46 protein-coding genes (1 of these 46 only partly in view) are annotated in these 57,671 nt (G+C 68.1%); 22 read left to right on the top strand and 24 right to left on the bottom strand.

From position 1 onward, the window contains the following. Positions 1–168: 168 nt before the first annotated feature. Positions 169–1,056: an EamA family transporter gene (locus HF203_RS10365; RefSeq protein ID WP_168669355.1), complete on the bottom strand. Its 888-nt coding sequence runs from the start codon at positions 1,054–1,056 to the stop codon at positions 169–171. Positions 1,057–1,301: 245 nt separating this feature from the next. After that, a complete protein-coding gene (locus HF203_RS10360; RefSeq protein WP_246221734.1) occupies positions 1,302–2,819 on the bottom strand; it encodes a sigma-54 interaction domain-containing protein in 1,518 nt (505 codons plus the stop codon). A 212-nt stretch (positions 2,820–3,031) separates the two neighbouring features. On the opposite strand from HF203_RS10360, the gene HF203_RS10355 reads away from it, so the two are divergent. Together HF203_RS10355 and tsaA are read left to right on the top strand one after the other, a co-directional pair. Continuing rightward, complete coding sequence (locus tag HF203_RS10355; RefSeq protein WP_168669354.1) at positions 3,032–3,952, top strand: sulfite exporter TauE/SafE family protein; 921 nt, start codon at positions 3,032–3,034, stop codon at positions 3,950–3,952. An 80-nt stretch (positions 3,953–4,032) separates the two neighbouring features. Further along, positions 4,033–4,746 carry a tRNA (N6-threonylcarbamoyladenosine(37)-N6)-methyltransferase TrmO gene (gene tsaA / locus HF203_RS10350; RefSeq protein WP_168669352.1) on the top strand — a complete coding sequence of 238 codons (714 nt, stop codon included), beginning with the start codon at positions 4,033–4,035 and terminating at the stop codon, positions 4,744–4,746. A gap of 7 nt (positions 4,747–4,753) precedes the next feature. On the opposite strand, the gene sbcB is transcribed toward tsaA, so the two are convergent. The 9 genes from sbcB to ppc form a co-directional block, all read right to left on the bottom strand. Next, positions 4,754–6,193 carry an exodeoxyribonuclease I gene (gene sbcB / locus HF203_RS10345; protein WP_168669350.1) on the bottom strand — a complete coding sequence of 480 codons (1,440 nt, stop codon included), beginning with the start codon at positions 6,191–6,193 and terminating at the stop codon, positions 4,754–4,756. Between the two features lie 46 nt (positions 6,194–6,239). Then, positions 6,240–6,584: a 50S ribosomal protein L19 gene (gene rplS, locus HF203_RS10340; protein WP_168669348.1), complete on the bottom strand. Its 345-nt coding sequence runs from the start codon at positions 6,582–6,584 to the stop codon at positions 6,240–6,242. A 21-nt stretch (positions 6,585–6,605) separates the two neighbouring features. After that, positions 6,606–7,355: a tRNA (guanosine(37)-N1)-methyltransferase TrmD gene (trmD, locus tag HF203_RS10335; protein ID WP_168669346.1), complete on the bottom strand. Its 750-nt coding sequence runs from the start codon at positions 7,353–7,355 to the stop codon at positions 6,606–6,608. Positions 7,356–7,388: 33 nt separating this feature from the next. Beyond that, entirely contained in the window at positions 7,389–7,901 is a 513-nt protein-coding gene (gene rimM, locus HF203_RS10330) for a ribosome maturation factor RimM (protein ID WP_246221733.1), read from the bottom strand. Between the two features lie 23 nt (positions 7,902–7,924). Further along, on the bottom strand, positions 7,925–8,188 hold the full coding sequence (gene rpsP, locus HF203_RS10325; protein ID WP_168669342.1) for a 30S ribosomal protein S16: 264 nt from the start codon (positions 8,186–8,188) through the stop codon (positions 7,925–7,927). A 129-nt stretch (positions 8,189–8,317) separates the two neighbouring features. After that, entirely contained in the window at positions 8,318–9,451 is a 1,134-nt protein-coding gene (locus HF203_RS10320) for a toxic anion resistance protein (protein ID WP_343043907.1), read from the bottom strand. 49 nt (positions 9,452–9,500) lie between these two features. Then, the gene (locus HF203_RS10315) at positions 9,501–10,376 is read right to left on the bottom strand and encodes a 5-bromo-4-chloroindolyl phosphate hydrolysis family protein (RefSeq protein ID WP_168669340.1); all 876 of its coding nucleotides are present in this window, start codon (positions 10,374–10,376) and stop codon (positions 9,501–9,503) included. Continuing rightward, positions 10,370–10,495 (bottom strand): hypothetical protein, encoded by a 126-nt coding sequence (locus tag HF203_RS16270; protein WP_255419394.1) that lies wholly within the window; start codon positions 10,493–10,495, stop codon positions 10,370–10,372. Before HF203_RS16270 ends, HF203_RS10315 begins: the two co-directional genes overlap by 7 nt. A 150-nt stretch (positions 10,496–10,645) precedes the next feature. After that, entirely contained in the window at positions 10,646–13,432 is a 2,787-nt protein-coding gene (ppc, locus tag HF203_RS10310; RefSeq protein WP_168669338.1) for a phosphoenolpyruvate carboxylase, read from the bottom strand. Between the two features lie 212 nt (positions 13,433–13,644). Here ppc and HF203_RS10305 point away from each other — a divergent pair, with 212 nt between their 5' ends. Further along, positions 13,645–14,076 carry a hypothetical protein gene (locus HF203_RS10305; RefSeq protein WP_168669336.1) on the top strand — a complete coding sequence of 144 codons (432 nt, stop codon included), beginning with the start codon at positions 13,645–13,647 and terminating at the stop codon, positions 14,074–14,076. A 13-nt stretch (positions 14,077–14,089) separates the two neighbouring features. Here the strand turns inward: HF203_RS10305 and egtD are convergent, their stop codons facing one another. Together egtD and egtB are read right to left on the bottom strand one after the other, a co-directional pair. Further along, complete coding sequence (gene egtD / locus HF203_RS10300; RefSeq protein WP_168669334.1) at positions 14,090–15,109, bottom strand: L-histidine N(alpha)-methyltransferase; 1,020 nt, start codon at positions 15,107–15,109, stop codon at positions 14,090–14,092. Next, the gene (egtB, locus tag HF203_RS10295) at positions 15,106–16,377 is read right to left on the bottom strand and encodes an ergothioneine biosynthesis protein EgtB (RefSeq protein WP_168669332.1); all 1,272 of its coding nucleotides are present in this window, start codon (positions 16,375–16,377) and stop codon (positions 15,106–15,108) included. The genes egtD and egtB overlap by 4 nt, the downstream gene beginning before the upstream one ends. A 221-nt stretch (positions 16,378–16,598) precedes the next feature. Between egtB and HF203_RS10290 the strand changes: the two genes are divergently transcribed. The 3 genes from HF203_RS10290 (at position 16,599) to HF203_RS10280 (ending at position 18,176) form a co-directional block, all read left to right on the top strand. Continuing rightward, positions 16,599–17,276, top strand: a complete 678-nt coding sequence (locus HF203_RS10290; protein ID WP_168669330.1) for an LON peptidase substrate-binding domain-containing protein — start codon at positions 16,599–16,601, stop codon at positions 17,274–17,276. Between the two features lie 81 nt (positions 17,277–17,357). After that, on the top strand, positions 17,358–17,684 hold the full coding sequence (locus HF203_RS10285; RefSeq protein ID WP_168669328.1) for a HesB/IscA family protein: 327 nt from the start codon (positions 17,358–17,360) through the stop codon (positions 17,682–17,684). A gap of 72 nt (positions 17,685–17,756) precedes the next feature. Further along, on the top strand, positions 17,757–18,176 hold the full coding sequence (locus tag HF203_RS10280) for a SufE family protein (protein WP_168669326.1): 420 nt from the start codon (positions 17,757–17,759) through the stop codon (positions 18,174–18,176). Positions 18,177–18,187: 11 nt separating this feature from the next. Here HF203_RS10280 and HF203_RS10275 read toward each other — a convergent pair whose 3' ends face one another. Beyond that, the gene (locus tag HF203_RS10275) at positions 18,188–20,338 is read right to left on the bottom strand and encodes a xanthine dehydrogenase family protein molybdopterin-binding subunit (protein ID WP_168669324.1); all 2,151 of its coding nucleotides are present in this window, start codon (positions 20,336–20,338) and stop codon (positions 18,188–18,190) included. Next, positions 20,331–20,795 carry a (2Fe-2S)-binding protein gene (locus tag HF203_RS10270; RefSeq protein WP_168669322.1) on the bottom strand — a complete coding sequence of 155 codons (465 nt, stop codon included), beginning with the start codon at positions 20,793–20,795 and terminating at the stop codon, positions 20,331–20,333. The genes HF203_RS10275 and HF203_RS10270 overlap by 8 nt, the downstream gene beginning before the upstream one ends. 293 nt (positions 20,796–21,088) lie before the next feature. Here HF203_RS10270 and HF203_RS10265 point away from each other — a divergent pair, with 293 nt between their 5' ends. Beyond that, on the top strand, positions 21,089–22,180 hold the full coding sequence (locus tag HF203_RS10265) for an efflux RND transporter periplasmic adaptor subunit (RefSeq protein WP_168669320.1): 1,092 nt from the start codon (positions 21,089–21,091) through the stop codon (positions 22,178–22,180). Beyond that, positions 22,177–25,284 carry an efflux RND transporter permease subunit gene (locus HF203_RS10260; RefSeq protein WP_168669318.1) on the top strand — a complete coding sequence of 1,036 codons (3,108 nt, stop codon included), beginning with the start codon at positions 22,177–22,179 and terminating at the stop codon, positions 25,282–25,284. Before HF203_RS10265 ends, HF203_RS10260 begins: the two co-directional genes overlap by 4 nt. Here the strand turns inward: HF203_RS10260 and HF203_RS10255 are convergent. Further along, positions 25,244–28,708, bottom strand: coding sequence for an EAL domain-containing protein (locus HF203_RS10255; RefSeq protein WP_168669316.1), 3,465 nt, complete (start codon positions 28,706–28,708; stop codon positions 25,244–25,246). The genes HF203_RS10260 and HF203_RS10255 overlap by 41 nt on opposite strands. Before the next feature lie 173 nt (positions 28,709–28,881). Continuing rightward, complete coding sequence (gene pgl, locus HF203_RS10250) at positions 28,882–29,565, bottom strand: 6-phosphogluconolactonase (protein ID WP_168669314.1); 684 nt, start codon at positions 29,563–29,565, stop codon at positions 28,882–28,884. Between the two features lie 192 nt (positions 29,566–29,757). Here pgl and HF203_RS10245 point away from each other — a divergent pair, with 192 nt between their 5' ends. After that, positions 29,758–30,759, top strand: a complete 1,002-nt coding sequence (locus tag HF203_RS10245) for a response regulator (protein ID WP_168669312.1) — start codon at positions 29,758–29,760, stop codon at positions 30,757–30,759. Positions 30,760–31,099: 340 nt separating this feature from the next. Beyond that, the gene (locus tag HF203_RS10240) at positions 31,100–32,050 is read left to right on the top strand and encodes a serine hydrolase (RefSeq protein ID WP_168669310.1); all 951 of its coding nucleotides are present in this window, start codon (positions 31,100–31,102) and stop codon (positions 32,048–32,050) included. Positions 32,051–32,448: 398 nt separating this feature from the next. Here HF203_RS10240 and cysS read toward each other — a convergent pair whose 3' ends face one another. Next, positions 32,449–33,837: a cysteine--tRNA ligase gene (gene cysS / locus HF203_RS10235; protein WP_168669308.1), complete on the bottom strand. Its 1,389-nt coding sequence runs from the start codon at positions 33,835–33,837 to the stop codon at positions 32,449–32,451. Positions 33,838–34,319: 482 nt separating this feature from the next. On the opposite strand from cysS, the gene HF203_RS10230 reads away from it, so the two are divergent. Then, entirely contained in the window at positions 34,320–34,808 is a 489-nt protein-coding gene (locus tag HF203_RS10230) for a peptidylprolyl isomerase (protein WP_168669306.1), read from the top strand. Between the two features lie 63 nt (positions 34,809–34,871). Beyond that, positions 34,872–35,624: a UDP-2,3-diacylglucosamine diphosphatase gene (locus HF203_RS10225; protein WP_246221732.1), complete on the top strand. Its 753-nt coding sequence runs from the start codon at positions 34,872–34,874 to the stop codon at positions 35,622–35,624. On the opposite strand, the gene HF203_RS10220 is transcribed toward HF203_RS10225, so the two are convergent. The 5 genes from HF203_RS10220 to HF203_RS10200 all read right to left on the bottom strand — a co-directional run bounded on the left by HF203_RS10220 (position 35,621) and on the right by HF203_RS10200 (position 42,974). Further along, positions 35,621–38,239, bottom strand: a complete 2,619-nt coding sequence (locus tag HF203_RS10220; RefSeq protein WP_168669304.1) for an ATP-binding protein — start codon at positions 38,237–38,239, stop codon at positions 35,621–35,623. The genes HF203_RS10225 and HF203_RS10220 overlap by 4 nt on opposite strands. Before the next feature lie 47 nt (positions 38,240–38,286). Next, the gene (locus HF203_RS10215) at positions 38,287–38,757 is read right to left on the bottom strand and encodes a rhodanese-like domain-containing protein (RefSeq protein WP_168669302.1); all 471 of its coding nucleotides are present in this window, start codon (positions 38,755–38,757) and stop codon (positions 38,287–38,289) included. A 162-nt stretch (positions 38,758–38,919) separates the two neighbouring features. Then, a complete protein-coding gene (locus tag HF203_RS10210; protein WP_168669300.1) occupies positions 38,920–39,579 on the bottom strand; it encodes a response regulator in 660 nt (219 codons plus the stop codon). After that, entirely contained in the window at positions 39,579–41,168 is a 1,590-nt protein-coding gene (locus HF203_RS10205) for an ATP-binding protein (protein WP_168669298.1), read from the bottom strand. The genes HF203_RS10210 and HF203_RS10205 overlap by 1 nt, the downstream gene beginning before the upstream one ends. 12 nt (positions 41,169–41,180) lie before the next feature. Beyond that, the gene (locus HF203_RS10200) at positions 41,181–42,974 is read right to left on the bottom strand and encodes an ABCB family ABC transporter ATP-binding protein/permease (protein ID WP_168669296.1); all 1,794 of its coding nucleotides are present in this window, start codon (positions 42,972–42,974) and stop codon (positions 41,181–41,183) included. Positions 42,975–43,405: 431 nt separating this feature from the next. Between HF203_RS10200 and HF203_RS10195 the strand changes: the two genes are divergently transcribed. From HF203_RS10195 to HF203_RS10185, 3 genes are all read left to right on the top strand, one after another. Continuing rightward, positions 43,406–44,407: an anti-sigma factor antagonist gene (locus tag HF203_RS10195; RefSeq protein ID WP_168669294.1), complete on the top strand. Its 1,002-nt coding sequence runs from the start codon at positions 43,406–43,408 to the stop codon at positions 44,405–44,407. Positions 44,408–44,482: 75 nt separating this feature from the next. Beyond that, on the top strand, positions 44,483–45,685 hold the full coding sequence (locus tag HF203_RS10190) for a glycosyltransferase (RefSeq protein ID WP_168669291.1): 1,203 nt from the start codon (positions 44,483–44,485) through the stop codon (positions 45,683–45,685). Continuing rightward, a complete protein-coding gene (locus tag HF203_RS10185) occupies positions 45,685–46,722 on the top strand; it encodes a glycosyltransferase family 2 protein (RefSeq protein ID WP_168669289.1) in 1,038 nt (345 codons plus the stop codon). Before HF203_RS10190 ends, HF203_RS10185 begins: the two co-directional genes overlap by 1 nt. Here the strand turns inward: HF203_RS10185 and HF203_RS10180 are convergent. Next, a complete protein-coding gene (locus tag HF203_RS10180) occupies positions 46,717–47,988 on the bottom strand; it encodes a hypothetical protein (RefSeq protein WP_168669287.1) in 1,272 nt (423 codons plus the stop codon). The two genes, HF203_RS10185 and HF203_RS10180, sit on opposite strands and share 6 nt — an antisense overlap. Positions 47,989–48,467: 479 nt before the next feature. On the opposite strand from HF203_RS10180, the gene HF203_RS10175 reads away from it, so the two are divergent. The 7 genes from HF203_RS10175 to HF203_RS10145 all read left to right on the top strand — a co-directional run. Further along, positions 48,468–49,331, top strand: a complete 864-nt coding sequence (locus HF203_RS10175) for a DUF6492 family protein (protein ID WP_168669285.1) — start codon at positions 48,468–48,470, stop codon at positions 49,329–49,331. A 27-nt stretch (positions 49,332–49,358) separates the two neighbouring features. Next, positions 49,359–50,240, top strand: a complete 882-nt coding sequence (locus HF203_RS10170; RefSeq protein ID WP_168669283.1) for a hypothetical protein — start codon at positions 49,359–49,361, stop codon at positions 50,238–50,240. Positions 50,241–50,254: 14 nt separating this feature from the next. Beyond that, positions 50,255–53,116: an SLBB domain-containing protein gene (locus tag HF203_RS10165; protein ID WP_168669281.1), complete on the top strand. Its 2,862-nt coding sequence runs from the start codon at positions 50,255–50,257 to the stop codon at positions 53,114–53,116. Positions 53,117–53,123: 7 nt separating this feature from the next. After that, a complete protein-coding gene (locus HF203_RS10160) occupies positions 53,124–54,089 on the top strand; it encodes a Wzz/FepE/Etk N-terminal domain-containing protein (protein WP_168669279.1) in 966 nt (321 codons plus the stop codon). Positions 54,090–54,302: 213 nt separating this feature from the next. After that, positions 54,303–55,595 carry a lipopolysaccharide biosynthesis protein gene (locus HF203_RS10155; RefSeq protein ID WP_168669277.1) on the top strand — a complete coding sequence of 431 codons (1,293 nt, stop codon included), beginning with the start codon at positions 54,303–54,305 and terminating at the stop codon, positions 55,593–55,595. 2 nt (positions 55,596–55,597) lie between these two features. Then, a complete protein-coding gene (locus HF203_RS10150) occupies positions 55,598–56,545 on the top strand; it encodes a sulfotransferase family protein (protein WP_168669275.1) in 948 nt (315 codons plus the stop codon). 26 nt (positions 56,546–56,571) lie between these two features. Beyond that, positions 56,572–57,671: the 5' portion of a WecB/TagA/CpsF family glycosyltransferase gene (locus tag HF203_RS10145; RefSeq protein WP_168669273.1), read on the top strand. It continues 490 nt past the right edge of the window; 1,100 of the gene's 1,590 nt are visible here — the first part of the coding sequence; its start codon is at positions 56,572–56,574; its stop codon lies off the right edge, out of view.

The raw sequence follows: 57,671 nt of genomic DNA, 5'->3' as shown, positions 1-57,671 counted from the left end.
ATTCGGGGGGAACCTCACCTCGAGAGGACGGATACAAAACAAGACTTTGTACTCGCCATCGTGCACATGGAAATGGTGTTCCCCACGCATGCGGGGATGAGCCGGCCAGCCAGCCGGACCTGGAGACAAGCGTTCAGCGTTCCCCGCACACGCGGGGATGCCCCCAGCTCACCGCACCACCCGCCAGCGTCGCCACCACTGGTCGCCCCACTCGAACAGGGCGAGGCCGGTGAGGATGGTGAGGCTGCCGAGCCAGATCCTCGGGGTCAGCAGTTCGTCGTTGACGAGGTGGCCGAGGAGCAGGGCGAGCACCGGGGTGATGAGCGGGATCAGCGCCACCCGGCTCGCCTGCATGTGGTGGAGCACGAAGTAGTAGAGGATGAAGCCCAGGGTCGAGCCGAACACCGCCAGGTAGAGGATCGACCAGAGCGCGCGCGGCGGTAGCGTCGCCGGCGGCGCGAAGCCCTCGCTCAGACCCCAGCTCAGCAGGAACAGCGGCACCGCGATCAGCAGCGCGCCGGTGGTGGTCTCGACCGGGTGCAGGCGCGCGCCGATGCGTTTGATCCAGACCGCGCTGGCCGAGTGGATCACCACCGTCACCACCACCCCGGCCATGCCCAGCAGCGCCTGACCGCCGAGTGCCAACCCCTGGGCGAAGATCAGCCACAGCCCGCCGATGCCGACGGCGATGCCGAGCAGGCGCGCCGGGGTGAGCGCGCGCTCGCCGAGCCAGGCGGCGGCCATCAGCGCGGTGACCACCGGGGTCAGCCCGAACAGCACCGAGATCAGCCCCGAGGAGATAAACTGCGCCGCCCAGTAGACACAGCTCATCGAGCCCCAGATGCCGAGCCCGGCGGCGATATAGGTCAGCAGCGCCGCGCGGTTCCAGCGCATGCGTCGGCTCATCACCGCCACCAACACCAGACAGAGGAAGACGCCGAGGACCATGCGCGCGGTGACGCCGAACTGGGCGCCCGCCTCGCTGCTCCACTTGATCGCCAGTGGCGTGGTCGACCAGATCAGGACCACACCGATGAATGCCGCCGGAACCGACACCTGGAACCTCCATTGCACAGCATGCAGAAACGAAACAGGCCGCGGGGGATGCCGCGGCCTGGGAAGGGGATCGAAGTCACGCAGGGACAGTCGTCTTCGGTTCACCCCGGCACGCGGCGACGCGCCAGCCAGCGCATGAGGCGGGCGACGTAGCGGGGGCGATGAGCGAGGACGAGGACCTGTGACATGCCCCGAGTCTCGCCGATTCGGCGAGCACGCACAAGCACGATCGGCGCGCGGCCCGCTCAGTCGCGGAAATCGCGCGCGGCCAGTCCCAGCCGGCGCATCCGCGAGCGCAGGGTGTTGGGGTTGAGCGCGAGCAGGCGCGCGGCGCCGTGCGGGCCCTCGATCCGGCCCCGGGTGTGGCGCAGGGCGGCGGCGATGTGCGCACGCACCACCTGATCGAGCGGCGCGATGGCCTCGGACTCGACGACGGGCGCGGGCGCGGCGCGCGGGCGCGGCGCGCCCGGCCCACCGGCACCGAGTGCCTGGGCGATGGCCAGCCCGCGGCCCTCGCCGAGGATGGCGGCGCGCTCGATCACCGCGCCGAGTTCGCGCACGTTGCCCGGCCAGGGATAGTCGAGCAGCAGCGCCAACTCATCGGCGCTCGGCTGTTGTGGCGTCAGCCCGAGGCGCCGTGCCGACTTGCGCGCGAGATGCGCGGCTAGCGCGGGGATGTCGTCACGGCGCTCGCGCAGCGCCGGCAGGCGCAGCGGGAAGACGTTGATGCGATACCACAGGTCCTCGCGAAAGCGCCCGTCGGCGACCATCGCGTGGAGGTCGCGATGGGTGGCGGCGATCAGCCGCACGTCGGCGCGCAACGGTTGCTGACCGCCGACGCGCTCGAAGCTGCCGTCCTGGAGGATGCGCAGCAGCCGCACCTGGACGGCGAGCGGCAGTTCGCCGATCTCGTCGAGCAGCAGGGTGCCACCGTCGGCGCGCTCGAACCAGCCCTGGCGCTGGCTGGTGGCACCGGTGAAGCTGCCGCGCTCGTGGCCGAACAGCTCGGAGTCGGCCAGTTCCGGGGGGATAGCGCCGCAGTTGACGCGCACGAAGGGCGCCTCGGCGCGGCGCGAGCGGACGTGGATGGCACGCGCGATCACCTCCTTGCCCGAGCCGGTCTCGCCGAGCAGCAGCACCGGGGTGTCGGTGGGGGCGACCTGCTCGACGCCCTGCATCACCCCGCGCAGCCCACCCTCGGCGCCGATCAGGGTGTCGCCGAGCCCCTGCCGACCGAGCCGGGTGAGCAGCGAGTGACGGTCGGCCTCGGCGCTCTCGCGCAGCCGCGCCAACTCGCGCAGATGGCGGTCGTTGCGCAGCGCCACCGCGCAGGGGTGGGCGATGGCGCGCAGCAGCGGCTCGGCTCCGGCGTCGATCGCGCCACCGAGCAGCAACAGGCCCGGAGCCTCGTCGTCGAGGGCAAGTCCAAGCGCGGCGTCTGGCGCCCCCGGCCCCGTCGGCAGCAACTCGCGAAGCGCCTCGGTAAACGGCGCCACGCACGCCTCGCCGCGCAGACACCAGCGACGCAACCGTGCCCGCCCCTCGGCGGAGAGCGCCTGGACGTGACTCAGCGCCGCGGGCGCGGTCTCGCTCCAGCCCAGCGGGTGCATCCCCTGGGCCGGGTCGAGTTCGAGCAATACCAGCCAATCGTGTGCGAGACGCTCGGCGAGCAGCGCCGAGAGTGCGGGCACGCCATCGCGCAGTTCCGGGCAGGTGCAGAGGGTCCGCCAGAGGGCGAGCAAGAGGGGGCTGTGGTCATCCATATCCGTGCTATTTCGTGAATAAACTGTTTTATAAAACGGATTATCTACGATATGAGACGAAAAAAGCAGTCGCGCCGTCCAATAAGGGCCGAGTCCGGCGAAGCGTCTTGCTTTCCAATCAATCGCTTGAGCAAGAACTCAAGGATTTGGCCCGGTTCTTGTTAAGCAGCCGATACACCCATCCACGAATGGAATCCAAGGAGCCCAGATCCATGAATGCCGCTGTCGCCACTGCCGCGACCCTGACCGATTTCTACCGTGCCCATCGCCGCCGGCTGTGGCTGTGGGCAGCACTGGTACTGAGTGCCGTAGTCGTGCTGCTCGCTCGCGATCCACTGGTCGAGCAGGGAGTGCTCGCACCCGAGCTGATCACCCTCGGCAGCAGCGCGCTGTTGGCGGTGTTCGGTGCCGCGCTGGCCTGTGAGTACCTCGACTCCAGCCTGGGCATGGGCTACGGCACCACCCTCACTCCGCTGCTGTTGCTCGCCGGTTTCGAGCCGCTACAGATCGTCCCCGCCGTGCTCTTCTCGGAGCTGGTCACCGGCCTCACCGCCGGGGTGATGCATCACCGCGATGGCAACATCGACCTGCGTCGCGACCATCATGCCCGGCGTACCTTCTGGCTGTTGGCGACGTTGAGCGCGGTGGGGGCGATCAGCGCGGTGCTGCTGGCCATCCGGCTCTCGACCCAATGGTTCTCGTTGGCGATCGCGCTGATCGTACTCAGCATGGGGCTCATCACCCTGTTCACCGCCCGGCGTCAGCTGCGCTACCGGCCTGCCGGCATCCTCGCCATCGGCTCGATTGCGGCCTTCAACAAAGGGTTGAGCGGTGGTGGCTACGGGCCACTGGTGACCTCGGGGCAGGTGGTCTCTGGGGTGGCGCCACGCCAGGCGGTGGCGATCACCTCGATGGCCGAGGCACTCACCTGCTTGATCGGACTCATCGCCTACCTGCTGCTCAAGGGGGGGATCGATTGGTCGCTGGCGCTGCCGCTGACCGCCGGGGCCCTGCTCTCGGTACCGCTGGCCACGGTCACGGTGCGCCGCCTGCCTGAGGCGCTGATCCGTGGTGCGGTCGGCGTGCTGACCCTGACCCTCGGCGGGTTGCTCGCGCTCAAGCTGCTGCTCTGAGGCGACGCCGAGATGATAGGCTGGACCCTTTGTCGCGGGGTGCGCGCCCCGCCCTGGGTCCACACGTACACGGAGTCTCGATGTCCTTCCATTTCGATCCCATCGGTTTCATCCGCTCGCCCTATACCGACAAGTTCGGCATCCCCCGCCAACCGCGCCTGGTCGAAGCCGCCCGCGCCCGGCTCGAACTCTGCCCCGAGTACGCCCGCGAGGAGGCGTTCAAGGCGCTGGAGGGCTTCTCCCACGTCTGGGTGGTCTTCGTCTTCCACGACGACTGCCTGGATGCCGGGTGGCGCCCGACGGTGCGCCCGCCCCGACTCGGGGGACGGGCCACGGTGGGGGTATTCGCCAGTCGCGCGCCCTACCGACCCAACCCGATCGGGATCTCGGCGGTGGCGCACGAGGGGCTGGAACGCGACGGCAACGGGCTGGCGTTGAAGCTACGCGGGGTCGATCTGCTCGACGGCACCCCGGTGCTCGACATCAAGCCTTATGTCCCCTATGCCGATGCGCTGCACGACGCACGCAGCGGCTTTGCACAGGAGCGGGTGGTGTGTCTGCGCCCGATCCGCTTCGAGGCCGCCGCGCTCGAGGGTATCGCCCAGGCCGACCCCGACGGTCGCCTGGCGCTGCGCGCATTGATCGAGCAGGTGCTGACCCAGGATCCGCGCCCCGGTTACATGGATCGTTACCCGGAGCGGCGGCGCTTCGGGTTGCGGCTCTATGACCGTGACATCCGCTGGGAGATCGACGAGCAGTACATCCGCGTGCTGTCGGTGGAGCTGGCCTGCTGAGGGCGGCTCAGGGGGTGACGTCGAGGACTTGTTCGGCCCAATCGGCGAGCGCTTCGAGCACGCGGGCGCGGGCCGGGTCGAGGCCCTCGGCGTCGAGTTCAGCAAGCCGCTGCTCGAAATCGTCGATGGTGAGGCTCGCGCCCGCATCGGGCTCGGTCAGGCGCGCCAGACGATAGGCGTCCCAGCGCTCGTGCTCCTCCGGCGAGAGGGTCTCGGGCCAGTTGCGCGCGCGATAGCGAAACAGCATCTCCGGCAGGCGCGGGTCTTCGAACCCAGGGGCGAGGCCGGCGAGCTGCGCCGGCGGCAGGCGCCGCAGCTCATCGAGCAGGCGGCGGTCGCGATCGCCGAGGAAACCGCCGCCGTAGAGCATCAGGTCGGGGTCGGTCTCGGCCGCGGGCGGGGTGTCGAACAGCGCGCGCGCCCGCTTGGCCAACTCGGTGGCGTGCGCGGCGGCGAACGCAGCGTGCAGCTCGACCGCAGCAGGGTCGATCCGCCAGCGCGCGGCGGCCTCCGCCCCCAGGGTCTTGATCGGGGCGAGCACCGGGGCGCGGTTGAGGTGCACGGTCTTGAGCGGCGGGCGCTGCACATCGGCGCCGCGCCCGCGCGCTGCGGCCGGGGTGAACAGACGCGCGCGCAGTTCATCGACCGGGGTGTCGAGCAGCAGCGCCGGGTGGTGACGAAGATCGAAGCAGAGCACCCCGTTGGGGTTGCCCGGATGGGGGGCGAGCGCGGCGATCGGGGCGATGCAGCCGAGCGCGGCCGGGTAGCGCGCCGAGGCATGGATCAGCGGACGACCGCGGTCGATTAGCGCGCGCGCCTGGCGCTTGTCGCGCAGCGTCAGGGCGTAGTCGAACAGCCGCGGCTGGGCACGCTTGAGCAGCCGCGCCAGGGCGATGGTGGCGCGCACGTCGGCCAGCGCGTCGTGCGCCTGACCGTGTTCGATACCGTTGGCCGCGCTCAGCGCCTCGAGCCGGAACGAGGAGGAGCCGTCCTCGTGTCTCGGCCAGGCGATCCCCTCGGGGCGCAGCGCATGGGCCAGACGCAGGGTGTCGATCAGATCCCAACGCGAGTTACCGTTGCGCCACTCGCGGGCGTAGGGATCGAACAGGTTGCGATAGAGCAGATGACGGGTGACCTCGTCATCGAAGCGCAGGCTGTTGTAACCGACCCCGCAGGTGCCGGGGGTGGCCAGTTCGGCGTGGATGGCGGCGGCGAACTCGGCCTCGCACACCCCCTCGCGCGCGGCTAGCTGCGGCGTGATACCGGTAACCAGGCAGGCGTCGGGATGGGGCAGCAGGTCGGTGGCCGGGCGACAGTAGAGCACCAGCGGATCACCGATCTCATCGAGGTCGGCGTTGGTGCGCACACCGGCGAACTGACAGGCACGATCACGCCGGGGGTCGGCGCCCCAGGTTTCGTAATCGTGCCAGTAGAAGGTCCGGGACAAGGCGTCCAGAACGCGCAGCCGCCCAGGCGGGCGGCCGCCACGAACCTCAGACCTTTTCCTTGATGCGGGCGGCCTTGCCGGAACGCTCGCGCAGGTAGTAGAGCTTGGCGCGACGCACGTCGCCCTTGCGCTTGACCTCGATCGCGGCGATGGTCGGGCTGTGGGTCTGGAAGACGCGTTCGACGCCCTCGCCGTGGGAGATCTTGCGCACGGTGAAGGCAGAGTTCAGACCGCGGTTGCGGATGGCGATCACCACGCCCTCGAACGCCTGCAGGCGCTCACGGTTGCCTTCCTTCACACGCACCTGGACGACAACGGTGTCGCCCGGGGCGAAATCCGGCACTTCACGGGTGATCTGCTCGTTCTCGAGCTGTTGAATGATGTTGCTCATGGTTTCCTTAGGCTCCTGTTCTTAGCCGGCGCCATCGGCATGATGGGCCCGGACGAAGTCATCGAGCAGCGCCTGTTCGTCCGCACTCAGGCCTCGCCGCTCCAGCATTTCCGGTCGGCGCAACCAGGTCCGCCCTAGCGCCTGGCGCAACCGCCAACGTTCGATCGCGCGGTGATCGCCGCCGACCAGCACCGCAGGGACCTCCTCTCCGTCGATCCGCTCCGGTCGTGTGTAATGGGGGCAGTCCAGTAGCCCATCCATGTGTGAATCCTGACGTGCCGAGTCGGCATGCCCGAGCGCACCCGGGAGCAACCGGATCGCCGCGTCCATCACCACCATGGCCGGCAACTCGCCGCCGCTGAGGACATAGTCACCGATCGACCATTCCTCGTCGACATGCCCCTCGATCAGCCGCTCGTCGACGCCCTCGTAGCGCCCGGCGAGCAGGATCCACCCCGGCTGCGCCGCGATCTCGATCATCGCGGCCTGATCGAGCACCCGCCCCTGGGGCGAGAGATAGGCCACTCGGCTCGCCGGTGCCGCCGCGCGTGCGGCGGCGATGGCCGCGCGCAGCGGTTCGACCTTCATCACCATCCCCGGCCCGCCCCCGTAAGGACGATCGTCGACGGTGCGGTGCACGTCGTGGGTGAAATCGCGCGGATTCCACAGCTGCAACTCAGCCAGCCCACGGGTCAGCGCCCGCCCGGTGACGCCCTGCTCGGCGAAGGTACCGAACATCTCGGGGAACAGGGTGATGACGTCGAAACGCATGATGGTGTGGACTCCCTCGCAGCTCGCGGCCGCTTAAAAATCGGGGTCCCAGTCGACCTCGACGCGGCCACCGGCAAAATCCACCTGCTTGACGACGTCTTCCCACACGAAGGGGATCAACCGCTCGCGCTCGCCCTCGACCACCAGTACGTCGTTGGCACCAGTGGCGAACAGATGGCTGACACGCCCGAGCGATTGCCCCTCGGTGGTGTAGACCTCGAGCTGTTCGAGGTCGCACCAGTAGAATTCATCGGCACGCGGTGGCGGCAGTTGATCACGGGTGACCGCGATCTCCTGGCCAACCAGTGCCGCGGCCTGATCACGGTCGTCACAGCCCTCGAGGCGGACAACCAGACCCTTGCCGTGACGCTTGCCCTCGCAAACCTTGCGGGGCTGCGTCGCATCACCGAGCAACCATTGGCGATAACGCAGGATGCCCTCGCGGGGGTCGGTCTCGGAAAAGACCCGCACCCAGCCGCGTACACCGTAGACGCCGGCGATGCGCCCGAGCACGATGCGCCGCGTCGCCGGCGACCGATCAGTCATCGCGCTCGTCATCCCGTACGGTCTCAGGCCGCGACGGTCTCGACGTCCTTGGCAGCCTGCTTGAGCAGCTGCGCGGCACGCTCGGACGGCTGGGCGCCCTGGGCGAGCCAGTAGTCGGCGCGCTCGCGGTTGATGCGCAGCGGCACCTCACCACCCTTGGCACTCGGGTTGTAGAAACCGAGGCGCTCGATGTAGCGACCGTCGCGCTTGGCGCGCACGTCGGCGACAACGACCTGATAGAAGGGGTTCTTCTTCGAACCACCACGGGACAAACGAATCGTGACCATGTGCTGTCCTGGCTCAGACTGAACTGTTAGCGATGCGGGACACCCCGCGGGTAAACGCGTAAATATACAGAATCTTGCGAGAAATGGAAGAGCGGAATTGCGATCGCGCCCCTCCCACCCACGGTCGGTTTAGCCACTTCGGGCCGTCGTGCGGGCGCTCGCGGCGCTGAGGGTCGCACGCAGATCGGCCTCGAGGCGCGTCAGCTCGGCGTTGGCCTCGGCGCGCGCGCGCTTGCCGGCATCGGCGATCTGCAGACTCTCCTCGATGGTCTCGATCAGGCTGCGATTGGCCTGCTTGACCGCCTCGATGTCGAACACCCCGCGCTCGATCTGGCGCCGCGCCTCGGCGTTGGCCGACTTGAGGTTGGCGGCGTTGGCCTGGAGCAGCTCGTTGGTGAGGTCGGTGGCCGCCTTCAGGGTGTCGGCCGCCTCGGCCGAGCGGAAGATGGTCACCGCCTGGGCGAGCTGTTGGCGCCACAGCGGCACGGTGTTGACCAGGGTGGAGTTGATCTTGTTGATCAGCCCCTTGTCGTTTTCCTGCACCAAGCGGATGCTCGGCAGCCCCTGCATCGCCACCTGACGGGTGAGCCTGAGGTCGTGGACGCGCCGCTCCAGATCATCGCGCGCGCCGCGCAGGTCGCGCAACCGCTGCGCCTCGACCATGTCGGTACCGGCCTCGACCTGGGCGGCGAGCGCCGGGATCGCCTGCTCGTCGAGTTCAGCGAGCTTGCGTTCGCCGGCAAGGATATAGGACTCGAGCGCACGGAAATAGTCGAGATTGGCGGCATAGAGCCGATCGAGCGCGGTGACGTCGGTGAGCAACTGGGTCTTGTGACCCTCGAGCGCACGCGAGATGTCCTCGATCTGGTCGCGCACCGCCTCGTACTCCTCGAGGAAGCGGGCGATCGGCCGGGTCTTGCCGAGGAGCTTGGAGAACCAGCCCTGACGGCGGTTGGGATCGAGCCCCTCGACGTCGAAGCCCTTGAGGGTGGTGACCATCTCGCTGAGCGCGGCGCCGGCCGGACCGGTGTCCTTGGCGCGCACGCCCTCGAGCATCCGGTCCGAGACCTCGGTGAGACGCTGCTGGGCCTTGGCGCCGAAGAACATCACCGAATGCGCGTCGCGGAGATCGAGTTCGCCGAGCAGGCGCTCGACCTCGGCCTCGTCGACACCGGCGTGCTCGGGCAGCCCGAGCTCGGTCATCGACTCGGCCAGGGCGTCGGTGCGACCGGTGGTGGTCTGGGGATACTGGGATTGACTCACTGCGGTTGATCTCCGGGGAAAACGGGTGAGGACGGCGCGCGCCGGGCGACTAGCTCAGGCCCTCGCGCTCGAGCTGCTGCTTGAGCACCTCGATGCGCACATCGAGGTCCATCAGGTCGCTGTCGAGCAGGCGCTGGTGCTGCTCGTCGAAGACCTCCTCGACGGTGACCAGCACGCCGCGGAAGTTCTCCTCCAGCGCCAGCACGTCGGCCTGACGGTGGGTGCGGGCATAGCCATCGGTGACCTGACGCACGCCGTCGAGATAGACATTGAGGAACTTGCGCGCGCGGAACAGATCGGTCGGGCGCTCGGCGATCTGCTCGAGGATACGCCGCCCCTTGAGCGCGATGCGCCCGAGCCGCGCCTTGAGTTCGGGGTTGGCGATGCGCGCGGCGGCGGTCTCGACCTCGATGAGCTTCTGCTCGGCCTCGGCGAGCGCCGCGGCGACCTTGCGTGCGCGCGCATCCGAGAGGTCGAAGGGCTGCTCGGGCGCCTCCGGCACCAGCCCATAGCTGAGGTGGAAACCGAGCAGCGCGACCGCGGCGAAGGCGAGCGCGAGCCCCACCCCCTGCCCCAACGAGACCAACACGCACCAGCCGGTGGCGAACGCCATCAGCAGCCCGCCGAGGGTCTGCAGCCGCACCCGCGGCAGCCGCGCGAAGCGCCGCCGGCGATCGTGCAGGTGCGCCTCGCGGATACCGCGCCGGGTGAGATAGGCCGCGGCCATGAACAGCGCAAAACCGCTGGCGTCGGCGAGGAAGGACTCCAGCCGTCCGGCGCCGAGCGCAATCAGCGCGCCGAACAGCAGCGGCAGCGGCAGCACGAACAGCAGCAGCCCGCGCAGCCGCGGCGCGCGCGGCGTCTCGCGCGCCACCACGCCCTCGCGCAGCAGCTCGCCGAGCCGTCCGGCCCCGCTGCTCACCATGAGAACAAGGCCTGACAGGAGACCAGGCCGACGCTGAAGAAGAGCAGCACCACCCCGAGCACCCTGGCGCCGAGCGCCGGACGAGCGGGGGTGGAGCGGTTGGAATCGGGATCGTTCATCACGAAGGGGTCTGCATGAGTCGGTTGGCGCGAACCGCCAGCGCCGGCCACGCGGGCCGCCGCGCGCATGTACGCGTGATTTCATCTTGTGTGGTCCGAAGCCATTTTTTCAATAGGGATATTCACCGACCGCCACCCTCGGCGCCGGCCTCAACCAGTGTTGCGCATCCCGGCGGCGATGGCGTTGATCGAACGCAGCAGCGGGTCGAGCCATTGGTCGCGTCGCTGCGGATCGGACTCGCCGCGATAACGCTCGAGCAGCACCACCTGGATGTGGTTGAGCGGGTCGAGATAGCGGTTGCGACGCAGCAGCGAGCGACGTAGCGCCGGCTGGTCGGCGAGCAATCGATCGGTCTCGGTGACCGCCAGCACCTCGCTCAGGGTCAGCCGGTACTCGGCCTCGATGTGCGCGAGGAGGGCCTCGGCGCGCGGCGGATCGTCGGCCAGTCGCAGGTACTCGCGGGCGATCGCCATCTCCGCCTTGAACAGCGACATCTGGGTATTCGACAGCAGCGCCCGGAAGAAGGGCCACTCACGATACATCCGCCGCAACCGCACCAGGCGCTCGGGCGCCTCGCCGCGATAGTGCGCCAGCGCGGTGCCGATGCCGAACCACCCCGGCAGGGTCAGCCGGACCTGGCCCCAGCCGAACACCCAGGGGATGGCGCGGATCGAGCTAAGCGAGCGATCGCCGCGGCTACGGTGCGCCGGGCGCGAGCCGATGTTGAGCAGCGCGATGCCATCGACCGGGGTACAGGCATAGAAATAATCGAGCAGCCCCTCGGTGCCGACCAGGGCGCGATAGGCCGCCTCGCCATGGGCGGCCAGCTCGGCCATGACCTCCAGGTCCTCGGCGCGCTCGGGCGCGGCGGGCTCGATCAGACAACGGCTGGCCTTGATCAGACCGCTGACCCCCATGGTGAGTTCATAGCGCGCGGTCTCGGGGTTGGCGTAGCGATAGGAGAGCACCTCGCCCTGCTCGGTGAACTTGATCTGACCGTGCACGGTGTCGGCCGGCTGAGCGAGGATCGCCTCGTGGGTCGGCCCGCCGCCGCGCCCCACGGTGCCGCCGCGACCGTGGAACAGCCGACAGGCCACGCCGTGCTCGTCAGCAAGCGCGATCACCTTGCGCTGGGCCGCGTAGAGCCGCCAGCCCGAGGCGAGGATGCCGCCGTCCTTGCAGGAGTCGGAATAGCCGAGCATCACCTCCTGCTGATCGCCCGAGGCGCGCAACAGCGCGCGATAGGTGGGATTGGTGAACAACCGCCCCATCACCGCATCGATCCGCGTCAGGTCGTCGATGGTCTCGAACAGCGGCGCGACCTGGAGGGTACAGAACCAGCCCTGACGATCGTGTCCGGCAAGCCCCGCCAAGCGCGCCAGCAACATCACCTCGAGCACGTGACTGGCCTCATGCGTCATCGAGATCACGTACTGGCCGATCGCCTGCTCGCCGACCTCGGCGCGCACCCGGGCGATGGTCTCGAAGGTCTCCAGGGTCTCGCGGGTGGCCGCGCTGAGGGTCGCCTTGTCGATGACGAAGGGCTGAGGATGGGCGATCGCCTCGCTCAGGGCAAGACACCGCTGCGCCTCGTCGAAGGCGAGATAGTAGGGCGCGCCGGGCTGGCGGGCGAACAACTCGGCCACCGCCTCGGTATGGCGACTCGACTCCTGGCGCAGATCGAGCTGCATCAGCTGAAAGCCGAAGGTCTCGACCAGACGGATCAGATCTTGGAGGGGACCGGCGGCGGCGCTGGCATCCCCATGATGGATCAGCGAGTCGCGGATCAGTTGGAGATCGGCAAGGAAGGCGCGGGCGTCGCCATAACCGGCCGCCGGCAGCGTCTCGGCCTCGGCGAGACGCGCACGCACCCGCGCCAGATTGGCCTCGAGCCGGTGGGCGATCAGCGCCAGCTTGCGCCGATAGGGCTCGTGGAGGAAGCGGCGCAGGCTCTGCCCCATGGTCTCGACCCAGTAGTCCTCGTCGGCGTCGAGACTGTCGAGGAAGGCCGGCGCGGGCTCGCACAGCGCGCTGGAGTGGCTGAGCATGCGCTGCAACCGCCCCACCCGTTCGAGATAGTGCTCGAGCACCAGCTCGGCGTGCATCCGCACCGCCAGCTCGGTGGTCTCGGGGCGCACGAAGGGGTTGCCGTCGCGATCGCCGCCGATCCACGAGCCGAAGCGCATCAGGCTCGGCACCGCCGCGGCGGTCTCAGCGCCATAGACCCGGCGCACCGCCTTCTCGAGGATGCGATAGACCTCGGGCACGGCGCCAAACAGCGATTCACGGAAGAAATAGAGCCCCTGGCGCACCTCGTCGGTGACCTGGGGCTTGTGCACCCGCACCTCGTCGGTCTTCCACAGGATCTGGATCTGGGCGCGGATCTCGGCGAGCTTGTCGGCACGCTCCTCGTCGTTGAGTCGACGTTGGTGAAGATCCTGGCCGGCGAGAAAGATACGGCGGAAGATCTCGGCGATGGTACGCCGCCGCGCCTCGGTGGGATGCGCGGTGAACACCGGCAGATAGACCAGGTGCTCGAGCAGGCTCTGGAAGGGCGCGGGCGCCACCCCGTCGGCGGCGAGCCGCCGCACGGTGTCGTCGAACGAGCCGCTCCACAACCGCTCGCCGGTGGAGATACGCGCCATGCGCTGGAGGTGGGCGTTGAGCTCCTCGGCGGTGTTGACCAGACCGAAATAGATCGCAAAGGCGCGGATCACCTCGGCCAGGGTCTGCGGATCGAGCCCCTCGATGCGCTGCCTGAGGCGCGCGCGCAGCGCCTCGTCATCGCCCTCGCGCAACCGCATGAAACCATCGCGCAGCCGCTCGACCACCACCAGCACGCGCTTGCGGCTGTGTGCACGCAACACCTCGCCGAGCAGCCGGGTAAACAGCTCGATGTCGCGCTCGAGCACGGGGTCGTCCACGGTCTCGTTCATCAGCTTGGCTCCGGGGATGACGCGGCACAGCCGCCGGGCGCGGGCGCGGCCTCCAGACCGCCGCGGTCACCGTCAGCATCGACCGCGACGACGGGAAACGCAAGCTCGGGGCCACGCCGGCGACGCCCGGCGAGAAAGATGACGATCCTGTTTCGAAACCTTTACCCGTGTGCTTTACTCGGGTATAGCCTTACCCCGCCGGAGTCGTGCCCATGCCCCACCCCGCCACCACGCTCGCGCTGCTCTGCTGTCTGCTCGGCGTACTGCCCCAGCCGCGGGCCGAGACGCCCGCCTGTCACCAGCCCTTCGCCCAGCCCGAGGCCGACGCCGAGCGGCTGCGCGCGATCGCCCGTGCCTGCGACGCCCCTGCCCTCGCCCGGCTCTATCACCACCGCGCCGCGCATCGTGAGGCGCTCGGCGAGATCACCCTGCTCGCCCGGCTGCACCGCGCCCACGGCAATGCCGACCGGCTGCGGCTGCACCAGGGACGCATCCACGCCGCGCTGCTCGAGGGCTTCGCCGAGCGCGCCTGGCGCGCCGGACACACCGGGGCGCTCGCCGCGCTCACCAATGGCTATGCCCGGGCGATCGACCGACTCGAACGCACCATCGCCGGCCAGGATCTGGCCTATGACCGGCGCTGAGTCACGCCCCCGCTCAGCAGGACTCGACGCGCAGACAATGCACGCTGAACAGGCGCCGTGGATCGGTCCACACCCGCTCGGGGACGAAGCCCGCGCCGGCGGCCAGCTGGTGGAAGCCGGCGATGTCGTACTTGTAGGAGTTCTCGACATGGATGCGCTCGCCGGCGGCCAAGACGAACGGCTCGCCGGCGACCCGAACCCGCTGCTCGCACAGCGCCTCGAGATGGGTCTCGACCCGCCCGAGCGCCTCATTGTAGAAAGACCGATGGACGAACTGCTCCAGGTCGAAGTCCGCCCCGAGTTCGCGGTTGAGTCGCGTGAGCACATTCAGGCTGAAGGCCGCCGTCACGCCCTGATCGTCGTCATAGGCCCTCTCCAGGGTCGTCCGATCCTTCTGTAGATCGACCCCCACCAGCAACCGCCCGCCGATCCCCACCAACGCCGCTACCCGCGTGAGCAGCGCGCGCGCCGCCTCGGGCTCGAAGTTGCCGATGCTCGAGCCGGGGAAGAAGGCCGCCAGCCCCTCGCGATCACCCTCGGTCGGCAGCTCGAAGGGAACCGAATAATCGGCGCAGGTGGCATGGATGGCCAGCGTCGGGAAGTGCTCGGCGAGCGCCTCGGCCGAGGCGCGCAGGTGCTCGCGGGAGATGTCGATGGGCACATAGACCTCGGGCTCGAGCGCCGCGAGCAGGGTGCGGATCTTGAGGCTGCTGCCGCTGCCGAGTTCGAGCAGCACCCGACCGCGCCCGAGCAGATCGGCCATCTCCTCGCCATGATCGCAGAGGATCGCGATCTCGGTGCGGGTCAGGTAGTACTCGGGCAGCTCGGTGATGGCATCGAACAGTTGCGAGCCGTGCGCATCGTAGAAGAGCTTCGGCGGCAGCCGCTTGGGCGTCGACGAGAGCCCGGCGAGGACCTCGGCGCGCAGGTCGTCCGGGGTCGGGTGGGCATCGAAGAAGCGTACCCCCGGCGCGCGCCCCGGACCGAGCGCGCGCGGAGGGGTGGTGGCAAGCGTGGCCTCGGTGTTCATCATTCGACCTCCGCGAGTCTGAATCCCTGGAACTGCCAGCGTTCGTGGGGATAGAAGAAATTACGATAACTGAGCCGCAGATGGTCGCGCGAACTCACGCAGGAGCCGCCGCGCAACACCATCTGGTTGCACATGAATTTGCCGTTGTACTCGCCGATCGCGCCGCCGGGGGCGCGATAGCCGGGATAGGCGAGATAGGCCGAGGCGGTCCACTCCCAGAGATCGCCGAAGAGCTGACGCACCCCACTGCCAGGCGCCGGGCGCGGGTGGAGCAGACCGCTGTCGAGGAAGTTGCCAGCGAGCGCGACACCGGCGGCGGCGTGCTCCCACTGCGCCTCGGTCGGCAGCGCCTTGCCCGCCCAGCTGGCGTAGGCGTCGGCCTCGTAGTAGCTGAGGTGACAGACCGGCTCGGCGGGGTCGAGCGGACGCATGCCGCCGAGGGTCAGCGTCTGCCATCGGCCATCGACCCGCGTCCAGTAGAGCGGCGCCTCCCAACCCTCGGAACGCACCCGCGCCCAGCCGTCGGAGAGCCAGTGGGCGGGATCGTGATAGCCGCCGTCCTCGATGAAGGTGAGGAACTCGGCGTTGCTCACCAGCCGGTCGGCGAGCGCGAAGGGCTCGAGGAAGACGCGGTGGCGCGGGCGCTCGTTGTCGTAGGCGAAGCCCTCGGGCCCGGCGCCGATCTCGACCAGCCCACCGTCGAACGACACCCACTCGAGCGGCTCGGGCACGCCCGGCGGCGGTGCCACCAGATCGGCGCGGTAGGCCGGGCGCAGCGGGTTGTGGGCGAGGCTGCGCTTGATATCGGTGAGCAACAGCTCCTGGTGCTGCTGCTCGTGGTTGAGTCCGATGCGCAGGCGCAGCTCAACGCGCGCCCAGCGCTCGGCGTCGCACTGCTCGATCAACCGCAGCATCGCCGCGTCGACATGGCGGCGATAGTCGTAGACCTCCTCGACCCGGGGGCGCGACAGCAGCCCGCGCTCGGCACGCGGCCAAAAACCGCTACCGGTTTGCTCGTAGTAGCTGTTGAACAGATACGCGAAGCGCGAATCGAAGGGACGATAGCCATCGAGCGACGGCATCAACAAGAAGGTCTCGAAGAACCAGGAGACATGGGCCAGGTGCCACTTCGGCGGGCTGGCCTCGGGGACGACCTGGAGGCCGTAATCCTCAATGGCCAGCGGTTCGCAGAGTCGCTCGGTGAGGGCGCGGACCCGACGGAACTCGTCGGCGAGCCCGGCGCGCGTGCCATCCGTTGGGGTTGGGTGCATCTCGTCCTCGCTTCGGCTGCTGGTTGGGCGACGGCGGACCTCGGTCACACCGCCAGCGGACCTCGCCCCCAGAGGGTGTGGCCGGCACCGGCGATTCCAAACCCGCCCCCTCGGCACTGGGGATGCGTCGCACACACCCCAATCTGCTGTTCGTATCACCCGATGCGCGGCGCACTCGGCCCGCCGCGCGGGCCTGGTTCACCGAATCCCGGAGCCGTCAGATGACCCGCACCCCCTTCTTTCCCAAGTTCGCCGACCTGCCGACGGAGCTTGCCGTCTTCCCCCTCCCCGGCGCGGTACTGATGCCCGGCGTGCAGCTCCCGCTCAATATCTTCGAGCCACGCTACCTGCGCATGGTCAACGACGTGTTGGCCGCAGATCATCTGCTGGGCATGATACAACCACAGGACGTGCACGACACCGAGGAGCCCGCCGAGACGCCCTCGCTCCACCCGGTCGGCTGTGCCGGGCGCATCACCAGTTACAGCGAGACCAGCGACGGGCGCATCGTGCTGGTGCTCACCGGGGTGTGCCGCTTCCGCATCACCCAGGAGCTGGCCGGTCAGGGCGGCTACCGCCGGGTGGCACCGGCATGGCGCGACTTCGCCGCCGACCTGGAACAGCCAGCGGCCACGGCACGCATCGCCGCACGGCGCGACTTCATCCTCGCGCTCGAGCGCTACTGCCAGGTGCGAGGTGTCGAGGTGCCGTGGAACGACCTTGAAGGCATGGTCGACACCGACCTGGTCAACCTGCTCTGCGCCCACCTGCCACTGAGTCCGGAGGACAAGCAGGCGCTGATCGAGACCCCGGAGACCCCGGAACGCGCGGTGCTGATGCGCGGCCTGCTGGAGATGGCCACGGTCGCCGACCTCGACGTCGACGATCAGCGTCACTAGCGAGCTGGATTGAAAACCCCACCGGGCGGCGCCCATCTAGGGCTCGACGCTTCAATCCAAGCCAGCATGAGGTAAGCAACCATGGCAGTCACCCTGACCGAGGCGGCCGCGCGCCACGTCTCCCGGATGCTCGAGCAACGCGGACAGGGCGTCGGGCTGCGGGTGGCGACGCGCAAGAGCGGCTGCTCGGGCTTCGCCTACGAGGTCGACTACGCCGACGCCGTCACGCCCACCGACCAGGTGTTCGAGAGCCACGGCATCAAGATCGTGGTCGACGACCAGAGCCTCGCACGCATCGACGGCACTGAGATCGACTTCGTGCGCTCGAGCCTGCTCAACCTCGGCTTCGAGTTCCGCAACCCCAACGTCAAGAACCAGTGCGGCTGCGGCGAGTCCTTCAGCGTCTAGCGCCGATCGGCTAGACTCGGTGGCGCGCCCGATCCCGTGCGCGCCTCCCTAACCAAATCGCAGCGACCCGCCATGCACCAAGACGCCGCCATCCAGGCCATCATCGACGACTTCGACCTGCTCGACGACTGGGACCAACGCTATCAGTACCTGGTCGAACTCGGCGAACGCCTCCCGGCAATGGACCCCGCCGACAAGACCGAGGACAACCGCGTGATCGAGTGCATGAGCCTGGTGCACGTCGCCGCCCGCCCCTCCGAGGCTGGCCGATTGGTCTATGCCGGCGACTGTGACACAGCCATCATCAAGGGCGTGGTGGCACTGCTCGTCGGCCTGTTCTCCAACCGCACCCCGGCCGAGATCGCCGCCCTCGACGTCGACGAACTCTTCTCCGGTCTGGCGCTCGACGAGCACCTCAGCCCCAACCGTCACGTCGGCGTCTTCGCCATCGTCAACAAGATGCAGCGCCAGGCCGCAGCACTCGGCGCCTGAGCCCCTGCGGCTCAGGCCAGGCGCAGCGGCAAGGCGCGCTGACGCTCGCCCCCGGCGGCCGCAATCGCCGCAGCCAGCGCCGGGGCCAGCGGCAAGGGGCCCAGGTCCCCGACCCCGCCCGGGGTCGCGGCGGCCTCGACCAACTCGACCTCGACCTCGGGCATCTCGTCGAAACGCAGCAGCCGATAATCGGCAAGGCGGCGCTGCTCGACCCGCCCGGCGGCAAAGCTGATACGCTCACCGAGCGCGGCGCTCAGCCCGAAGGCGATCCCCCCCTCCATCTGCGCGCGCACCCCGTCGGGGTCGACCGCCAGCCCACAATCGACCACGCACCACACCCGCGCCACCCGCAGCCCGCCACCCTCGGCTCGCGGCGCCACCTCGACGACCTGGGCGACCAGGCTGCCGTAACCGGTAGCGAGCGCGATACCGCGCCCGTGCCCCGGGGCCAGCGGCTGCGACCAACCGGCCAGCGCGGCGACGCGCTCGAGTACCGCGCGCGCCCGCGGTCGGTCCTCGAGCAGTGCCAGACGCAGTGCGAGCGGGTCCCGACCGGCGGTGGCAGCCAACTCGTCGAGGAAACTCTCGACGACGTAAACGTTGTGCGCCCGCGCGCCGCCACGCCACAGCCCGACCGAGACCGGCAGGTCGGCGCGGCGGTACTCGATGCGTCGCGCCGGGAGCGCATAGGGCAGCGCGGTCGCGCCCTCGACCAACGCCGGGTCGAGCCCGTCACTGACCGCCTCCGGCGCCAATCGCGCCAGTACCGAGGGACCGACGATACGGTGATACCAGGCGCGCGGCAGGCCATCCTCGCCGAGGGTCGCGCGCAGCCGGTGACAGGTCAGCGGGCGGTAGTGGTCGTGGGCGAAGTCGTCGGCGCGGGTCCACACCACCTGCACCGGCTGGCCGAGACGCTGCGCCAGCTCCACGGCATCGGCAACGAAGTCCTGCTCGACCCGGCGCCCGAAGCCGCCACCGAGCAGGGTGGTGCGCACCTCGATGCGCTCGGGCGCGAGCCCGGTGATGCGCCGCGCCGTCGCCAGCGCGCGCTGCTGGGCCTGGGTGGGGACATGGATCACGCAGCGCTCGGCACTGACCTCGGCGGTACAGTTCATCGGCTCCATGCAGACATGGGCGAGGAAGGGCAGACTGTAGTCGGCCTCGAGCACCTGTTCAGCCCGCGCCAGTTCACCGAGCGCGTCACCGCGCGACTCGGCCAACGCCGCGCCCCGGGCGTCGAGGCGCGAGCGCAACCGAGCCTCCATCCGCGCCTGATCGGCGGCGGGATCGGCCACCGGATCGCAGTCGACCTCCAGCGCGGCACGCCCGCGCAGCAGGCTCCAGGTATCGCGCGCCACCACCGCGATCCCATGACGCACCGCCAACACCGCCACCACACCGGGCAGCGCGCGCGCGGCATCGGCGCGCCAGGCGCTGACCCGCGCACCGCGCAGCGGACAGCGCGCCACGCTGGCATAGAGCATCCCCGGCAGACGCACATCGAGCCCATAGCGCGCCGCGCCTACCACCTTGTCTGGGGTATCGAGCCGGTGCTGTGGGGTGCCGATCAGCTGCCACTGCGCGGGGGGCTTGAGCGTCACCCGTTCGGGCAACGGCAACCGCGCCGCCGCCTCGGCCAAGGCGGCGTAATCGAGCCGGGTCTCACCGTCAGGGTGATGGACCGCGCCGCGGCGTGCCCGGCAATCCTCGGCGGCCACCCCCCAGCGCGCGGCGGCGGCGCGCACGAGCAGGGTGCGGGCCACGGCACCGGCCTCGCGTAGTGGCGCCCAGGCCTCACGGACCGAGGTACTACAGCCGGTGGCCTGCTCACCGAGCAGGCGATTGACATAGTCCGACGCCACCGGCGCCGGCTCGAGATCGAGCTGATCGAGCCCCACCTCCAGCTCCTCGGCCACCAGCATCGGCAGCGTGCTGGTCACCCCCTGCCCCATCTCCGAGCGCGCCAGCATCAACACTATCCGACCATCGGTATGGAGACGTAGCCAGGCGCCAGGGGCGAACCCGGTCGCGACCGCTGCATCGGGCCCTTCGGTCGCATCGGCGGCGTCGATACCGAGCACCAATCCACCGCCAGCAAGCAGACCGAGCTTGAGCAGGGCGCGGCGGTTCAACCGCGGGCCGGAACCACGATCAGTCATTGTGCACCTCGGGATTGGCGGCGCGCTGGATGGCGCGACGAATACGCGCATAGCTGCCACAGCGACACAACACCCCGGACATGGCCGCATCGATCTGCTCGGGAGTGGGCTGCGGATGCGCGGCAAGCAGCGCTGCGGCGCTCATCAGCTGGCCGGACTGACAGTAGCCGCACTGCGGCACCTCCTCGACGATCCAGGCTAGCTGCAGCGGATGACGGCCATCGGGCGAGAGCCCCTCGATGGTGGTCACGGACCGGCCTGCAGCGGCGCGCAGTGGCAGGGTACAGGAGTGCACCGGCTGGCCGTCGAGGTGTACGGTGCAGGCACCGCACTCGCCCTCGCCACAACCATAGCGGGTACCGGTCAACCCGAGGTGGTCGCGTAGCGCCCACAGCAGGGGCATGTCGGGATCGAGATCGAGCCGCATCGGCTCGCCATTGAGGGTCAGGGAGATCATGGCATCCATCGCGTTCGGATCGCGACCGGGCAGACACACCCGGCCTCAAGCCGATGCACGCACACCGCAACGCGCGTGCACCGGAACCTGCCCCGGTGCCCGCTCGACGGCGACGCTGGTGCCCCTGGCGAGCCTCCGGACGGCAGGTTAGGATTGCAAATTTCCACCCTGGGCGAAAGGGAGTCTCCCCCATGTACGTCGATTGAACCAATCGACGGCGGCGCTGCCTGAGTCCGGGTGAGGCCGGGGCGAGCTGCCCTCGTGCCGCAGACTCAGCCGTCAGGATCGACGTGATGCCCGTGCCGCCCTGCCCCAGGCGTTTGCGCCTGTTTCACCCGCTGTTCCCGCTGCTCCTGCTGCTCGCCGATCCCGGCGCCGCAGCCCCCCCGACTGCGGTGATCGTGGCCACCGCCGAGCATGCCGAGTTGGCCGAACGCGTCGAGGCGCTCGGCACGCTGCGCGCCAACGAATCGGTGGTGATCACCTCCACGGTCACCGAGACGGTCGCGGCGCTGCACTTCGACGATGGCCAGCGCGTCGAACAAGGCGCATTGCTGGTGGAACTGACCAGCGCCGAACAACAGGCGCTGCTCGAGGAGGCACGGGCGCGCCGCGCCGAGGCCGAGCGCCAATACCGCCGGGTGAACGCCCTGGTCGCCCAGGACTCGGCCGCCGAGTCGCTGCTCGACGAGCGCCAGCGCGACCTCGAGACCAGCCGCGCAGTGCTGGTGGCGCTCGAGTCGCGGCTGGCCGACCGCGTCATCCGCGCCCCCTTCGCCGGGGTACTGGGGCTGCGCCAGGTCAGCCCCGGCGCCCTGGTCGAGCCCGGCGACCCGATCACCACCCTCGACGACGATGCCGAGATGAAGCTCGACTTCACCGTGCCCAGCCGCTATCTCGCCGGGCTCACCCCGGGACTGCGGGTGGAGGCGCGTACCCGCGCCTATGGTGAGACGGTCTTCGTCGGTCGGGTCGGTAGCGTCGACAGCCGAGTCGATCCGGTGACCCGCGCGGTCCTGGTGCGCGCCATCCTGCCCAATCCCGAGCGACGTCTGCGACCGGGGCTGTTGATGCGCCTGGAGCTGCTGTTCGACCCACGCACGGCGGTGGTGATCCCGGAGGCGGCGCTCCTGCAACGCGGCCAGCGCCACTTCGTGATGGTGGTCACCGAGGCCCCCACCGGGGAGCTGCTCGCCGAACGGCGCGAGGTACAGATCGGCATCCGCCGTCCCGGCAGGGTCGAGATCCGCGCCGGACTGAAAACCGGCGAGCGGGTGATCACCGAGGGTCACCAGCGCGTGCGTCCAGGCGCGCCGGTGCGCATCCTCGCCGTCGATGACGACGAGACCCCGTTGCAGACGTTGCTCGAGGGAAGCGCCGCGTGATCCTCTCCGATCTTGCCGTCACCCGACCGGTGCTGGCCAGCGTCTTCGCGCTGCTGCTGGTGGTCTTCGGGCTGGTCTCCTTCGACCGCCTGGCGCTACGCGAGTACCCCGACATCGACCCCCCGGTGGTCTCTATCGAGACCGGCTATCCGGGCGCCGCAGCCAATGTCGTCGAGACCCGCATCACCCGTCTGATCGAGGACCGTATCGCCGGGGTCGAGGGCATCCGCACCCTGGAGTCGACCAGTGAGGATGGGCGCTCGACCATCACCGTCGAGTTCACCAGCGATCGCGACATCGATGGCGCGGCCAACGACATCCGTGACCGCGTCTCCGGCGTGCTCGACCAGCTCCCCGATGAGGCCGAGCCGCCCGAGATCCAGAAGGTCGATAGCAACCAGGATGTGATCATGTGGCTCAACCTCACCGCCAAGGGGTTGAGCGTGCCGGAGCTGACCGACTACGCGCAGCGCTATCTCGTCGATCGCTTCTCGGTGCTCGACGGGGTGGCGCGGGTACGCGTTGGTGGCGCCCAGGTCTATGCCATGCGCGTCTGGCTCGATCGCAACGCCCTGGCCGCGCGCGGGCTCACCGTGACCGACGTCGAGCAGGCGCTACGCGCCGAGAACCTGGAGCTGCCCGCCGGCGGCATCGAGTCGATCGATCGTCAATTCAGCGTCCGCCTGAGTCGCGCCTTCGCCACCGCCGAGGACTTCGCCCAACTGGTGGTGACCCGTGGCGCCGATGGCCATCTGGTGCGACTCGGCGACCTCGCCCGGGTCGAGCGCGGCACCGAGGAGGACCGTAACCTGTTCCGGGGCAACGGCGTGGCGATGATCGGGCTCGGGATCATCAAGCAGTCGACGGCCAATACCCTGGCCGTGGCCGAACACGCCAAGACCGAGATGGCGCGGCTCAACGCCAGCCTGCCCGAGGGCATGGTGATTCGCCAGAGTTACGACTCCTCGGTGTTCATCGCCGAGGCCATCACCGAGGTCTACAAGACCCTAGCGATCGCCATCGTGCTGGTGGTGCTGGTGATCTATCTGTTCCTCGGCAGTGTGCGCGCGATGTTGGTGCCGGCGGTGACGGTGCCGGTGTCGCTGATCGCGACCTTCATCGTGCTGCTCGCGCTCGGCTTCTCGGTCAATATCCTCACCCTGCTGGCACTGGTGCTGGCCATCGGGCTGGTGGTCGACGACGCCATCGTGGTGCTCGAGAACATCCATCGCCGTATCGAGCAGTACGGCGAGAGCCCGCTGGTGGCGGCCTATCGCGGCGCCCGTCAGGTCGGCTTCGCGGTGATCGCCACCACCCTGGTGCTGATCTCGGTGTTCGTGCCAATCGCCTTCCTCGAGGGCGATCTGGGACGGCTGTTCGGCGAGTTCTCACTGACCATGGCCGCGGCGGTAGCCTTCTCCTCGCTGGTCGCGCTCACCCTCTCGGCGAGCCTGGCAGCGCAGATCCTGCCCGCCACCCAGCAGCGCCCCGGTCCCCTGGCGCGCATCATCGAACGCGGTTTCGGTTGGCTGCGACGCGCCTATGCTCGCGTGCTCGGGGGGCTACTGGCGCACCCCTGGGTGGTTGGCGTGGCCTTCGTGCTGACCCTCGGCGCCGCTGCCTGGTTGCTCGACCAACTGCCCCAGGAGTACACCCCGAAGGAGGATCGCGGCGCCTTCTTCGTGCTGGTCGACGGCCCCGAGGGCGCCTCCTTCTCCTACATGGAGGAGTACATGGACGAGATCGAGCGCCGGCTGCTGCCCTATGCCGAGTCCGGCGAGGCGATCCGCGTGCTGGTGCGCGCACCACGCGCCTTCGGGACACTGGAGCGCTACAACTCGGGGATCGTGGTGATGGTGCTCTCGGGGTACGACCAACGTCGCTCGGGCTGGGCGATCATGGACGAGGTGCGCGCGCGACTCGCCGATCTGCCCGGGGTGCGCGCCTTCCCGGTGATGCGCCAGGGCTTCGGCGGCGGTATCCAAAAGCCGGTGCAGTTCGTCATCGGCGGCGGGACCTATGCCGAGCTGGCGACATGGCGCGACACCCTGGTCGAATCGATCGAGGCCGACAACCCCGGGCTGGTCGGACTCGACTGGGACTACAAGGAGACCAAGCCACAGCTGCGCGTGGAGATCGACTACGACCGCGCCGCCGACCTCGGGGTGCGCATCGAGACCATCGGGCGCACCCTCGAGACCATGCTCGGCTCGCGCCAGGTCACCACCTATCTCGACGACGGCGAGGAGTACGACGTCATCCTCGAGGGCGAGCGCGACAGCCAGCGCACCCCCGGCAGCCTGGAGAACCTCTATGTGCGCTCGGCCCATGGCGACACCCTGATTCCGCTCTCGAATCTGGTACGGGTCAGCGAGATGGCCGACTCCCAGCAGCTCAACCGCTACAACCGCATGCGCGCCATCACCCTCTCGGCCAACCTCGCCCCCGGGGTCTCGCTCGGCGAGGTCCTCGATGCGCTCGACGCCCGCGCTGGCGCGCTACTGCCCGAGCACGCGCGCATCGACTACCGTGGCGAGAGCCAGGACCTGCGCACCGGCACCGCCGGCATGACCTTGATCTTCGGCCTCGGGGTGCTGGTCGTCTTCCTGGTGCTGGCGGCGCAGTTCGAGAGCTGGATCCACCCGCTGGTGATCATGCTCACCGTGCCGTTGGCGATGGCCGGGGCGCTCGGCGGGCTGTGGCTGAGCGGGCAGACGCTCAACATCTACAGTCAGATCGGACTGATCATGCTGGTCGGGCTGGCGGCCAAGAACGGCATCCTCATCGTCGAGTTCGCCAACCAGCTGCGAGACCAAGGCTATGCGTTCCGCGACGCGCTCACCGAGGCGGCCGACGTGCGCCTGCGCCCGATCGTGATGACCGGCATCACCACCGCCGCCGGCGCCGTGCCGTTGTTGCTCTCGAGCGGGGCCGGGGCCGAGACCCGCACCGTGATCGGTACCGTGATCCTCTCCGGGGTGATCGCCGCGACCCTGTTCACCCTGTTCGTGGTACCGGTGGCCTATGACCTGTTCGCCCGGCGCACCAGTTCACCGGCGGCGCTCAGGGCGCGTCTGCAGCGTGAGGCGGACACCTCCGCGTGAGCCAGTCGCGTTCGAGCACCTCGACCCCGAGCGGGCGGGCATAGAGGAAGCCCTGCACCTGGTGACAGCCATGACGGCGGAGAAAGGCCGCCTGCGCCTCGGTCTCGACACCCTCGGCGATGGTCTCGAGACCGAGCGCGACGCCGAGGGCGATGGTGGCCTTGACGATCTCGGCATCACTGGGGTTGTGGGTGACGTCCTTGACGAACTCTCGATCGATCTTGATCTTGTCGGCACGTAGGTTGCGCAGATACTGCAGCGACGAGAAGCCGGTGCCGAAGTCGTCGATGGCAAAGCGCACCCCGATCTCGGAGAGGCGGATGATGTCGGCCTGGGTGCGGGCATCGGCCTGGATCAGCACCGTCTCGGTGAACTCCAACTCCAACTCCTCGGGCCGCGCCCCGGTGCGCTCGAGCACCGCCAGGATCTGCTCGGCGAAGGCATCATCGGCAACCTGCTGGGCACACAGATTGACCGCCACCCGACCGAAGACCAGCCCGCGCTCACGCCACGCCCGCGCCTGCCGGCACACCGCCTCCAGCACCCAGGCCGAGAGCGGTCGGATCATGCCGCGCCGCTCGGCGATATCGATGAAGGCGCCGGGCTGGAGCAGCCCGCGCTCGGGATGCTGCCAGCGCACCAACGCCTCGACCCCGACCAGCGCACCGCTGCGCAGGTCGACCTGGGGCTGGTAGTGCAGGCACAGCTCATCGTGGTCGACGGCACGGACCAGCTCCGAGGCGATCTCCAACTCATGGCGCAGCTGATCGGTCATGGTGTCGGCAAAGAAGGCGTGGGTCCCCCGCCCGGCCTCCTTGGCCTTGTAGAGGGCGACGTCGGCGCGCGCGATGAGGTCGTCGACGCTGAGATCCTGACGATCGGCGATGGCGATACCGATGCTGGTATTGGTGTTGATCGCGCAGGCGCCGAGGGCGAAGTGTTCGGAGAAGATCCCCACCACCTTGTCGGCGAGCGCCGCGGCCTCGGCCGGGTGTGTGATCGGCACCTGCAGCAGCGCGAACTCGTCACCACCGAAACGCGCGAAGACGTCGCTGGCACGGACCACCCCACGGATCCGGTGCGCCACCGCACACAGCAGCTCGTCACCGACCGGGTGGCCGAGGCTGTCGTTGACATCCTTGAAGTGATCGAGATCGAGCATGTGCAAGGCAAAACGCTGCCCCTCGCGTCGCAACAACGCCAACGCCCGGCCCACCTCCTCCTTGAACAGCAAGCGATTGGGCAACCCGGTGAGGCTGTCGTGGAAGGCCAGGTGCTGGATCTCGGCCTCGACGCGCTTGCGCTCGCTGATGTCGTGAAAGGTCACCACCGCGCCCTCGATCCGCCCCTCGCGCAGGATCGGGGTCGACCAGTACTCGACCGGGAAGTGCCCACCGTCGGCGCGCCAGAACACCGCGTCGGTGACGTGATAACCACGCCCCTCGCGCATCGCGCGCAGCATCGGGCTGTCGAGGCTGGTGATCGGCTCACCGTCGGGGCGCGAGTGGTGGATCAACTCGTGGATAGCGCGACCGGTGAGCGCCTCGGCGCTGAACCCGAGCAACCGCGCCGCGGCCGGATTGACGAAGGTGGTGCGGGCCTCGAGGTCGAGACCGAAGACCCCCTCGGTGCTCGAGTCGAGCAACAACCGCGCGCGTTCCTCGGCCAGGCGGGTGGCGCGCTCGACCCGGGCATGCTCCATCACGATCGCGGCCAGTTCGGCGGCCGACTCGATCAACGCGATGTCATCGGGCGACGGCACCGAGACCTCGTGGGCATAGATGGCGAAGGTCCCGAGCACCGTCGCATCCGGGGCGATGATCGGCTGCGACCAGCAGGCGCGCAGCTCGGTGGTGAGCAACAGCTCACGCAGGCCCTCCCAGAAGGGGTGCTCGAGCAGGTCGGCGACCACCACCCGCTTGCCCAGACTCGCCGCATGCCCGCAGGAGCCGACCGCAGGTCCCACCACCATGCCGTCGATGGCGTGCATATAGTGCTCGGGCAGACGGCGCGCAGCGGCGTTGTGGAGGGTACGGGTCGCGCCGTCGTAGCGATGGATCGAACACAGCGCCTGAGGCGAGACGCGCTCGACGTAGTCGATGATCGCCTCGAGCACCGCCTGCTGCGGACGACCACGGGCGAGCATCTCGAGCACCCGGTTGCGACCGTCGAGCAGCAACCGTGAGCGATGATAGTCGGTGACATCGTGGGCGACGCTGATGAATCCGACCACTCGTCCCTGATCGTCGCGCCGGTAGTTCCATTCGACCTGCAGCTCGATCACCCGGCCATCACGGGTTCGATTGCGATTGAAGTAGGTCGTCGGCGGCGGCTGCAGTCGGGCGAAGCGACGCAGGTCGCGTTCCAGCGCGTCGCGCTCGGACTCGACGACCAGCTCGCTGACACGCATTCGCTCGAGTTCGGTGCGGGTATAGCCGAGCAGCCGCGAGACGGCCGGATTGACATACCGAATCCGGCCATCGAGATCGAGTTCCATCACCGCATACTGCTGGACCTCGATCAGGGTGCGAAAACGCCCCTCGCTCTCGCGTAGCGCCGCCTCGGTGGCGCGGCGCTGCGCAATCATGCGTGCCGCCGCGCGCGCGATCAGGGCCGACTCGCGAAAACGCATCCGCGCCGGTTCGAGCCCGACGTCGGGGTCGGTGTTGGCGGTAGCGAAAAAATTGATGAAGGCGAGCACGTCGGCGCGGGCATGACGACTGAGACGCCGCGTCAGCACATAGACCAGCCACAGGATGATCACCAGCCCCACGGCCAACGCCAGCAGCTTGACACCCAGCTCGGCGTTGACCGCCGCGCGCCGCTCGGCGACCACCTCGTCGAGGCGATCGAGCAGACAACCGGCGCCGATGTACCAGCCCCAGGGGGCAATTGGCTCGACATAACTGAGCTTGGGCGCAGCCCGCCACCCCGGGAAGGCCGGCATCACGTATTCGACGAAGCCGCCACCGGACTGCGCCACACGGATCAGGTCGCGCATCACGGTAGGCGCGCCATCATCGGTGAGTTCGAGCACCTGTCGCCCGCGCGCCGGGCCGAGCAGCGAGACCCCGTCCCAGCGCCCGGCAAAGGTCCGGTAATCACTACCGGTGTTACGGATCTCGAGCCACTCCAACACCCGACGTTGCGCGGCCCGCTCGCGCCGCGCCGCCTCGACGCCCTCGGCCGCGTCCACCGCAAGCAGCTGGCGTTGATAGTGCGCAAAGCGCACCGCCTCGGTCACCAGTGCCTGCAATCGATCACGGGTCTCGCGCAGGTGGTTGGCCCGCAGGGTGGCGGTCTCCTGCTGCAGGGCGTAGAGATCGAACATCACCACCGCGGCCATGCTCAGCACCACCGTTGCCAGCGACACGATCAGGGTCTTGCGGATCAAGCTCGCGACGAAGGAGGCGGAAGTGGACATGGAAGCAAACACATCGGCACTGGCCAGCGACGCCGTTGTACCGACGCCCACGAAAAGGCGCCCGATCAGCGGGCGCCCGCTGTGTATCGGCGGACGTCGATTCCATGGCGCCACGCGATCAAGTCGCCCATTCTAGCCTCGGTGCCCGGCGTGTGGAACCACGCCTCGTGGCCTCATCCCCAGGCCGCGGCGTCGACCAACACCTCGGCCCCGGCGGCAGCCGCCACGCTCGCCACCGGCAGCCCGTCACCGGCACGCCAACGCGCCAGCGCCTCGCGCTTGCCGGCACCGGTGACCAGCACCAGCGCCTCGCGGGTCGCGCTCAGGGCCGCTGGGGTCAGGGTGACGCGATCGGGTGGAGGCTTCGGCGCCTCGTGCACCGCCATCGTCAACCCCGTCTGCGCCAGTGCGTGCCCCGGGAACAGGCTCGCGGTGTGGCCATCCTCGCCCATACCGAGCAGCACCAAATCAAAGGGCAGCAGCGGCGCGATCAAGGCCGCATAGCGGTGCGCCGCCTCCTCGGCCCCGAGTTCGGCGGGGATCGGGTGATGCTGCCCCGGGGGTAAGGCGATGCGGTCGAGCCAACAGGCAGCAATCGCCCGACTGTTGCGTTGCCGATCCTCGGGCGGCAGACAACGCTCGTCACCATGGAACAGGTGCCAGCGCGACCAATCGGCGGGGCTGGTAGCGAGCCGCTCATAGACCCGCAACGGCGTCCCGCCCCCGGCAAGCACCAGGGTGAAGCGCCCCCGCGCGGCGATCGCCCGCTGTGCTGCGGCCAGCACCCGCGAGGCCACGACCTCGGCGAGCGCCTCTGGCGATTCATGGACCTGGAAGCCGACGCCGGAGACAGACATGCTAGGATCACCCCCTGTAAAGATCGCTGCTGTGCGCCGCCCGGTCGCGACCAGGCGGTCTCGAAACACGAATGGGGGCGCACACCGGCCCTGGCAAGCCCGCAGCCACGCCCCCACTAGGGAACCGACTCACGCATACGCACTTGCTCTCCACCCCCATCCCGAGGGATGGGGTTTCTCGCGGAGGATTGGATGAAGATACTCCTGGTCGATGACTCCAAGTCGGCGCGCTATGCGCTGCGGCTCCAGCTCCAACGCCATGACGTCGAGGTCGAGACCGCCGACTCGGCCGAGGCCGCCTTCGAGATCCTCGAACGCGAACTTCCCGACGCCATCCTGATGGATCACATGATGCCAGGGCTCAACGGCTTCGAGGCGCTCGAGATCCTCAAGCAGAATCCTCGCACCGCCTCGATCCCGGTGGTGATGTGCTCCTCGCACGAAGAGGCCGACTTCGTCGAGACCGCGCGACGCAAGGGAGTGCTCGGGGTCCTGCCCAAGTCCGTCGCCCCGGAGCGGATGCCCGAGATCCTCGAGCAACTGCGCGCCACCCTCGCCCAGCCGACGGCCTCACCGGCCGAACCGGCGACGGCGCCCCCACCCCAGCCGGCCCCCGCCCCAACGACACCGCCACCCACGGCCAGTGCCACTACACTCGATGGGGCCGAACTCGACGCCCGCATCGCCGCCCAGATCACCCGCACTCTCACCCCGATGCTCGAGGACCTGCGGCGCGACCTCAGCGAACAATTACGCGCCGAGGTCCGCCAGCAGCTCGACACCCGCCAGGACATCTCCGAGGCCGAACTCCAGGCACAGATCCGCGCCATCCTGCCCGAGCAACTACCTAACCAACTGCGCATCGAACTCGAGGGCGAGCGGGCGCGAGTCGAGGAGCTGATCGACGCCAGCCGTCCCCAACCCGAGGCACTCTCGAACCTGGTCGAACAAGCCCTGCAGTCACACCTCAAACCACTGAGCGAACAGACCGCGCAGCAGGCGATCGTCGCCGCCCGCCACGAGATCCAGGAGCAGAGCGAGATGATCGCCGAACAAGCCCAGGCCAGCGTCGGTGCCAACCTCGAGCCCCTGCACGCCAAGCTCAGAGAGGTCCGGCTCTGGGCGCTCAGCGCCGCCTTCGTCGGTATTGCTGCCGCGGGCGTGGTGTGGTTGCTGCTCGGGGGCACGGCCTGACCCCCTACGCGCCGACTCGAGAGCGGCCTGGCAAAGGATTGCCAAGCTGCTTCAAGTGACGTCTTGATAACCTTGAGACATCAGCACTTTTCTGCCGCACACTCCTTGTCATTCCAGCCCTGGCCGCCTATCCTTTCGCGGTCTGTCACGGCCCGTGGCGGGCATGATCATCACCACGCCGGAGCCACGCGTCGTCTCTACCCGGCATCTCGCGCTGGCAGCACGCACCGCCCCTCCATGCTCGACGCTCGCCGCCAGCGGGGATGGCGTAACCCGGTGAACACGCGCAGTCGCGCCTCGCCGACGGCGCCCTGTAGTCCTTTCTCGGAGGGATCGAGTTATGTATGAGTTCGCGGACGGTACCGAGCGACCGGATGCCGGCGACCACGGCCTCTATCTGGATCGCCGTCACTTTCTCGCTGCACTCGCCGCCACCTCCGCTGGCCTGCTCGGGGGCACTCCCAGCTTCACCGAGGCCGCCGCACACAGGCACTCGCTGAACTATCAGGTCAACGACCTGGTACAGCGACTGCGGCGCAAGGGGATCGTGCAGCCTAATGAGCAGACATCTTGGTCGGTCTACGACTTCTCCACCGGCAAGAAGCTGGTGGCGATCAACGAAGATACGCAACGCCAAGCGGCGAGCATGATCAAGCCCTTCATCGCCCAAGCCTACTTCTATCAGGTGACGCGCTCCGGTCGGGTACGCTACAACGACGACGTGCGCCATCACATGGAGCGGATGATCCAGCGCAGCAGCAACAGCGCCACCAACTGGATGATCGATCGGGTCAGCGAGAACCGCTCACGGCGCGGGCCGCGCGACGTCGAGGCCGAACTCAAGCACCATGCCCCCGGCATCTTCCGCCAGACCCGGATCATCGAGAAGATCCCCCCGGGCGGCGGCACCTATGCCAACAAGGCCTCGGCCCACGACTACAGCCGCTTTCTCTACGCCATCTGGAACGACCGCATGCCCTACAGCGCCGAGCTGCGACGGCTGATGTGTCTGCCCAACAACGACCGGATCGTTACCCGGGTCTCGGCCATTGCGCACCCGCTGCAGGTCTGCGACAAGACCGGCTCCACGGCCAAGCTGTGCGGCAACATGGGCATCATCGAGGCGCGCGATCGGCGTGGTAACAAACACGCCTATACCATGATCGGCATCATCGAGCGGCCCTCCCGGGCACAGAACTACACCCAGTGGATCCGCAGCCGCGGTGACGTCATCCGCCAGGTCTCCAACCTCGTTTACCTGCACATGAAGGACCGTCACGGATTGGTGTAGGCGGGGCGCGGGCAGCCGCCAGCCGGGTTGAACCGCAAAGGCGCGGAGGACGCAAAGGGATGCGGGGGTTCGGCATCGTTGGTTGGATGAGCGGTGCATCGGTTGGGTTGCCGAGGGCAACTCAACCGATGTGCTCGGGAAGATGGGCCGCCAGCCGCCAGCCGCCAGCCGCCAGGGAATTGAACCGCAAAGACCCAAAGGACACGAAGAAAGCGACCAGCCTTCAGCAAACAGCCTCCAGTGTCGGTATGTGGTCAACCGCGACGCGACGAGACAACCCTGCCCCTCACCGGAGGCTGGCAGCTGGAAGCCTTTCCTCATCTTCGCGCTCTTTGCGCCTTGGCGGTTCAATCACCCTTGGCGGTTCAATCACCCTGACGCCTGACGGCAGACGACACTCAACCGCGCCGCCAGGTGGTGCCCTGGGCGCCGTCCTCGAGGACGATGCCGGCCTCGGTGAGGGCGTCGCGCAGCCGGTCGGCCTCGGCCCAATCGCGCGCGGCACGGGCGGCCTGGCGCTGGGCGATCATCGACTCGATGGTGGCGTCGTCGAGCCCGTCGGTGCCGCCGTCGCCGCCGCGCAGATAGCGCTCGGGGTCGTCCTGGAGGATGCCGATCACGCCGCCGAGACGGCGCAGCTCGGCGCCGAGCGCGGCGGCCTGCTCCGGCTCACCGGCATCGCGCGCGCGGTTGACCTCGCGCGCCAGCTCGAAGAGCACCGCCAGCGCCTCGGGGGTGTTGAAGTCGTCGTCCATCGCCGCAGTGAAGCGGGTGGCGAACGCGCTCTCGGCCGGGGCCTCGGCCTCGGGCAGGCCGCGCAGCGCGGTGTAGAGACGGGTGAGCGCGCCGCGCGCCGACTGTAGTTGCTCGTCGGCGTAGTTGAGCGGGCTGCGGTAGTGGCTGGTGAGGATGAAGTAGCGTACCTCCTCGGCCTGGAAGCGCTCGAGCACCTCGCGCACAGTGAAGAAATTGCCGAGCGACTTCGACATCTTCTCCTCGTTGATACGCACGAAGCCGTTGTGCATCCACACCTCGGCGAAGGGTTCGCCGGTGGCCCCTTCGGACTGGGCAATCTCGTTCTCGTGGTGGGGGAACTGCAGGTCGGCCCCGCCGCCGTGGATGTCGAAGTGGTTGCCGAGGCAGCAGGTGCTCATCGCCGAGCACTCGATGTGCCAGCCCGGACGTCCCTCGCCCCAGGGCGAGGACCAGCTCGGCTCGCCGGGCTTGGCCCCCTTCCACAGTGCGAAGTCGAGCGGGTCGCGCTTGGCCTCGTCGACCTCGACCCGGGCGCCGGCGCGCAGATCTTGCGGGTCCTTGCCCGAGAGCTTGCCGTAGCCGGGGAAGCGCGAGACGGCGTAGTACACATCGCCGTTGTCGGCGGCATAGGCCAACCCCTTGTCGATCAGGGTGGCGACCATCGCCTGGATCTCGTCGATGTGCGCGGTGGCGCGCGGCTCGCTGGTCGGCGCCAACACGCCGAGCGCGGCGGCGTCCTCGTGCATCGCAGCGATGAAGCGCTCGGTCAGCGCGGCGCAGGGCTCGCCGTTCTCGGCGGCGCGACGGATGATCTTGTCGTCGATGTCGGTGATGTTGCGCACATAGTTCACCTCGTAGCCGAGCTCGCGCAGATAGCGATAGACCACGTCGAACACTACCATCACTCGGGCATGACCGAGGTGACAGTAGTCGTAGACGGTCATGCCGCATACATACATGCGCACCTTGCCGGGCTCGAGCGACTGGAAGGGGGTCTTCTGACGGGTCAGGCTGTTGTAGATCTGAAGCATCGGAGTGATTTTTTTTAATTTCTCGCGCAACACAAGGGCCAAGGCGTCCATGTTAGCAAAGGAGCGCTGAACACGTAGGTTGGGCTGCCATCGGCAACCCAACACATGCCTCACCGCCCGATGATCGAGCACCGGTGTTGGATGACCCGTCCACGAGCATGACCGGTTTGTCGCTGGAACCGTGGGGGGCGGGGCATCCAACCGACGACGCTGACGGCTGGCGCACCTTTGACGTATCCGTCAAAGCCCTTACCATGTACCATCTGCAACCCGTGCGACCATCGACCGGCCCCTGTGCCGACACTGGTCGAGGCTCGGTCGAAGGGGTCAGACAAGCCGCACCAACCCGCCGTTGGCGTGGTCCACCCCGCTCGACCACCGCCCCCGGCACCACAGTGCTGGAGCACCTGAAACCGTCGCCCTCAAGGGCGACCCGCTGTCCACCCTGTCCATACGGACGGGCCTCTCGCGGAGAGACATCCATGATCAAACTCACCACCAACCACGGCGACATCCTGATCGAGCTCGAGACCGAACAGGCGCCGAAGACCTGCGCCAACTTCGAGCAGTACGTGCGTGACGGACACTACGACGGCACCCTCTTCCACCGCGTGATCGACGGCTTCATGATCCAGGGCGGTGGCATGACCTCCGACTTCGCCGCCAAGCCGACCCGCCGTCCGATCGAGAACGAGGCCAACAACGGCCTCAAGAACGTCACCGGCAGCATCGCCATGGCCCGTACCATGGAGCCGCACTCGGCCACCGCGCAGTTCTTCATCAATGTCGCCGACAACGGCTTTCTCGACTACCCCGGGCAGGACGGCTGGGGCTATTGCGTGTTCGGCCGGGTGGTCGAGGGCATGGAGACCGTCAACGCCATCAAGGGTGTGAACACCGGCAGTCGCAACGGCCACCAGGACGTCCCCGTCGAGGACGTCATCATCGAGCGCGCCGAGATCGTCGACTAGCGCCCTATCGACAGGCCCAGCCCCCGCTCCGGCCCTGGTGCGGGCGGCCCATCTGCTGTTGCGATGCACACCGACCCCATGGGCGAGACCCTCTTCGTCTCCGACATCCATCTCGCACCACGCCGCCCGGCACTGACCCGGCTGTTTCTCGACCTGCTCGAGGGACGCGCGCGTCATGCCGCACGCCTCTACGTCCTCGGCGACCTGTTCGATGCCTGGATCGGTGACGATGACGACGAACCGCTACACCGGGAGATCGGCGCCGCGCTCGCCGCACTCACCGCCGCCGGTACCCAGTGCTTCATCCAGCACGGCAACCGCGATTTCCTCATCGGCCGGCGTTTTCTTCGCACCAGTGGGTGTCGGCCGATCCCCGACCCTCATCCGCTCACCCTCGACGGCGAGCGCGTTATCCTGATGCACGGCGACCTGCTCTGCACCGACGATCTCGCCTATCAGCGTTTCCGGCGCCGCGTACGCAACCCCTTGGTAAGACGGCTGTTTCTGTGGCGTTCACTGGCCTGGCGCAAGGCCCTGGCGGCCGACTACCGACGACGTAGCACGGCGGCCAACGCCGACAAGAGCGCCGCGATCATGGACGTCACCGAAGCGACGGTGCGGCGCTATCTGCAGCGTCATCGCGCCACGCGCCTGATCCACGGTCACACCCACCGCCCCGCCGACCATCCGTTACTGATCGATGGCCGGAGCGCCACTCGCATGGTGCTTGCCGATTGGAGCGAGCGCGGCGGCGAGCTGTTGGTCCACCGTCCCGGCGCGGGCTTTCGCCGCGAACCACTGCTCCCCGCCGCCTAACGCGACATCGCCCGAGTGATCGCCGCGGCCAGCTCGTCCCAGGTCACCGGCTTGAGCAGCACCTCGGCGATCCGCAGTCGCACCAAATCGGCCTGCTTGATCGAGCAACAATCGCCGGTGAGCATCAGCACCGCGATCCCGGTATCGTTACGACGGATCTGGCGCACCAACTCCAGCCCGCTCATCCCCGGCATCATCTGATCGGTGATCAGTAGCTCGAAGCCGCCCGCGCACCGAGCCAGACAGTTGAGCGCCGCGGCGGCGTCGGCACAGGCCTCGACCTGCGCCCCGGCGCCGGCCAGGGTCTCCTTGAGATGGTACAGGATCACCGGCTCGTCCTCGACCAACAGCACCCGTAACCCCTCGATAGCCACCGGCTCGACCGCGCCGTGCGGCACCTCGGGTTCACCCTGGGGCTCGACCTCGGCGCTTAGCGGCAGCAGGATGTCGAAGCGAGTGCCGCCGGTCGCGCTGGTCCCGAGCAACAGATGGCCACCGTAGGTACGCACGATCCCCGAGACCACCGCCAACCCCATCCCGGCCCCCTCGCCGAGCCGCTTGGTGGTGAAGAAGGGCTCGAAGATCTGATCACGGATGCCGGGGGCGATCCCCGGCCCCGAGTCGGCGACATGGATACAGGCCCAGAGCCCGCGCACCTGCTCGTGACAGATCGCGCACTCGGCCCAGCCGAGCCGCCGCACCCGCACCCCGACCGAAATCTGCCCCATCCCCTGCATGGCATCGCGCGCATTGATGCAGAGGTTCATCAACAACTGCTGGAGATGGATCGGGTCGACGGTCACCGTCGGCGAACGCGCCGGCCACTCGGTGACGATCTCCAGCGTCGCCGGCAGCACCGAGCGCAGCATCGACAACACCTCGCGCAACCGCGGCACCAGCAACAGCGGCCGTGCCGCCTCGGTGCGTTCCCCACGCGAACACACCAGCAACTGGCGCACCAGTGCACGCGCACCATTGACCGCGGCCATGATCTGCTCGAGCTGAGCGTCGAGCCGGGGCTCGGCGACCCCGAACTGTCGCCGCGCCAGCTCCGCCACCCACTGGATACTGGCCAGGGTGTTGTTGAAGTCATGGGCGATGCCGCTGGTGAGCTGGCCGATCGCCTCGAGCTTCTGCGCCTGCTGCAAGGCGCGCTGCAAGCGTGCGCGTTCGGTCTCGGCATGCTTGCGCTCGGAGACGTCACGGATCACCGTGACGATGTACTCCTCACCCCCGGTGCTGGCGTGATGGGCATTAACCTCGACCGCGAAGCCCCGCCCGTCGGGTAGCTCGCCTTCGAGCTCGAAGGTCAGCCGACCGTCACGCCGAACCCGCTCGACCAAACGCCCCCAGCGCTCCATCGACCCGAAGGCAGCGCCGAGATCGAGCGGACGGCGCGCCAGCATCTCATCGGCAGAGAGCCCGAGAAAGGCACGAAAGGTCTGGTTGGCATCGAGATACCGGGCGGTGTGCGGATCGACCACCGCGATCATGTCGGTCGAGCAGTCGAGCAGATGCCGAAAGCGACGCAGCGAACGCTCCGACTCGCGGTTGCGCTGGCGTTGGCGCTCGCGCACGAACAGCGTGATCGCCCCCAACAGTACCCCCAGGAACAACACCAACGGCAGGGTCGCGAGCAGCGCATGGCGATAGATCCGCCAGTTGCTGCGCTCACAGATGACCAGCCAGGGCACCCCGGCGAGCCGGGCGCCACGCACCTGCGCACCGGCCACCCCCAGGGTGGAATCCGGGTGCGCGCTCACCTGCGCGAAGAGCGCGGGACGGGCCTCGGCGAGCGAGTCGGGATAGCCAGCCACATCCGGACCAGCGGCTGCGATCACCGTACCGTCGTCGTCGACCACATAGACCCGGTCACCGGAGCCGTGCTCCGGGGCGAGATAGTCACCGATCGCATCCAGGGTGAGGTCGAAACCAACGATGCCGTGGAACTGTCCCTCGACATAGACCGGGGCCCCGAAGGCGACCATGGGGCCACGACCGGCGGCATCGAGATAGACCTCGGAGACATAGGGTCGACGCCCGGGGTTACGCCCCGGCGCCCCCTTGGTATAGAGCGCGAGGCCGTGGATCGCCTCGGACATGAACAGATGTTCGAACGGCAGATAGGGATAGAGCGACATAAAGCCGCGCGCCGAGATGTAATAGACCCAAGGGGTCTCGGGGTAGGCGCGACGCACCCAGCGGAAGGCCGGTTCGAGAGAGAGCGCCATCGCCAGCTCGCGTCGCAGCGTCGCATCGGTGCGATCGAAGGCGCCCTGCCCGGTGAGATTGAGCCCCGCCTCGGGGCGGACCGGCGGCGCCACCCCGACCAGGCCATAACCATCGCGCCCAGCGACCGGGCCGAGCAGCGCCAACCGCTCGAACGCATGCTGTCCCGGATCGACCAGGTTGGTCACCGCTGCGGTGCGCAGGGCATCGGCGGTCTCGAGGGCGCGATGGGTCACCGCATCGAGCAACAGCGTCAAGCGCTCGCTGCGGTGCTCGAAGCGCGAGACCTCCTCGCGGATGGCCATCACCCCGTGCAGCCAGACCCCACCGATCAACGCCGCGAGAATCGTCAGGCGCACCACCAGGGTCCGGGCCTGCATCGGCATCAGCACCTCCCGCGCGGAGGGGCCGGCGTCACGTTCGCTGCAGCCGCTCAACGTCGGTCTGGGTGGCGTTGGTCAGGACGCAGCCTGGGGGTGAAATAAGCGTCGGCCCGCTCGGGGTCGACCTCGATCCCGGCGGCGTCGACCAGCGGCTGGTCGTCATCCTTCCAGCCGCGCAGCCCGGTGCGGAGCGACACCACCTGCCGATAGCCGAGCACCTGCAGTACGTGTGCGGCGAGTACGCTGCGGTTGCCGGAGCGACAAACCACCACCACCTCGCGCGTGCGCGCCTCGACCAGCTCGGGCACGGTCTCCTCGTAATCCCACTCACAGGCCGACTCGAGGATACCGCGCGGTACGTTGAGCGAGCCCGGCAGGTGCATGGCGCCATACTCCTCGGGCTCGCGCACATCGACGATCAACGGCGCCGGCGATCGCTCCAACCGTTCGGCCAGATCCCAGGGCATGATCTCCCTGACCTCGGTCAGACAGTGTTGGATCAGTTGCAGAAAACGCTTCATGGGCAAACTCCCCCTGCTCAGCGCATAAATCCCGCCAAGCCCCGAGCAACGCCCTGGACTCGGATGTCGGCGACCCGGCGGGAGCAAACCACCCCGATAGCGCTAAGGCCATAGCGGTGGTGCACAACAGCCCATTACACCATTCGTCGGCTGCTGTTGTCATTATTCAGGAGGGCCGCCGCGCGCGCACAGCCCGCGCTCGACGGCGATCACCGCCGCCTCCACCCGCGAGTGCACCTCGAGCTTGCGCAGGATCGCCTTGACGTGGAGCTTGACGGTGCCGTCGGAGATCCCGAGGCGCCGTGCGATCGCCTTATTGCTCTGCCCCTCGGCGAGATGACAGAGGATCTCCTGCTCGCGCGGGGTCAGCTCGGGCGCGCCGCCCTCCGGGGCCGCGCCGGCGTGCCCACCCTCGGCCTGCACCGCGCGCGCCAGCACCACCGCCAGCTCGGGGGCGACCACGGTGCGCCCGGCGACGATGTCGCCGAGCGCGGCGATCAGCGCGTCGGGCTCCATGTCCTTGAGCAGATAGCCCTGCGCGCCCTGCTGCAACGAGGTGATGACGTCACGCTCCTCGGCGCTGGTGGTGAGCATCGCCACCGGCATGCGCAGCTCCGCGGCGCGCAGCGCGCGCAACAGCTCCAGCCCGGTGAGCTGGGGCATGCGCATGTCGAGCAGCACCACATCGGGGGCGTGCTCGCGCGCCCGCGCCACCCCCTCGGCGGCGTTGCCGACGGCCACCACCTCGATGCCGCGCCGTTCGAGCAGCGCCTGCAGCCCGAACCGGAACAACGCATGATCGTCGATCAGCAACACCCGCATCAGTCCGTCTCCCAGGCCGGGCGGCGCCCGGCGTCGAATACCACCTCGACCCGGGTGCCCTCGCCCGGTTCGCTCTCGATGTGCAGCTCGGCGTCGATGCGCCGCGCCCGCTCCTCCATGATCGACAGGCCGATGTGCTCGCCGGGGTGGGCCCCGTCGACCGGCGCGCTGAAGCCCTCCCCGTCGTCCTCGACCAGCAGCACGTAGCGCGCCCCCTCGCGGGTGAGCAGCACCCGCACCGTGTGGGCGCGGGCGTGCTTGCGGATGTTGGCCAGCGACTCCTGGGCAATGCGCAGCAGTTGCAGCTCGGCGGCGGCGGCCAGCTCGAAGGGCCGGGTGTCGTTCTGGAACAGCACATGGATGCCGGTCTCGCCGCCGAAGCGCTCGGTGAGCTTGGCCAGCGCCGGCACCAACCCGCGACGATCGAGCGGCGCGCGGAAGCTCGCCAGCAGCTCGCGCAGCTCGGTGTGGGCCTCGTCGAGTCCGTTGCGGATGCGGGTCAGGTCAGTGCGCGCAGACGCCGGGATCGGCGCCTCGGCCAGCGCGTCGGCGAGCATCCGGCACTGGAAGCGCAGGCTCGCCAGGGTCTGGGCGAGCGAGTCGTGCAGCTCGTGGGCGAGCGCGTTGCGCTCCTCGACGATCGACAGGCGCCGCGCCTCGGCGTCCGAGCGTTGCTTGGCGATCGCCATGCCGAGATGATGGCCGACGGTGAACAGCAGGTCCATGATGTCCTCGCGCATGCTCACCCCGGGGCGGTCGACGAAGATGCTGTAGACCCCGAGCAGCTCGTCGCGATGCTCCAGCGGCACCGTCACCACCTCGATCTCGGAGCTGGCGAACATCCGCCGCCCGTAGATGCGGGCACAGTAGCGTGCGTCTTGATCGCAGAGGATGTCGCCGGGGGCGAGCACGTTGCCGCACAGACAGAGATCGACCGGGGCCATGTCCTGCTCGCGCACCAGATCGTCGTCGAGTCCGATCGCGCCGACCAGCCGGCGGCTGCCGTCGGGCTGCACCAGTCGCACCGTCGCCGCGCGACCGTTGACCATCTCCTTGAGCACCCGCAGAAAGCGCAGCAGCAGCGCCTCCAGGCTCTCGGCCTGATGGATGCCGGCGGCGACATCGTAGAGGATCTTCAGCGAGGCGGTCTTCTGCGCCAGACGCCGGGTCTGGCGCGCGACACGGTTGTCCATGTCCTCGTAGAGATCGGTCAGCTCGGCGTTGAGGTCGCGGATATCCTCGGCGATCGGCGCCAACACGCCAAGGTCACGCAGCTGCTCGCTCGCCCCCGGCTCGCCCTGACAGACCCGCGAGAGCGACTGCTCGAGCCGCGCCAGCGGCGCCAGCAGGCCGCGGCGCAGCCGCCGCCACACCAGCACCAGCGCCGCCGCGCCGAGCAGCGCGGCGACGAGCGCGAGCGCCCACGCCCAGTGCGCCGGCGCCAGCGCCGCGAGCGCCGCCAGCACCACCGCGCCGAGCAGCGCCAGCAGCGGCGCGCGCAACCCCAGCTCCATGAGCAACGCGCGTACCCGCCGCCCCTCGTCGAATCCCTCCGCGCTCAGGCGTCGCCGCACGCCACCGGCTGACATCGCTCATCCTCCCTAGCTCGATAGCGCGCCCTCGCGCTGCTGCAATTCCCACATCGCCGCGTACTGACCGCCGGCGGCGAGCAACTGCTGGTGGGTCCCCTGCTCGCGGATACGCCCGGCCTCCATCACCAGGATGCGATCGGCCTCGACCACCGTCGAGAGACGATGCGCGATCACCAGGGTGGTGTGGTTCTCGGCGACCTCGGCCAGGGTCTGCTGGATGGCCTGCTCGGTGCGGCTGTCGAGCGACGAGGTGGCCTCGTCGAAGACCAGGATGCGCGGACGCTTGAGGATGGTGCGGGCGATCGCCACGCGCTGCTTCTCGCCGCCGGAGAGCTTGAGCCCGCGCTCGCCGACCACCGTCTCCCAACCATCGGGCAACGACTCGATGAAGTCGCGGATGTGCGCCATCTCGGCGGCCTGCTCGATCTCGGCGCGGCTCGCCCCGGGGCGACCGTAGGCGAGATTGTAATAGATGCTCTCGTTGAACAGCACGGTGTCCTGCGGGACGATGCCGATGGCCGCGCGCAGACTGTCCTGGGAGACGGCGCGGATGTCCTGACCATCGATCAGCACCCGCCCGCCGATCGGGTCGTAGAAGCGAAACAGCAACCGCGACAGCGTCGACTTGCCCGCGCCGCTGTGACCGACCACCGCCACCGTCTGCCCGGCGGGGATGGTGAAGTCGACATCGCGGAGGATGGCGCGCTCGGGCTGGTAGTGGAAGTCGACGTGCTCGAAGCGCACCTCGCCGGTGTGCAGCGCCAGCGCCGGGGCGCCCGGGGCGTCCTCGATCTCGGGCTCGCGTTCGAGCAGCTTGAACACCAGATCCATGTCGGCCAGCGCGTACTTGATCTGGCGATAGACGATGCCGAGCATGCCGAGCGGGATGAACAGCTGCAGCAACAAGGCGTTGACCAGCACCAGATCGCCGATGCTCATGCTGCCGTCGACCACCCCGCGGGCGGCGAGGATCATGATCAGGGTGACGCCGACGGAGATGATCGCCCCCTGGCCGAAGTTGAGCACCGACATCGAGTTCTGGCTGCGTACCGCCAACCCCTCCCAGGCGTCGAGGGTGGCGTCGTAGCGCTCCAGCTCCAGGCGCTCGTTGCCGAAGTACTTCACCGTCTCGTAGTTCATTAGGCTGTCGAAGGCCTGACTGTTGCCCTGCGAGTCGAGCCGGTTCATCTGGCGGCGGTAGTCCATCCGCCACTCGGTGATGGCGAAGGTGAAGACGAAATAGACCGCCACCGTGGCGAAGGTCACCAGGGTGAAGCTCAGCGCGTACTGCCCAAGCAGCACCACCGCGATCAGCAGGAACTCGACCACCACCGGCAACACGCTGAACACCACATAGTTGAGGATGGTCGAGACCGAGCGGGTGCCGCGCTCCAGGTCACGACTGATCGCCCCGCTCTGGCGCCCCAGGTGGTAGCGCAGCGAGAGCCGGTGCAGATGCGTCAGCACCCGCGTCGAGAGCCGACGCATGGCGCGATAGCGCACCCGCGCGAAGACCACGTCGCGCAACTCGTTGAACAGCGAGGACGAGAGCTTGAGCGCGCCATAGCCGAGCAGCAACGTCAGCGGCAGCACCAGCGCCTGGGTCTCGGGGTGCTCGAAGGCGTCGACGATCTCCTTGAGCAGCATCGGCACCCCGACGTTGGCCACCTTGGCCAACACCAGACAACCGATGGCCAGCGCCGCGCGCCCCCGGAACTCCCAGAGGAAGGGCAACATTGCCCGCAGATTGTGCCAGTCACGGCGGTCGCCGTGGATGCGCTCAGTGGCGGAGATTCGTTTCATGGATGGCTGGAGCCGGCACGCCGGCTTGGCTGGAGGTGGAACAACGGACGTCGTGGCGCACCACGCCGAGGCACGAGCCCTCGACCGGCACGTCCGGCGTTCAGGGGACGCAATTATGCGGCCAAGTCAGCTCGGACTCCAGCCAGGTTGGAAACCTGGGTAGTGCCATCGCCGATAGGTGTCGATGACAAACGCAGAAACTCTTGCTTTAAGGCCTCTCCTTACAGGTAAGGTGATGTTTTTACTGATCACGCCGATGCGCTGTGCTCTTGCACTGCTCTGCCAAGCCACCAAATCAATCATGGGTTGATCCTGGCGGGTGTTTGATCACGCCCCTCAGGCCTGCCGGGATTGCCGCCATGTGTGATTTTCAATAGAGACAAGATGCATCAAGTTGTTAAATCGTTACCGATCTAATCAATAGGGACACGATGCAAACTCAAGATGGCGATCAGAGCAATGGATTTCCGGTCTCGACCGGCGACGGCATCAGCAGGGTCCTCGTTTCGAAGGAGTTGTCGGTCGTCGAAGCCGTGCCCTTTCGAAACGCCGTCCGTACGCTCTGCGAGGCGTCCGAGTGCCCCATGAAGCTGGTGCTCGACTTCTCCAGGACCAGCTTCCTCGACAGCAGCGGGATCGGCGCACTGGCCAGTTGCATGAAGATGTCCCAGGCCAACGGCATCGCGCTCGTCGTCACCGAGGTCCGCCCGGAGGTCAGGTCCGTGCTGGCCATGACCGGGCTCGACAAGGTGCTGACGATCGAGTCGGACGACGCGAGCCGGGAGGAAGAGAGCGCAGTCGATGCCGGTCTCCTGCCGGTCACCCACCCCTCGGTCCGTTCCAAGGCAAAGCGCGTCATCGACGTCCTCGGCTCGCTCGTCGGCCTGGGCATCACCGCCCTGCTCTTCATCCCCATCGCGATCGCCATCAAGCGCGACAGCCCCGGCCCCATCCTATTCAACCAAACCCGCTGCGGTTGGATGGGCAGACGCTTCAAGCTGTGGAAGTTCCGCTCCATGGTCCCGGATGCCGAGGCGCGCAGGGGCGAGATCCGGAACGAGGCCGAGGGGGCCATCTTCAAGGCGGAGAACGACCCGCGCATCACCAAGGCGGGTCGCTTTCTGCGCCGCACCAGTCTGGACGAGCTGCCACAGTTCTGGAACGTGCTGCAGGGCTCCATGAGCCTGGTCGGCACGCGCCCGCCGACCCCGGACGAGATCGACCAGTACGACGTCCCCGAGTGGCGCCGGCTCGACGTCAAACCGGGCATCACCGGCGAGTGGCAGGTCAACGGTCGCTCGTCGATCAAGAGCTTCGAGGACATCATCCGGCTCGACCTGCGCTATCAGCGCAACTGGAGCCTCTGGTATGACATCAAGCTGATGCTCAAGACCATCCTCGTCGTCTTCAACAAGGACAGCGGCGCCATGTAGCAGTCCTGTCGCGACAGGAACCCCACCTGCACACGGCGACCGGCACAGAGGCGGCCCAGCCAGGGAGACCGTTCCATGCCCTCGATCCTCTTCCTCACCCCGGAACTGCCCTACCCGCCGCACAGCGGTGGCCGCATCAAGAGCTGGAAGTTGGTCGAACACCTGGGCGCGCACGCCGATCTCGGACTGGCCTGCGCGCTCAAGGGCGACGACGAGGCCCATGTGGCGGACTTCCAACGCCAGGCGCGGCTCGCCGAGCTGGTCAGCGAGCCGGTCAAGGTCCCGCGCACCGCGCACACGCTCATCGCCAGCTACCTCCGGCGCATCCCGCTCAATGTGCTGCGCACGCACTCCGAGCGGCTCGCGCGCGCGATCAGCGCCATGGCCCCGCGCTACGACCTCATCTTCTGCGACCACTACGAGGTCTTCCAATACGTCCCCCGAGACTATGCCGGGCCGGTCGTCCTGCACGAGCACAACGCCTATTTCCTGATGTGGAAGCGCTATGCCGAGAGCGGCGCCAACCCGGCGATGCGCCTGGCGAGCCATCTGGAATCCCTGCGGGTGCGCCGTTACGAGCTGGCGGCCTGCCGCCGCGCCGATCTGGTCTTCGCCTCGCCCAACGACATCGACAGCCTGGTCGAGGCCGGCGCGGATCGCGCGAAGTGCCGCGTGACCTATCACCTCGGCGACGAAACGACCCTGGGCCGACCGCCGCTCGACTACGCCAGCACCCAGCCCATCCTGCTCTATGTCGGCACCCTGACCTGGGAGGCGAATGTCGACGGACTGCTCTGGTTCCTCGAGACGGTCTGGCCGGAGGTCGGACGGAGGCACCCGGACGCGCGCATCCAGATCGCCGGCAGGAATCCAGACCCCAGACTGCGGCGCGCCGCGGCGGCGGACCCCAGGGTCGAGCTGCTCGGGTTCGTCGCGGATCTGGAGCCCCTGTTCCAGCGCAGCCGCGTCTTCATCGCCCCGCTACGCTTCGGCGCCGGCATCAAGGTCAAGGTCCTGAGCGGCATGGGACGCGGACTGCCGACGGTGACGACCTCGGTCGGCAGCGAGGGGCTGGAGGTCGAGCACATGCGCCATGCCGCCATCGCCGACACCGCCCCAGAGACGATCGCCGCGATCGACACCCTGCTCACCGACCGCACGCGCTGGGAGGCGATGGCCGGCGCCTCCCGCGCGCTGATCGAGGAGAGCTACAGCTGGGGGCCGCTGCTGCGCGACATGCAGCGCGAACTCGACACCCTGCTCGGAGGACGCCGGTGATGAGCGCCAAGGTCTATATCGTCCTGGTCAACTGGAACGGCTGGGCCGACAGCATCGAGTGTCTGGAGTCCGTCTTCCGCCAGCATTACGACGACTACCGCGTGGTGCTCTGCGACAACGCCTCGGCGGACGGCTCGCTCGAACGGCTGGCGGACTGGGCGTCGGGCCGCGTGCCCTTCAGCCCACCGGCGGACTCGCCGCTGCGCCGTCTGAGCGATCCGCCGCTGCCGAAGCCGATCGATTTCGCCCGCCTCGACCGGGCGAGCGCCGAGCGCGCCGAGCTGGCGACCGACCCGCCCCTGCTGCTGATCGACACCGGCGGCAACCTGGGCTTTGCCGGCGGCAACAACGTCGGTCTGCGCCACGCCCGGGCGCGTGGCGACGCCGACTATGTCTGGCTGCTGAACAACGACACCGTGGTGGAGCCGGACTGTCTCGCCAATATGGTGCGCCGCCTGGAGCGCGAACCGCGCCCCGCCAGCTGCGGCTCGCGCGTGCTCTTCTACGACGACCCGAAGATCGTGCAGGCGCTCGGCGGCAGCCGCTTCAACCGCTGGACGGCGATCGCCTCGCAGTCCCTCGGCCGCTTCCTGCCCGACGAGACGCCGATCGATCCCGCCGCCTACGAGCAGCGCCTGGACTACATCGTCGGCTGCTCCTGGCTGCTGCCCGGACGCTATCTCGACGAGATCGGGCTCATGGACGAGCGCTATTTCCTCTATTACGAGGAGATCGACTGGGTGCTGGAGGCCAGGGGTCGATACGCGCTCTGCTACGCCGACGACGCCCGTCTCTATCACAAGGAGGGCCGGAGCGTCGGGACGCCGACGGGGGAGCGTGCCTCGACGCTCCGATCGGACTTCTACATCTTTCGCAACAAGCTCCGGATCACCCGGAAGCACTTTCCGCTCGGCCTGCCGAGCGTCTATCTCTCGTCGATCGTCCAGGCCCTGCGCCGCGCCCGGCGCGGTCAGTGGGACAAGTGTTGGCTGATCCTCGCGGTCCTGCTCGGCAAGCGCCGACTCAAGGCGCTATGAGGTGGTCGCGACCACACGCCGCGCGCGCGACACCAGCCCCATGTCCTCGTACAGACAGGCGGTGATCCCGACCGCGAAGGCCGCCGTGGTCAGCCCCTGCATATAGGCCAGCCCCGGATTGAGGACCAGATTCAGGGTGAGCGCGGTCATCATCATCAACAGCGACCAGATCAGGGGATGATGGACGCCGTGCCGCTTTTGGTAATACCAGTTGGTCTTGATCAGGCGGAATAGCACATAGAAATTGGCGAACAGATAGAGAAACACCCCGAGGAAGCCGTATTTGAAGGCCGTCCCGACGATCCCGAGATCGTCTGGAAAGAACTTGGGGCCAAAGACATCCTGATAGGTCTTGCTGTAGCCGCTCGATTGGCCGAACCCGATGATTGGATGCTCCAGCGCCGTCTGCCAGGCGATGACATAGGCCTTGGCGCGGACGTCTGCGCCCTCGGCGTTCATGAAGGCATCGACCAGCGTCGAACCGGCGGCCAGCAGCACAATGAGCCCGATCGGCACCACCAGCACCAGCAGGTTGGCGCGATTCGGACGACTGAGGAAAATCGGATAGAGCAGCATGGCCATGGCGACCGTCGCCATCTGCGAACGGGCCATGATCAGCGACCAGACATAGCCGACGAGTAGCAGCGGGATGACCCACAGCAGCTTGCGCAGCGGGCTCCCATCCTGGAAGAGACGGATCGAGGCATAGCAAGTCAGGATGATGAGGGCGAAGGTCGGCGGCTTGAGCCGATAACCGCGCCATTCATCGTAGGTGACCAGATAGGACATGTACCCGGTGGAAAAATAGGCGGCCTCCAGATCGACCCTGTGATAGCTGATGATGTAGTTGATGATGATAATGATGAGGCTGGCGACGAACAGCCTGTGCATATCCTCGACCGCAAAGCCGAGCCTGTAGATGAAATAGAGGGTCGGCGCCAGGAACAGGATCAGGAATTCGCGCGAGGCGAACAGGCTCGGCATGATGGGGACCCCCGCATTGAGGGCGAATGCGGCCGATGAACTCAGCATCACATAGCCGACGATCAGGGGCGCCGACCAGAACCACCACGACCACCGGATGGTCCGATCGGTGAGTGCGGTGAAGACCGCGCCGTAAAAGAAGAGCAGGAAGGTCAGTGCCAGCCCAACCTCCTGAAACCGGTTGTTCGCGAAATACTTTCCGCCCTGATAGCCAGCGAAGAAGATCAGGATGAACAGAAAGCCGACGATACTCTTGACCGAGAGTCGCACTGAGCTTGGCACTGTGCTTTACACGACGTTGCGTACGAAAACCAGGGATGAGGCGAAGGCAGGTCGTGACATCCTGGCGAATCGCGGCCGCATGACGATCGATGCACTATTCGGGATCACGACATTCCTGGCACCGAGTCTAATCCTGACGACCGGAATCCGCAGGTCGATCGCGCCAGGACATGTGCAAATGCCGCTGGATGACCGCCTCGTCGGTCAGCGACACGCAGGCCGTGCGATCGCCGCGACCGGAGACCCATTGCCCCTGACCAGAGGCCGGTCGATCACGCCCCGCCCGGCCAGTGTTCGATCCTCGGGGGCAGTCTCCACAGGTGGCCACAGGGATTGGACATATCAATGTATTGAATGAAAAACCAGGAACCCTTGATGCGATAGCCCTGCCGATATCCGAGACTCGCCGCATCGAGTCGAGACCGTTCCGGGGGCGTTTTTTCCATCGTCACCCGTTCGATCGAGCCACGAGGAGAGACATGTCCAGGATCGCCTTGATCACACCCAGCTATGCCCCGGATTTCGACCGTTGTCGAATCCTTTGCGACAGCGTCGAGCGTTTCCTCTGCGGTCATGACGAACACCTCATCATCGTCGATCGTCAGGACCAGGCGCTCTTCTCCAGGCTCGCCACACCACGCACGCGGCTGTTGCTGAAGGAGGAGATCCTGCCCGGCTGGCTGCACAAGATCCCGTTCAGCCGCAAGTGGTGGCTGAATCTGCGCGGACTGCCGGTGCGCGGCTGGATTCTGCAACAGATCGTCAAGCTCTCGGTGGCCGAGGCCATCGATGCCGACCTCTTCGTCTTCGCCGACTCGGACGTCGTCTTCATCCGCCCCTTCGACTGCGCCGACGTACTCGACGCACAGGGCCGAGCCAGGCTCTACGCCGGACCGCGCAAACCCGAGGACGTCGCCGACCCCAGGCACCGCGCCTGGTATCGCTTCGCCGGCAAGCTCTTCGGGCTCACCGGGGAGGGATTCCAGCAGCACGACTACATCAGCCAGCTCGTCGTCTGGCGGCGCGAGACCCTCGAGCAGCTCACCTCGCGGATCGCCGCACAGGCCGGACGCCCCTGGCAGGCGGTATTGGCCAATACCCTGGATTTCTCCGAGTACGAACTCTATGGCATCTTCGCCGAACACGTGCTCGGGTCGCACTCGGGGCACTTCCTCACCGACGCCGAGCTCAGCTACTGCTCATGGCATCACCCCATCGCCAGCCGAGAGGATCTGCTGGGATTCCTGCGGGATATCCCGGATCGCTACCCCGCCGTACTGATCCAGTCCAATCTCGGGATAGAGCCGGCGGATTATGCGAGAATCCTGGGTCAGCTCGAATGAGCGAAAGGACTCGCCCAAGGATCTTCGATGTCTGTCCGCTCCGTCGCCTATGCAGCGCTCGCCGCCATGATCCTGACGACCGCTTGCTCGTCCTCCGGTCCGATCCGCGCGAAGCAGGTCGTCACCGAAGACGCCTATGCGGACGCCGAGACACGCGTGCGGCCGCTCCCCGAAGATGAGCCCGCCATCTCGGCCCGGTCACTCGCAGCGCGCAAGGAGCGCCCGATCCGCGTCCACTCCGCCGTCGTGCTCATCGACGATGGCGGGACCATGCGCGAGGATGCACCGCCCCCCTTCGAGACCCGCGCCGCGCTCGCCCGGACGCTCGCGCGTCGGCTCAAGGCCACACTCTCCCACCCCGGGCCCGACGGTCGCTTGACCACCCGTCCGATCCAGCTCCGCATCGAGCAGCTCAGCGATCGCGACGGCTGGCGACCCAGGCTGACCGAGGCACTGACCGATGTCGAGTCCCGGCTGACCGGCACGGGCGGCGAGAGCGCCCTGATCCTCTTGAGCCGCGCCGACCGCCTCGACGAGGACACGGTACGCCTGGTCGAGCGCATGCAGGCGCGCCGGGGCGATGGGCTCTGCGTGCATCTCGTCACCGTCGGCGACGTGTCGGCCTGCTTCAAGCTGCGCCGCTTCGACCGCTGTGGGAGCGCCGTGCGCGACGTCGATATCGCAACCCCCGAGACCATGGCCGCCCATGCCCTGAGACTGTTCTACGGCGACCCGCCGGATACCGACGGGGATGGCATCCAGGACTACAGAGACAGGTGTCCGGGCACCCGTCCGGGCACCCGGATCAATTGGGAGGGCTGCCCCTTCGACCAGCAGGCGCTGATGCACCTGCTCCCCGACGAGATCGTCCGCGAAGGCCGGGCATTGCCCCCGCCCTCGCGCCTCTAGCCCCGGGAGATCCGATGCAACCGCTCATCTCGACCCGACTCGCGCGCGCGCTCCGCCTCGGCCCGATGCTCCTGTTGCTGGGGGCCCTGTCCGGTCTCGCCCAGGGCCAGCTACTACCAATCCTGGAGTCGCTCGACGAGCAGCAGGTCGTCGAGCGGATGCAGGCGGCGCCCGATGGTGACGACGAGCCCCTGGAGCAGCCGGTCATCCCCACGATGATCCCCGTTGAGTCGCCGCTCCAGCAACCGATACCGGAAGAGCCGGCCTCGGCCATCGAGGAACGCGCCGCCGAGAAGCTCGACGAGGTCAGCCTGGAGGAAAAGATCCAGAAGCAGATCCTCCAGTCCGAGCTGAAGCAGTTCGGCTACGACCTCTTCGACCAGACCCCCACCACCTTCGCCCCGGTCACCGACCTGCCGGTCCCGAACGACTATGTCATCGGCCCGGGCGACACCCTGGTGGTCCAGGTCTACGGCAAGATCAACGTGGAGTACAGCCTGGTCGTCACCCGCGACGGCCGACTGCTGGTGCCCGAACTCGGCCCCATCCAGGTCGGCGGACTGCACTTCGACGAGGTCCGCGACCTGCTGCGCGCCCGCTTCGAGCAGCAGATCGTCGGTGCCAAGGCGGTGACCACCATGGGGGCCTTGCGCACCATCCAGGTCCTGGTCGTCGGCGAGGTCGTCAAGCCCGGCAACTACAGCGTCAGCGGGCTGTCGACCCTGCTGAACACGCTGATCACCTCGGGCGGCGTCAAGCGCACCGGGACCCTGCGCAGGATCGAGCTCAAGCGCGACGGCCAGGTGAGCGCCACGCTCGATCTCTACGACGTCCTGCTCGGCGGAGACACCTCGGGCGACGTCCAGCTCCAGCATCGCGACGTCATCTTCGTGCCACCGATCGGCCCCACCGTCGGCGTCGCCGGTGAGGTCCAGCGTCCGGCGATCTACGAGCTGCGCTGCCCACGCCGCGTCGAGGAGCTGCTCGAGCTGGCCGGCGGACTGCTCCCGACCGCCTCGCTGGCCGACGCCCAGATCGAGCGCATTCAGGACGGCGACCGCTACACCCTGGTCGACGCCCCGCTGGACGAGGCCAGCGGCCGGGCGACCCTGACCCGACCGGGCGACACCCTGCGCATCTTCCCGGTGACCCCCTCGATGGACGGCGTGGTACTGCTCAGCGGCCACGTGCTGCGCCCCGGCGGCTTCCAGCACAGACCCGGCATGCGCGTCTCCAGCCTGCTGACCTCGCCGCGCATCCTCAGACCCAACGCCGACGTCTCCTATGGCCTGCTGCGGCGCGAGAGCCCGCAGACGCGGCGCATCCAGATCGGCTATCTCGACATCGCGAGCATCCTGCGCCGTCCGGGGGAGCGAGCCGATCTCGTACTGCAACCACGCGACGAGGTGATCGTCTTCGATCTCGCGGTACCGCGCTCGCAGCGCGTCGCCAACCTGGTGCGCGACCTGCGCACCCAGGCCGAGCCCGGCCGCTACCCGCCCATGGTGGTCGATGTCCGCGGTCAGGTCCGCGCCACCGGTACCTTCCCGCTCGCCGCCGAGGCCCGTCTGCTCGACGTCATCGGCTTCGCCGGCGGGGTCTCGGAGGAGGCGGACCGGCGCTACGGGCTGGTCGCCCGCAAGCACTACACCGGCGGCCGACTCCAGTTCCTGTCCTTCAGTCTGGATCGCGCCCACGCCGCGCCGCGCGGCAGCGAGAACCTGCTGATCTACCCGGAAGACACCATCTATGTCTTCGACCGGCAAGGCGAGCGCAGCGCGATCATCGCCGACGACATGGACCTGCTGGTCCAGCAGACACCCTATGGCGAGGCCTCCCCGGTCATCTACGTGCGCGGCGAGGTCCGCCACCCCGGACGCTATCCGCTCGAGCCCGGCATGCGCGTTGCCGACCTGCTGCGCGCCGCAGGTGGACTGAGCGAGGAGGCCTACGGGCTCTCTGCGGAGCTGACCAGCTTCGAGCTGCTGCAAGGCGAGTACCGGGCCGTCCAGCACCGCCAGATCGACCTCGCCGAGGTCGCGCTGGACGACGAGAGCGGACGCATCCTCGAGCCACACGACGAGCTGGTCCTGCACCGCAAGCCCAACTGGCTGGGACGCGCCAGCGTCACCCTTGCCGGCGAGATCCGCTTTCCCGGCGAATACCCCATCACCCGCGGCGAGACGCTCTGCCAGGTTATCAAGCGTGCCGGCGGACTCACCGAGGGCGCCTATCCATTCGGTGCCGTCTTCATTCGCGAGCGGGTGCGCAAGCAGCAGCAGGAGGCGCTGGACCGGATCCAGAACAACCTCGACGACCTGCTGGTCAATCTCTCGCTCTCCTTCGGCGTCAAAAACGACGAGAAGACCCCGGCCGGCGAGCGCAAGCAGGAACTCATCAAGGTGATCAAGCAATTGAAGCAGCAGGAGGCCATCGGGCGCATGGTGATCGATCTCGACCGTGCCATGAGCTGCTCGGGCGAGGCCAACATCCAGCTCCAGGACGGCGACAAGCTGACCGTGACCGGGATGCAGGAGGAGGTCACGGTGGTCGGCGAGGTCTACCACCCGACCTCGCACCTCTACCGCAAGGGGCTGAGCAGCGCCGACTACGTCGACCTCAGCGGCGGCACCACAGTGCTCGCCCGGCGCGATCACGTCTTCGTGATGCAGGCCAACGGCGAGATCGTCTCGGTTCGCGGCGGGGACTGGACGCACCGCGCCGGGCGCGTCAGCGTCACCCCGGGCGCCACCATCTACGTTCCGCTCAACGTCGACCGCATGAACAAGCTGGAGGCCGCGCAATCCTGGACCCAGATCCTCTATCACCTCGGCATCACCGCCGCCAGCCTCAACACCGTCGGACTCTTCGACTGACCCAGCCATGGACGCGCCGGACGCGCCCAAGAAACCGGACGGCCAGCCCACGCCGGAGGCGTCCCAACCGCTGCCGTTCGGACTCGAGGACGAGATCGACCTGATCGAGTATCTGGTCGCGATCTTTCGCAACAAGCACTGGATCATGCTCTTCGCCATCCTCTGCGCCATCGCCGCCTACGGCATGGCCAAGACCATGCCGGACCGCTACGAGGCATCGGTCCAGCTCGCCCTGCGCCAGCCAGACGACCCCGGCGGCATCTCGCCGGACAACAGACGCGCGCCGGAGGCACTGACCCTGATGGAGCACAGCTTCGTGCTGCGCACCGCCAACGAGAACTACCGCCACATCGTGATGGCGAAGATGCGCAGTCGCGCCTTCGGCATCGACTTCATCCACCGCCACGACCTCCTGCCCCACCTGTTCGCCGAGCACTGGGACCGCGAGCAGCAGCAATGGATCGAGGGCTTCACGCCCGATATCGACCTGGCCTTCAAGATCTTCAGCGAGCAGGTCCGCAGCCTCGCCCACAACCCCGAGAACGACCTCCTGCGCCTCTACATCCGCTGGCACGACCCTAGGATCGCCGCCGAGTGGGCGAACGACTATGTGCAGGCCTTCAACGATTACATGCGCGAACAGGCCATCGCCGAGAGCCGGCGCAAGCGGGCCTTTCTGCTGGAGCAGCTGAAGGACACCCGGGTCGTCGAGGTCGAGAAATCCCTCTACCGCATGATCGAGGCGGAGACCGCCCTCGAGGTGCTCGCCCGCGCGCGCGAAAACTATGTGCTGCAGGTGCTGGACGCCGCGGTGCCGCCAAAGCACAAATTCAGCCCATCGGTCAAGCGCCTAGCCTTGCTCGGCCTGTTCGGCGGGTTCGGCCTGGGGATCGCCGTCGCGATCGGCAGCGTGCTGGTACGCAAGATTCGCAAGGCGATGGCGGCGTACCGGGCCAAATCCACAGATAGTTGACCAGGACCTCCGCCTCTCGGCGCACCCGCGACTGCCCCCTGCCGAGCCCCGCGCCCTTCACGCCGCGTTCGTCCAATGTCCTGACCCCAGCGCCTTCAAAAGGCTGCCGTCAGACCATACCTTGCGCGTACACCCATGGTTGCAACGGTCTGGAATGCCTCGTCCTGCAAGGGGTGGCGGGTCCCCACAACCATTCGCCAGGGAATCGCGCTCATGAGAATCCCGCCCCGTGTCCTGCGCAAGACACTCTCGGCCCTGACGGTGCGCGGCGTCGGACTGGGCCTGCAGATCGCCATGAGCGTGGTCATCGCCCGTCTGCTGGGCGCCGAGGGCATGGGGCTCTACACCCTCTACGTCACCTGGCTGGTGCTCTTCGCCGAGCTCATCAGCATCGGCATGCCCGTCTACGCCATGCGCACGGTCGCAGCACTCGGGGCACGCGGACAGGGGACCTCGGCCGATGCCTTCGTACGCCGCGCCCTCGCACTCGTCATGCTCGGCGGCGCGGCGGCGATGTTGGTCCCCTGGTTCGGGGCGCGACCCATGGCCGAGTTCGTCGCCGGGGACGTGGACCTGGCCCCGGCCCTGCGCATCGCCGCCGTGGGGGCGCTGGCCTTCGTCGGTCTGCGCATCCTCGCCGAAACGCTCAAGGCGGCCGGGGCGACGCAGCGCGGTCTCTTCGCCGAGGCGGCGACCATCCCGCTGGTGCTGCTGGCGGCCTTGCCCGCGCTGGTCCTTCTCGACCGGCTGCAAGACCAGAGCCTGCTGTGGTTGCACGCGGCATCCGTCGGCTGCGCCTTTCTGATGGCCGCCGCACTGTGGCGAGGGGTCAGCCGCCGGCTCGGCGGCGAGGGCGGGAGCGCGCCGCCGGTCATCAGCCCGGCGCTCTGGCCACTGTGGGGGGGCACGCTACTCAATGTCGCCTATGTCAACCTGCCCATCCTGGTGCTGCCGCATTTCGCCAGCGTCGAGGAGCTGGGACAGTTCGGCGTCGCCTTCCGGCTCATCAACCTGACCACCATCATCCTGGTCACGCTGGCGGCCATCCTCGGCCCGCAGTTCGCCGCGGCCTACGAGCTGAAGGATCCGGCCCGGCTGCGCCTGCTGCTGAAACGCAGCCAGCAGTTCTCGCTGCTGCTGTTCCTGCCGCCCCTGATCGCCTTCACCCTGCTCGCCGAGCCCCTCCTCGGCATCTTCGGGCCGGAGTTCCGCGACGCCAGGCCGCTGCTCTGGATCATGACCGCCGGTCAGCTGGTCAACGCGGCGACCGGGCTGGTGGGCTATCTGCTGAACATGATGCACCGGGAGCGCACGGAGCTTCGCATCCTGCTCGGGACCGGAGTGGCCATGTCCGTCGGCATGATCCTCGGCGGCACCATCGCCGGCGTGCTGGGGGTGACCCTGGCCTACAGCGCCGGCCTCATGCTCAAGAATCTGCTCTCGTTCGGCTTTTCACTCCGCTCGCTGCGCCAGCTCGCTGCAGCCGACTCAGATCAGGGACCGTGACGATGACGACACCCAAGCCGCTCGATTTCTGCATCATCGGCGCCCAGAAATCGGGCACCACCTCGCTCTTCCGCTATCTGGAGAGACATCCGCGTCTCTATCTGCCCCCGGACAAGGAGCTGCCCTTCTTCAGCCGCGACGACCTCTACGCGGCCGGTTGGCCCGCGCTCGTGGCACAGTATTTCCAGGAGGCCGACAGCGACCGGCTCTGGGGCACGGCCAGCCCGCAGTACATGACCGATCCGCGCGTCCCCGGGCGCATCGCTGAGGCGAACCCGGACATCCGCCTCATCGCCATCCTGCGCAACCCCATCGATCGCGCCTTTTCGCACTTCACCATGTCGCTGCGCCGCGGCATGGAGTCGCGCGACTTCGCACAGGCCACCGAGGCGCTGCTGCAACCCGACGCCCTGGCGCGCGACCGCGAGGCCATCCCGCCGGACTATGCCGAGGGCTACAGCCAGGCCAACGAGGAGGTCACCCGCTATTATTTCGTGTGGAGCGAATACGCGCGCGCGCTCGATCGCTTCCTGCAGCACTTCCCCAAGGACCAGCTCCTGGTGCTCTACATGGAAGACATGCAACAGGCGCCACAGGAGGCCGTGGACGCCGTCCTGACCTTCCTCGGCCTGCCCGCCGACTTCCAGCCGCCGAACCTCGGGAAGGTCTATCACAAGGGCGGCGGGCGACTGCTGATCCCCGCCGAATGGCGCGAATGGCTCAAGCGCAACGCCCTGTTCCGGGCGGTGTGGGACCGGGTACCGCCGCGCACCCGGGGGATCATCGACTACTGGTACGACCAGCTCAACGTGCGTCCCGACAAACCCGCCGCGGCGACCGGCCCCACGCCGCAGACGCGCCGCCGTCTGGCCGAGCACTTCGCCGAGGACGTACGCCGCATCGAGACGCTCGTCGGCAAGCCCGCGCCCTGGAGGGATTTCGCACGATGAGCGCCCCCCGGCACGAGGACCCGGCCATGCCCCAGACCCCATCCAGCCGCGTGACCCTGGTGCTCGGCATCCCCATCGACGACCTGACCCCCGATCAGGCCGTGCGGCGGACGCTGGAGCTGGCCGACGCCTACCGCACCGATGGTCGTCCGCGCCAGATCGTGACGGTGAACGTCGACTTCCTGACCAATGCGCTCGGCTGGACGCCCTGGTCGCCCCCACGACATCCGGAGCTGTTGGAGATCCTGCGCCGCGCCGACCTGGTCACCGCCGACGGCATGCCGGTGGTCTGGCTCGCCAGGCTGCTCGGCACGCCGCTCGAGCGACGGGTGACCGGGGCCGACTTGGCCCCGGCGCTGGCGAACGCCATGGCGCAAAGCGGCCATCGGCTGTACCTGCTCGGTGGTCGCGGGGACATCGGTCAGCAGGCGGCCGACCGGCTGGTCGAGCTGAATCCGGGCCTGCGGATCGCCGGCGTCCACGCGCCCTTCGTCCACACCGAGGGCGAGGCCATGCTGGCGTCCGAGGAGCAGGATGCGGACACGGTGGCCCGCATCAACGCGGCCGAGCCCGACGTGCTGCTCATCGCCTTCGGCAACCCCAAGCAGGAGATCTGGTTCCATCGTAACCGTCATCGGCTCAAGGTCGGGGTCGGCATCGGCATCGGCGGGACCTTCGAGTTCATCGTCGGGCGGGTCTCACGGGCGCCGGTCTGGATGCAGCGCACCGGCCTTGAGTGGATCTACCGCATCGCCCAGGACCCGAAACGACTGTGGAAGCGCTATGCCGTCGGGCTCGCCAAGCTGGCGGTCATGAGTCTCCCGCTGGTGTTGCACGACCGCTTCCAGCACTGGCGCTTCCGCCGCCGTCTCCAGCATCGACCAAGCGTCATCGACCAGACCGCCCCGCCGGGTACGAACACCAACCCACCGGAGGACGGGGCGCGGCGTCTGGTGCTCCCCGAGATCGTGGACGCCGACTGGGTCCGATCGCAGCAATCGGCGCCCGATCAGGACGAGACCGATGCCCTGGTCGTCGATTTCAGCGCCACCCGCTTCCTCGACTCGACCGCACTCGGATACCTGGCGCGGATCTGGAAAACGCGGCAGAACACCCGGCGTCGCGT

Origin of the sequence: Marichromatium bheemlicum, from assembly GCF_012276755.1 — a bacterium.
GTDB lineage: Bacteria > Pseudomonadota > Gammaproteobacteria > Chromatiales > Chromatiaceae > Marichromatium > Marichromatium bheemlicum.
The sequence above is the reverse complement of the archived record's forward strand: the minus strand, read 5'-3'. Positions and strand labels throughout refer to the sequence as shown.

Coding starts and splice junctions, on each gene's coding strand:
- HF203_RS10360 (WP_246221734.1), bottom strand. CDS start 2,819: ATGGATGACCACAGCCCCCTCTTGCTCGCCCTCTGGCGGACCCTCTGC.
- HF203_RS10355 (WP_168669354.1), top strand. CDS start 3,032: ATGAATGCCGCTGTCGCCACTGCCGCGACCCTGACCGATTTCTACCGT.
- tsaA (WP_168669352.1), top strand. CDS start 4,033: ATGTCCTTCCATTTCGATCCCATCGGTTTCATCCGCTCGCCCTATACC.
- rplS (WP_168669348.1), bottom strand. CDS start 6,584: ATGAGCAACATCATTCAACAGCTCGAGAACGAGCAGATCACCCGTGAA.
- trmD (WP_168669346.1), bottom strand. CDS start 7,355: ATGCGTTTCGACGTCATCACCCTGTTCCCCGAGATGTTCGGTACCTTC.
- rimM (WP_246221733.1), bottom strand. CDS start 7,901: ATGACTGATCGGTCGCCGGCGACGCGGCGCATCGTGCTCGGGCGCATC.
- rpsP (WP_168669342.1), bottom strand. CDS start 8,188: ATGGTCACGATTCGTTTGTCCCGTGGTGGTTCGAAGAAGAACCCCTTC.
- HF203_RS10315 (WP_168669340.1), bottom strand. CDS start 10,376: ATGGTGAGCAGCGGGGCCGGACGGCTCGGCGAGCTGCTGCGCGAGGGC.
- HF203_RS16270 (WP_255419394.1), bottom strand. CDS start 10,495: ATGAACGATCCCGATTCCAACCGCTCCACCCCCGCTCGTCCGGCGCTC.
- ppc (WP_168669338.1), bottom strand. CDS start 13,432: ATGAACGAGACCGTGGACGACCCCGTGCTCGAGCGCGACATCGAGCTG.
- HF203_RS10305 (WP_168669336.1), top strand. CDS start 13,645: ATGCCCCACCCCGCCACCACGCTCGCGCTGCTCTGCTGTCTGCTCGGC.
- egtD (WP_168669334.1), bottom strand. CDS start 15,109: ATGATGAACACCGAGGCCACGCTTGCCACCACCCCTCCGCGCGCGCTC.
- egtB (WP_168669332.1), bottom strand. CDS start 16,377: ATGCACCCAACCCCAACGGATGGCACGCGCGCCGGGCTCGCCGACGAG.
- HF203_RS10290 (WP_168669330.1), top strand. CDS start 16,599: ATGACCCGCACCCCCTTCTTTCCCAAGTTCGCCGACCTGCCGACGGAG.
- HF203_RS10285 (WP_168669328.1), top strand. CDS start 17,358: ATGGCAGTCACCCTGACCGAGGCGGCCGCGCGCCACGTCTCCCGGATG.
- HF203_RS10280 (WP_168669326.1), top strand. CDS start 17,757: ATGCACCAAGACGCCGCCATCCAGGCCATCATCGACGACTTCGACCTG.
- HF203_RS10275 (WP_168669324.1), bottom strand. CDS start 20,338: ATGACTGATCGTGGTTCCGGCCCGCGGTTGAACCGCCGCGCCCTGCTC.
- HF203_RS10270 (WP_168669322.1), bottom strand. CDS start 20,795: ATGATCTCCCTGACCCTCAATGGCGAGCCGATGCGGCTCGATCTCGAT.
- HF203_RS10265 (WP_168669320.1), top strand. CDS start 21,089: ATGCCCGTGCCGCCCTGCCCCAGGCGTTTGCGCCTGTTTCACCCGCTG.
- HF203_RS10255 (WP_168669316.1), bottom strand. CDS start 28,708: ATGTCCACTTCCGCCTCCTTCGTCGCGAGCTTGATCCGCAAGACCCTG.
- pgl (WP_168669314.1), bottom strand. CDS start 29,565: ATGTCTGTCTCCGGCGTCGGCTTCCAGGTCCATGAATCGCCAGAGGCG.
- HF203_RS10245 (WP_168669312.1), top strand. CDS start 29,758: ATGAAGATACTCCTGGTCGATGACTCCAAGTCGGCGCGCTATGCGCTG.
- HF203_RS10240 (WP_168669310.1), top strand. CDS start 31,100: ATGTATGAGTTCGCGGACGGTACCGAGCGACCGGATGCCGGCGACCAC.
- cysS (WP_168669308.1), bottom strand. CDS start 33,837: ATGCTTCAGATCTACAACAGCCTGACCCGTCAGAAGACCCCCTTCCAG.
- HF203_RS10230 (WP_168669306.1), top strand. CDS start 34,320: ATGATCAAACTCACCACCAACCACGGCGACATCCTGATCGAGCTCGAG.
- HF203_RS10225 (WP_246221732.1), top strand. CDS start 34,872: ATGCACACCGACCCCATGGGCGAGACCCTCTTCGTCTCCGACATCCAT.
- HF203_RS10220 (WP_168669304.1), bottom strand. CDS start 38,239: ATGCCGATGCAGGCCCGGACCCTGGTGGTGCGCCTGACGATTCTCGCG.
- HF203_RS10215 (WP_168669302.1), bottom strand. CDS start 38,757: ATGAAGCGTTTTCTGCAACTGATCCAACACTGTCTGACCGAGGTCAGG.
- HF203_RS10210 (WP_168669300.1), bottom strand. CDS start 39,579: ATGCGGGTGTTGCTGATCGACGATCATGCGTTGTTCCGGTTCGGGCTG.
- HF203_RS10205 (WP_168669298.1), bottom strand. CDS start 41,168: ATGTCAGCCGGTGGCGTGCGGCGACGCCTGAGCGCGGAGGGATTCGAC.
- HF203_RS10200 (WP_168669296.1), bottom strand. CDS start 42,974: ATGAAACGAATCTCCGCCACTGAGCGCATCCACGGCGACCGCCGTGAC.
- HF203_RS10195 (WP_168669294.1), top strand. CDS start 43,406: ATGCAAACTCAAGATGGCGATCAGAGCAATGGATTTCCGGTCTCGACC.
- HF203_RS10190 (WP_168669291.1), top strand. CDS start 44,483: ATGCCCTCGATCCTCTTCCTCACCCCGGAACTGCCCTACCCGCCGCAC.
- HF203_RS10185 (WP_168669289.1), top strand. CDS start 45,685: ATGAGCGCCAAGGTCTATATCGTCCTGGTCAACTGGAACGGCTGGGCC.
- HF203_RS10175 (WP_168669285.1), top strand. CDS start 48,468: ATGTCCAGGATCGCCTTGATCACACCCAGCTATGCCCCGGATTTCGAC.
- HF203_RS10170 (WP_168669283.1), top strand. CDS start 49,359: ATGTCTGTCCGCTCCGTCGCCTATGCAGCGCTCGCCGCCATGATCCTG.
- HF203_RS10165 (WP_168669281.1), top strand. CDS start 50,255: ATGCAACCGCTCATCTCGACCCGACTCGCGCGCGCGCTCCGCCTCGGC.
- HF203_RS10160 (WP_168669279.1), top strand. CDS start 53,124: ATGGACGCGCCGGACGCGCCCAAGAAACCGGACGGCCAGCCCACGCCG.
- HF203_RS10155 (WP_168669277.1), top strand. CDS start 54,303: ATGAGAATCCCGCCCCGTGTCCTGCGCAAGACACTCTCGGCCCTGACG.
- HF203_RS10150 (WP_168669275.1), top strand. CDS start 55,598: ATGACGACACCCAAGCCGCTCGATTTCTGCATCATCGGCGCCCAGAAA.